Here is a 57,671-nt window from a genome sequence, read left to right as displayed (position 1 = left end):
AGTCAGGCAGTAAACGAGCAATTACGCGTTGCGGGGTATCTTCAGTAAACGGAACAACCCAATCAACAGCAGCTAATCCAGCTAATACCGCCATTCTGCGCTCAAGTGAGTTAACCGGTCTAGTTTCGCCTTTTAAGCGTTTAACTGAGTCGTCATCATTAACTGCCACAATCAATCTATCGCCGAGGTCTTGAGCTTGTTTTAAATAGCTAACATGACCGGCATGTAAAATATCAAAACACCCATTGGTCATCACCACTCGCTCACCACGTTGCTGGGCTTGCTTAATCGCAATAGCAAGTTGATCTTCAGACATCACCCCAAAACCTGTTGCGCCATTTTGTTGATTAAGGGCATCAATAAGCTCTATACGGCTAACAGTAGAGGTGCCAAGTTTACCCACTACAATCCCCGCAGCGGTATTGGCAATCCCACAAGCTTGAGCAAGGCTTGCGCCCGCCGCCATTGAGGTGGCTAAAGCAGAAACCACCGTATCACCAGCACCTGTTACGTCATAGACTTCACGGGCAACGGTTGGAATGTGCAGCTCAGCTTGGTCTTTAACAATTAAGGTCATGCCTTTTTCTGAACGAGTCACTAACATGGCTTCAAAATCAAACTGTGCGATTAAGCCTTGGGCTTTATTAATTAAATCAGCTTCTGATTCAACTTTGCCAACCACCGCTTCAAACTCACTCATGTTTGGCGTAATTAACGTTGCGCCTTGATAGCGACCAAAGTCATGACCTTTAGGGTCAACCAATACCGGAATGCCTTTAGCACGAGCTTGGCGAATAAAACCCTGTGGATGAGCAATCGCGCCTTTGGCGTAATCAGATAACACCGCGACAGCAACGTCATTAAGCATGTTACTGGCTTGAGATAACAATGCCTCACTACTTTGAGCACTAAATGGTTGTTCAAAGTCTAAACGAATCAATTGCTGGTGACGCGACATCACCCGTAATTTAGTAATGGTCGGCTTGTCTTTCACCGCTAGCCATTGTGGCTCAACGCCTAACGCTTGCACTTGTGTGGTTAACGAGGCTGCAGCGTCATCAGTACCGACAAGACCCGCCAATTGCACCTTACCGCCCATGGTTGCAATGTTGAGAGCCACATTGGCAGCGCCGCCGGGGCGATCTTCAATTTGATCAATATTGACCACAGGGACAGGCGCTTCTGGCGAGACTCTCTCAGTGGGCCCAACCCAATAGCGGTCAAGCATTACATCACCAACAACTAGTACGCGGGCTTTTTCAAAAGCTGGGAGAGTCAGTTTCATTTGAATTCACTTTTATAAAAAAATTACGGTTATTGTACCCAATTTTACTATAGAAATGAGTTAGAATAAGAATAATTTTAATTGCAAGATGAGTTATTTGTGGTCGATAAAGCCCAATTTTCCGCCAAACTATGCCACCCCAAATTTTGGCTAATGTGGTTTGCTGTTGTCCTAGTCCGTTTAACCTTATTTTTGCCACTTCGCTGGCAAATGAAACTGGGTAGCGCATTAGGCCGTCTGGTAAAACGTCTCGCGAAAGGACGTAGTAAAACCGCGCAACGTAATTTAAGCCTGTGTTTTCCAAACCTGTCAGCTGAGCAACAACAAAACCTGCTTGATAAAAACTTTGAAGAAACCGGCAAGGCTGTTTTTGACACGGTTAATGCCTGGTGGTGGAGCGATGAAAAAATTCAGCGCCATATGACCATCAGTGGTCAACACCATGTCAGCGATTGTATTGATAACGGCACTGGGGTAATTTTATTTGCCGTGCACTGTTTACCGCTAGAAATGGGCGCACGGATTTTTGGTCAATTCCAACCCGGCATTGGTGTATATCGGCCGCATAATAATCCCGTGATGGAATACTTACAGGTAAAAGGCCGTTTACGTTCTAATAAAGGTTTAGTGCCAAAACGTGATTTACGCAAAATGGTTAAATCGCTTAGAAAACCTGATGTGATTTGGTATACCGCCGACCAAGACTTTGGTTCCTCTAGTGCGGTGTTTATCCCTTTTTTTGGGGTTGAACAAGCCGCCACGATTACCGGAGCAACCACATTAGCGAAGCTAGGGCGCGCCAAAGTATTACCCTTTTTTGTTGAGCGTAACTCAAGTGACAGCGGCTATAACATTGAAATCATGCCACCATTAGACAACTTTCCAGGTGACAATGAAACCGATGATGCTATTCGTGGCAACAAGATTATTGAGCAACTTATTGATAAGAATCGTAGCCAATACATGTGGTTACATCGCCGCTTTAAAACTCGGCCACCAGAAAAACCTGGCTCACTTTATCAATAGCCGCCTCTTAGCGTATTTTTAGTTACCACTAACACGGCGATTAAAGCGCCTAAAACACATCATGCGTCGCCCTTTGCGTATAAGCGCTAACCAACAGGGCGACATTTTTGTGCGCCATCGAGCAACAACTGATGAGCTAAGCCAGTGATAGCAATCAAGCTTTAATCGTCCATCCGCGAAATAGACTAAAACAGTTGAATTTTTATGCTCAATAGGTGACGATGCCGAACTCACCGCATTTTTTCGCTCATACCATCGCCAATTGGCGACTATTTTATTTAGGGATCAGGCTGATACATGAAGACGTTGTTCACCTCTTGTTCGCAATTATTAAAGTCCATCGTTCACCCCGTTATTGTTGCCAGCTTATGCTTAATCAGTATTAGCGCGACAGCGATAGAATATCGACTCCCAACTGGTGATAACCGCGTGGTCGGTGAAAACCAATATTATGTTGTACCAAAGGGCAAGTTAACCCTTGAACATATTGCGGCACAGTTCCAGTTAGGACTAACTAACCTATTAGAAGCCAACCCCGGTGTTGACCCTTTTCTACCTACAGTAGGTAGCACATTAGTGATCCCTCACCAACTGATTTTACCTGACACCAAACGCGAAGGGATTATTGTTAATATCGCCGAAATGCGTCTGTATTATTATCCAAAAGGGACGAATACTGTCAGAGTGCTCCCCATTGGTATTGGCCAAGTTGGCCGTGACACCCCTGAAAATTGGGTAACCAAAGTTCACCGTAAACGCGCTAACCCAACTTGGACACCCACTAAAACCACTCGTGCCATTTATGCTGCAAAAGGCAAAACCTTACCTGACGTTTGGCCAGCAGGGCCTGATAACCCAATGGGCTTATATGCGTTATATGTGGGTAACTTATTTGCCTTACATGGCACTAATGCCGACTTTGGTATTGGTTTACGTGTTAGCCAAGGCTGCGTGCGCCTTCGCGATGATGACATTAAAAGTTTATTTGAAACCGTGCCTGTTGGCACCCGAGTCGAATTTATTAATCGCCCTGTCAAAGTGTCACAAGAAAGTGATGGTGGCCGTTATGTAGAAGTGCATCAACCGTTATCTCGCACACAAGAAGAATTTGAGTCAGACGCGCCAGCAATGCTCGAGCTCGATAAAAAAGTGACCCGCTTTATTGCCCATGCAGATACCGACTCGTTTGTGATTAAACGCTTACTTGAGCAACGTTCTGGAATGCCAACTCGCATTAATCCATAACCACAAAATAGCCACTGCAACATAAAAAAGGCTTTCAGTAATGAAAGCCTTTTTTATGTGCTTTATTTGAATGGCAAATTGACAGAAAGTCTGTGTACGGCTAACACAATATGGGATTGTCTGCGCTAACGTCCAAATGTCAGCCCCGGTGATGTTTACACTAAACGCGCTAAGCTCGTTCATCACATCTTCTTTATGCCCACATCGATACCGTACGCTTGTCATCTGGTGTCGAGCGTTATTTCGTTGTAATGGTTACCTAGCGCCGCGCATCTTATCTTTAATATCACCAACTAAAGTAATGAGCTGACATTTTTATGGCGATAATCGGGGGCAATTCTCGCTCACCTCTCAGCCGATGAGTTGCCAGGCACCTAATTGGCGCTCACATAAGTCAGCATTAAAAACGGGCCTATTGGACTGGGTAGACAAACTTCGTCACCATCTTGATCAATAAAAAGTTATCCACCTCAATACAGCAAGTGTAATAAAGCGTAACCTAGTCATGTTTTCACACAGATACTTGATTAGATAAGGTTATATCGTGTCCCTAATGTCTTCTTCGCGTGTAACAGGTCGCTTTAGCCTGTTATTCGCAATTTTATTAATTGCAGTTTGTTTACGCAGTCCCATTACTGGCGTGGGCCCAGTGTTAAGCTTAATACGTGACAGTCTTAATCTCACCGCAACACAAGCTGGAATGCTAACGACTCTCCCTTTACTCGCATTTGCTTTTTTCTCACCGTTGGCTTCAATTATTAGCCGTCGTCGTGGGCTTGAACAATCGCTGATGTTGTCGTTGATTCTAATGGTATTAGGATTAGCGCTGCGCTCGCTAGGTTCGGTGTTATCACTGTATTTAGGCACGGTGATTATTGGCGCGGGAATTGCCATTGCTAACGTATTACTGCCCAGTTTAATTAAACGTGACTATCCCAATCATATTGCGACATTAACGTCAGTGTATGTACTCATGATGGGCATTGGCGCAGCGCTAAGTGCGGGATTTGCACTGCCATTATCAGACTTGGCAGACAGCTTAAAAATTCAGTTTATTTCCAATTGGGCATTTTCACTTATCTGCCTGATTATATTACCTATTGCAGCTATTTTCATTTGGCTGCCGCAAATGAGTAAATGCTCGGTATTACCCAAAGATACCGCCACATTCGATAGCCACAGCTATTTATGGCGTAATAAAGATGCATGGCAAATTAGCCTATTTTTAGCGCTTAATTCTTTCTTGATGTACATCTTTATCAGTTGGTTGCCGACCATTTTAATTGATCAAGGTTACTCACATCATCAAGCTGGGGTTATTCACGGTGTGTTTCAACTTTGCTCCTCAATCCCTGCCATTATCCTTATTCCTGTTATGGCAAAAGTGAAAAACAAGCAGTTGTTAGCGCTAGGTTTAACGGTACCGGGCTTTTTGGCGATAATCGCCATGGTGTACATTCCTCACTATTGCGTTTATTGGGTAATGTTGCTTGCTTTGGGTATTGGTGGTGCATTTGTATTGGCATTAACTGTTATTAATTTGCGCACTCAAACCACTCACCAAGCGGCAACGCTTTCAGGCATGGTGCAATCACTAGCGTATTTATTTTCAGCCACTGGCCCTGTTTCGCTTGGTGCTATTCATCAATACAGCGGTAATTGGCACAAACCATTACTATTGTGCGCAGTATTGGCCTTTTTCTGGTGTGTATTTGCTGTCCTTGCATCAACAAATCACCCGATTGAACCTTATTAATTCAGTTAGACCTGATTAATGCACTATGTTGTGACAACCTTTGCCTTGTCTTTGACAAGGCTTTTTTTAGCTATTGCTTTATGTCCACCCTATCACCCGACAAGCGAACAAACTCATGCCTTCAAGCGATGACATCAGCACTAAAAAGCACCAACATGCAATCAACTATCGATAGCACAATGATATTGTTAGGTTATTGCATTTGCACCGCTAAATAACCATTTTTGCCATCATATACCACCGCCCTTGACTGTTCTTGAGGCGCGATAAGATATCAGCGAAACAAGGGCGGCACTTTTGCCCAGATTAAACTCATCGAAATAGATAGAAATAGATAGAAAGCGGGAGAACCTTGAGGGGATAGTTACTTGCTTAACAGGGATAAGTTAGGCGCAGCTGAGTGTCATTTAAATTAGCGTGACTTGAACTGACTTGGGTTATCTTGGGTTATCTTGAGTTATCTTGATTTACCTTAATTTATGTTAGTTTTAAGCGCGACTAACGATAATGAAATGATGATATTGTCACCACTATAGCAGTGACAATATCGTCAATCATGCATTCACTCGTAGCGGGTTATCACACCAAAAAACAAGTGACGCTAGCATTTACACTACAAATGTAAGCGGTTAAGTACACTTGTCACTTGCTGCGCGGGGTGAACAACACGCGGCGCTAATATTGCTGGTTCATTAGCGTGACCTGTTACCGGCTCATCAGCGGCTAAATAATCAACCTGTGTATTGGCAATACGGTTTTCAGGATGAAGCAAATACGCAGTGGTAAGATTATCCACTTGTTTTAGTTTCGCATCATTGTGAAAACTAAAGGTGTGCTGCACAAGGTTATTCACGGTGATACGAGAAGCATTACGACCAAAGCTTTGCATCATTGCATCAGACCAAACATAGGGGGTGTTTGGATCGTACTGACCCGCAATCACTAACACTTGTAGGCTGGCAGGCAACACGCTGTCCATATGAGTAATGTCAGGCGTAGGATCATTAGCAATCCCAGTATCAATACACATGCTTGAACGCTCTTGCATTCTCCAGCCATAAATGGCTGATGCAGCATCAAACTTCGCCGTCATTAACGATAACTCAGCAGCTGAAACAGGTTGTCTTTCGTCACGACAAGTCACCGCTTTAAACATTTGCGCCATACGTTGTGATTCACGCAACCGCTTATCAGGGTCTTCTTTTGCATAGGAATAAGATAAAAATTTATTATTCACATAGTTATCTGCAATATTAAAAAGCGCATGTTGTAATATTGACCAAGGAACACGTGACTCATCACCAGAAAGCGATTCCATCAACACATTCATCGCCGATGTCGAAATCGAATGATATCCCTGATCTTGACCATGGTTAACAAAATAGACATAGTCATCATTTTTACGTAGATACTTATCCAATTTGATGATATTTGCTTTTCGCACTGGCGTTTCTAAACGATAAGTTGCAATTTTATCGGCGCCTGCTGCGTTACCAACATTAGTTTGTGCATAATTTTGTGCGCTAGGGTCAATAGGGCCATCAAGCACTAATGCACGCACATTTTTGGGGTAATCATGGGCATAAATAGCACCAATTGCTGTGCCGTACGAGTAACCTAAAAAGCTAACCGTGTCTTCTTTAAGGTGCTGACGCAGCTGATCGAAGTCTTTCACTATCGTATTGGTTCCCATAAATGGCGCAATTTTGGGCAGTAACGTATTGCAGTTTTTATCTTCAGTACAGCTTGATAAACGGTCGGCATACACACTGTAACCAGAGCCACGCGCATCAAGTGCAACAATATCAAAATGAGCAGTAATGGCTTTAGGGAATAACTGACTCACCATAATACCGGCTTGCTGTACCGTTTCACTACCCGGCCCACCAAAGTTCATCATTAACACACCAATACGATTAGCGGTATCAGTGGCTTTATGTACGCCATAAAATACATTTACTTTGCCAGCATCTGCATCAGCGTAGTCTTTTGGCACACTTAACATGTCACAACTAAAGCCGCTTGGACAATGCGCTTTTGCCATCGTTGGTGATATTGAAATAGTTTCAACAACCGATTCCGTGGTCGTCACTGACTTATTTGGTGTGTCAGTTGTCTTTTTATTGGGTGCACTTGTTAGCGGTTTATCAGTTGTCGTGGTTGCGGTTTTTTCTGGGGTACTTGTCTTAGTGTTATCTAAACCTGAACCACCACAAGCGGTCAAACTCAAAGTAATAAGGAAAGTTGATAATAAACGGAACATAAGATATCCATAACATTAATGATAAAATAGCGGCTAATTCTCATTTTATTACTTTTATATATAACAAGAATTATTGTTCACTATACAAACGTTTTTTATACAAGGTAACTAACAAATAAAATAATTACCCTGCAATAACAAACCCGTGCACATGAAAAAACAATAAAACAACAACGATAAGCATTAAAAGCTAAATAATAAAAATACAAAATAGACACAAACAATTCTTTTAGCGCACGACAACAGAAAAATAAAATAGGCATACAAACAACCGCGCCAATCAACATTAAACATGTCAATATAAAACAGCAGAGATTCACCATGGCCTTTGATATAAATCCAACCAGCCCAAGTTAAATACCCTTAAATTGAGTACTAATTTAACTCGCCATCATATTCACTCATTCATCATGATGATGATAAATTAAATAACATTGATGGTAATTGTTCAATAAAAGACCAAGGTGTGACCATGTAGTTTGCACCACAGTAATCCACTTAGGATACGATGGCTAAATCCACAGCCGCACCGTGTTTATTGTTGTATTCAATATCAAATACTTAAACCCAACCGTTCAATCTAGATTGTTATTAATAAATTCACTAGACAACCATTTACACTCTCCTCTGAATGTTAGCGCTCAGCCCCGCATTAAAAGGTTATATTTGCGCTCATCACTGAATAGTCAGTTGTTATTAACGGATCTCACAGTGCTTATTTAATAAACTTTAGTTATCATCTTATTAATTATTGATAATTATACAGCCATGGTTGTTTGACTTAAAATCCCCCTAAGCAAACGACCTCTAATGGCAAAGACCTTTCAGGCTGACTTACCTCTTTGCACATCCCGCAAATAGGGCATGCAAACCTACGAGTACCTAGTTAACGCAGCAAGATCCACGAGATGACAAACAAAGGATACCTTCCAATGACCAATGCATTATTTCAACCAATAACACTTGGCAAGCTATCACTAAAAAACCGTATTGTGATGCCACCAATGACTCGCTCACGCGCGACCCAGCCGGGCAATGAAGCCAACGACATCATGGCAACTTATTATGGCCAACGCGCCTCAGCAGGATTAATCGTCGCAGAAGGCACCCAAATTTCACCCATGGGGCAAGGTTACGCATGGACACCGGGTATCTATTCACCATCACAAATTGCTGGCTGGCAAAAAACCACCCGTACAGTCCATGCTCAAGGTGGGGTTATTTTTGCTCAACTTTGGCATGTAGGACGGGTAACTCACCCAGATAACATTGGCGGTGTACAACCTATTTCATCTTCAGCATTAACAGCACAAGGCGTGAAAGTCTTTATTGATAATGGCAGCCAAGCCCCAGGTTTTGTTGATGTTGTTGAGCCTCGCGCCATGACCAAAGCCGATATCAACCAAGTGATTGCTCAGTTTCGCCAAGCCGCATTAAATGCCATTGAAGCGGGTTTCGACGGCATTGAATTACACGCCGCTAATGGTTACCTCATTAATCAATTTATTGATTCACAAGCCAACAACCGCACTGACGAATACGGCGGTAGCATTGAAAATCGTCTCCGCTTTTTAGATGAAGTGGTTAGCGCCATGGTCGATGCCATTGGCGCAGAACGTGTTGGGGTTCGATTAGCACCATTTACCTCATTAAATGGCACTGTCGATGACACACCTGTTGCAACTTATACTGCTGCAGGCGCATTACTTAATCAGCATCACATTAGTTATTTACACATTGCAGAAGTTGACTGGGAAGATGCCCCTGAAACCCCAATGAGCTTTAAAAAAGCTCTGCGCGAAGTTTTTGAAGGGGTATTAATTTATGCAGGCAAATATGATGGGGATAAAGCGGCGCAAGCCATCAATGACGGATTAGCCGACATGATTGGTTTTGGTCGCCCCTTTGTTGCCAATCCTGATTTACCACAACGTATTGAACAAGGGTTAAGCTGGGCAAAACATGACCCAGACACGTTATTTGGTGGCGACGAAAAAGGCTTAACGGATTACCCGCTATACGGTAAATAATCAGTCGCATCCATAAACAATACCGCACTTGATAAACATACACATGCCCTTATCAAGTGCGTTTTTTTATGGGTTCATCCCCATCAACATCAACATCAACATCAACATCAACATCAACATCAACATCAACAATGAGTTGTCCCAATAGCATCAATTAGCGGCAATAATACGCGCTATTTCATCATTAATATAAGCGCTTTGCTCTAAGTAAATCCAATGACCACATTTCGCCACCGGAGTAAATTTCGTCGGCTTAATTTGCGGCACTAATTGCGCGGCAATGATCTGCGCACTCATAATATCGGCTTCACCTTGATACATATAAATATCCACTTGAGCCAATTTTTCTTGGTGCTCAATAAAGTCTATTTCTGCATCACACTGCGCAACTGCACGTTGATTTTGGTCAAAGTTAATCACTTGGTCGGTCAGCTTAGTGGTATTATTTTTATCAAATAAATAGTAATAATTAAGGACATCTTGGCTTAATTTATTCGCGGTATGCTCATCAATGACACCTTGTTGCTGTTGCGCCTGATAGCGCTCAAGCAATTGATTATCTTCTGCTGTAATTTTACTGGCTAACACCTCCCCAAATTGATGAAGATGTTTGAGATTGTAACCGACACTAGAAAGTAAAATGAGCTGGTGAATATGCTGGCCAAAACGTGACGCATATTGCAAACCTAAGTATGTCCCCCACGACTCACCCACAACGGTAATCTTATCTAACCCATGGGCGATGCGAATGGCTTCAATCACTTCTAGCTCATACGCAATTTTGTAGTCAAAATCGATATCCCAATTTGACTGACCACAACCAATTTGGTCGTAATAAATCACCTGATGATGCTCAGTTAAGGGCGTAAAAAAAGGTGCGATAAAATCATGGCAACAACCTGGGCCACCGTGCAAAAACAAAATGGGTTCGCCTGCGCCCACAGTGTTGACAAAAATGTCGACACTGTGGCCATTTGAAAGGGTAATATTCATCTTTTTCTCGATATCAAAATCATGACAGCACAATAAAATTCACTTAAACAAGCGCGTCTTAGGTATTTTTAGGCTAAAAACGCAGCACAAAGCCGGTAAAGCGCCGTACTATATTAAGCTAAAGTGTCTCAAAAAATGGCTCTACTAACGAAATTTAATCAAGCACTTAAGCAAGCACAACATCAACGCAATCCGCTAATGTGTATTCAATCACCTCACAATTATTCGGTAGCGGGTACTCATTGAGCCAAGGGGATAACCCATTAAGGTAATGTTGCAGTATTCGTAGCCATTCACCATGACAAATAACCACAATAACATTGGCATCGTAGGTTGAAAGCTTAGCCAAAAAGTAGTTAATTCTTGTCACCACTGAGGTGGCGGGTTCAGCGCCTTCAATCGCCAATTCATTGGCTAAAAAGCGCTTATCATACGCTTGCCATAAATGGGGGGATGCTTGTCTTAACTGCCCTTCTAGCAAGCCAAAACTGCGCTCGCGTAATAAGGACGATGACAACCAGTTTACTTGCAGTTGCTCGTTAACCAACTGCGCTGTCGCTTGTGCGCGGCCTAAATCACTGCTTAACAGTAATTGCGGCTGCCATTTAGATAAATGCTGGCCTAATTGCAACGCCTGCTGCACCCCTAACGGGCTTAGCGAACTGTCTAAATGCCCTTGCAATCGACCTTGCTGATTCCATTGGGTTTGGCCGTGGCGACAAAAAAATACTTTCATGATAAATACAACATAAGGTCAATTTGGGTTAGCCATCACCCGCATGTTACCTAAGCATAAGTTAACGCCTGTGCGGTTAAATTGCAGTACCGTGCGTGCTAAGTCCACTTTTATTTCGCTATCAGTAAAAAGCCATTAGCCGCGTTAAACGCAAGCACTAATGGCTGTTACCGCTTGATTAAGCAAGCTGTGAGGCAACCTGCTTTAACGCGTTGGTTAACTGTGCCCACTGCGCCTCATTCATTGGCAAGCCAAACCGAATCGCATTACGCTCATCCGTTAACCTTGTTAACACCCCTTGCTGGCACAATAAATCAAACCACCTTGGTGCATCGTCAAAAAATGCACATTGAAACAAACCCGTTCCCACTAATTTAACCTTAAAAGAGCTAAGCAACTGGATTAAGCGATCACTGGCGGCCACTAAACGCTGTCGTTGTAATTGCTGCCACTGCGTATCAGCAAAGGCACATTTGCACACATACCTTGCTGGGCCGTTGACGGTCCACGGACCCAGTTTGGCTTCAAGATGATTTTTTATCGGCATCGACGCAAACACAAAACCTGCGCGAATCCCGGCTAAACCAAAAAATTTACCCACAGACTTTAGCACTACAAGCTGATCGCCAAGGCCTTTATCAATTGCATGTTGTGGAGTGACATCCATAAACGCTTCATCAACAATTAAGTAGCCCTGCTTGGCGGCCAATAATTGATACCATTGCTTGAGCACGTGGGCTGGCACATGGTAACCGCTTGGGTTATTAGGGTTAATCACCACTAACGCATCGCAGCGTGCTAATTGCGCTAACGAGGGGGATAAGGCTTTTTCCATGTCGTGGTTCTGGCCCGTCGTGATAATTTGGCTGTCATAAAACTCAATATGCCAGTCACTTTCTCGCCATGCTTTTTCGTGTTCTTTATAGCCCACATTGGGCAACAACACGGTGCCACTGCTGCCGCGCAGTGCAGTTAACGCCCAAGGCAAGGTTTGAATCGCGGCTTGTGACCCTGAAATCGCTAACGGCGCTTGGCCATCATAATAGTCCGCAGCGGCGGCAATTAACCCGTCATCTTGCTCTGGTAGTCGGTTCCAAGCGTGGGTAGGAATATCTGGTATCGGGTAACTCCACGGACTAACACCCGTTGATAAATCAAGCCATTGACTACGCTCAATGTGGTATTTCAGCGCAAACGAATCTAGATTGCCGCCATGGTGTAATAAACTCATAAAATTTGCTCCAACAACCCTATGCAGGCAATCAACACCACCCAATACACCCCGCTAAGCCACACTAAATGACACGCGCGTTTTATATCGCCTGCCTGAGCAGGACGCCCTGCGCCTAAAATGGGTTTGTCACATTGATAACCGTCGTACTTAGCAGCGCCCCCCATGACTATCTGCAAACTCCCCGCCCCGGCAGCCATGACAACACCACCATTGGGACTGGCGCAAAGTGGCGCTTGTTGACGCCAACATTTAATAGCAGTAGAAAACTTGCCACCTGCGGCATAACACAGCGCGCAAATTCGCGCTGGAAGGTAATTAAGTAAGTCGTCAAATTTAGCCGCTGCCCATCCAAACTGTTTAAACGTGCTATTTTTATAGCCCCACATGGCATCAAGTGTATTGCTAAAACGGTAAATAATGACGCCGGGGACGCCGGCAACGGTAAACCAAAACAATGCCCCAAACAGCGCATAATTTCCGTTCTCAAGTACTGACTCTAAGGTAGCATTGACCACTTGTTGTTCATCTAAATCAGCCGTTTTACGGCTCACTATCATGCTGACATTTTCTCGCGCTTTGGCTAAGTCATTTTGTAACAAGGCATCACCCACTGCATTCCCATGTTCGGCAAGGCTTTTACCGCCAATCACAAAATATAAAATTGCCACATCTATGATAAAAATACGCGGTAAAAACAACAGCGGTATCAAGGGCAAGAATGCCAATATAAGTGCAATAATGCCGCGCGCTTTCGTGGGTTGCCACAACTTAGCTCGCAGCCAATTAACGTAATAGCCCAAACCAACTAAAGGATGATAACGGGACACTTCGCCAAGTAGCCTGTCGGCCACTAACGCACAAGCCATCACCAAAGCGATATATATAAAATTATCCAAACACGTTTACCTTAGCGCCTGTTAAAAAGGCATTGTTAAATTGAGTGTTATTGCTAGCGTCACCGCAGTGCTATTATCAAAACAACCGACACAATGACCACCACAACGGCCAACACAACGGCCAAGCAAAGCGCAATAACATCGCCGCGTTAGCGATGGGCTTGCAATATTGGTGTTATTCATCGTCCCGCGTTACGGTTATCTTATTAGCCGTTATTTCATCAAGTGTGATAGCAACGACTCTATTGTTTTAAGGTGCTCATTTATTTTGCGGCAATACATCAATTGACGCTTATCACTTTTAAAGGGGGATTTTATCGAGAGTTAGATGCTGGCAACACTGTTATTTTTCACAGTAAGCACAGTTATGTCGTCATTTTGCGATCAACCCAAGGTAATCGCGGCAAATATTGCTCACCTTTAGCCATAAAATTAAATTCACACTCAGTCAGTATCTGGATTGGGGCGCTATTTAAGATAATTCACCCTGATAAAATATCGATATAAACATTCACAAAAAAAACGATTAATCTCATTAATGAGCAATCTTCATGTTGTAGATGAAAAATTCAGTTAACGTAAGTTCAAATAAATAATCGTTTATTTAATGAGCAGGCAATGTAATTTAATTCAACTTTATATGCCGAAAAATACGCGACAGGAAATAAAAAAAAGAGGTTAGCAAAACTAACCTCAACAAGCAGGGAAATACCCTAGTACTGTTAATTTAATTTATTTAATTCATGAGCTAAAAAATAAAATTTGTTAGTAACCAATTGCCATTTCGCCCTAAAGAAAAATCGTATTTAGCACCAACATCAAAATTAAAGACTAGCAATATCAACAGGTAGCAACAAGCCACCTAACATTATCCGAAGATAATTGATGCATTAATCATGTCTGTTAAAACATAAGAGGATGTTTATTAGGGAGGACATGAGCAGCTAACAACAAGATTAACAACGCGTATTCCGCGCACCAATATGACTAGTCATAGTAAGTTATAAAGTGGTTTTATTTTGTCATTGCGGCCTATTTATCATCACGTCACACAATGAATTTTGCTCACTGTAAAAACTCATAGACTTTCTGTAAAAGCTATTTTTGTGTGATCTTAACCCTTTGTAACTTTCTCTGTAACCGTTATATTCCCGACCACTAAAAGGCGTTTTGAACTTAATTGGGAATGTGGTGCAACTCCACAACTGTACCTGCAACTGTAAACAGAGCAAAACATCAACACCACTGGTATTAACATACTGGGAAGGGATGTTTTTAGATGCTGTAAGTCAGGAGACCGACCTTATTAGAAATAAAAATAACTCAAGCGGGTTTCTTGAGAAAATAACGTTGATTGCCAATTTAACGATAAATGCAAACCAACGATATTCGTCATTAATAGATAAGTCGATTTTATTTAACTTATCCACGACGCTTTTCCCGCAAACTTAAAACTCACACACTAAAGGCTTATTATGAGTTTAAAACTGCGACTATCAGCATTAACGATTGCTATCTTACACACGTGTTCAGCTAACGCAGCCACACCGACAACCATGGAAAACATCACCGTGACAGGCGATCGTTTTGACACCACGCCAGATCAACAACTGACCGTTATCAACACTATCGAACGAGAAGAAATTGATCGCCTGAGTCCAAAATCGGTCACTGAATTATTAGGCAACCTGCCCGGTTTAAGTGTCACAAGTAATGGCGGCGCGGGTCAATCAGCTTCAGTGAGCATTCGCGGGACTAACTCTAAGCACACCTTAGTGTTAATTGACGGCGTACGCATGGCATCTGCCACTACTGGCGAAGTAAGCTTTGGTGCTATTTCACCAGAAATGATTGAGCGCATTGAAGTGGTTAAAGGCCCACGTGCAGCAATTTGGGGTAGCGACGCCATTGGTGGTGTCATTCAAATTTTCACTCGCCAATTAAAAAGTGGTGAATGGTTTGCTTCAACCGAATACGGTAGCAGCGATTATGCTCGCGGCACGGCAGGAGTTGGCATTAGCCACGGTGACGGTTCAACCAGCTTAACCATTAACAAAGAAAAAAGTGACGGCATTGACGTTAAAGATGATGCTGAAGAGGACAAAGACGGTTACCACCGCTTTAGCCTTGGCGTAAACGGCCACCAGCAACTTAATCATGCTTGGTCACTACAATGGAACGGTAAGTTAGAAAGCGGTCACTATGAATACGACAGCACCCGTGACAACGAAGCTGATTACGACAACTACTTTGCCAACGTGAGCTCTCAATACCAAGGTGATAAATACACCACTAAAGTCTTGCTTGGTAGCGCTCAAGATAAAAACGAACATTTTCGCACTGACGTTGACGATGCAAAACGTTCACTATTCCAAACTAACCGCACCCAAGTAAACTGGAGCAACCGTTATTTAGCCACTGACAACATCACCTTCATTGGTGGTGTAGATTGGGCAAATGAGTCAATTAAAGGTGATTACGCTGTTGATAGCCGTGACACAACAGGTGCTTATGCATTAGCACGCGTTAACTTAGGCCCAGTATTGCTTGAAGGCGCTGTGCGTTATGACGATGTAGAAAACATTGACAGCGAAACTTCATACAGCACCAGTGCTGCCTATGTATTTAACGACCAATGGCGCTTAACAGGCAGTTACGGCACCGCATTTAAAGCCCCTAGCTTTAACGACCTTTATTACCCAAGTTCAGGTAATCCAGATCTTATTTCTGAAACCTCTAAAAACCTTGATGTCACCCTAAATTATAGTGGTGACGATGTTCAAGGTTATATTAGCGCCTTTAAAAATGACGTTGATAACCTAATTGCTTGGGCACCTGATGCACAAGGTAACTGGAAACCAGCTAACGTCGACAAAGCTGAAATCCAAGGTATTGAACTGTCTTTAAGCTACGACACATGGGGAATTGCGCATCAACTAGGTTATACCTATCTTGACGCTGTCGATGCCAGTGACGACCAGCAATTAAAAGGCCGCAGTGAAAACGAATTTGATTACCAATTAGGTTACACATGGTCAAAAGTGGATTTACAGCTTAACTACCATTACCAAGGCAAACGCTCAAACGGTAACGACACCTTCTTAGATGCTTACAGCAAATTTGACGTTAGTCTTGGTTATAAATTTGCTGATTCATGGCAACTGCGCTTAAAAGGCAATAACTTAACCGACCAAGATCTTGTGTCTGTTAACGGTTATAACGCCCCAGGCCGCCAAGTATTCTTAAGCATTGGTTACCAAGCATTTTAAGCTAAAAGGTTAACCAACATCCCACGGTATCGTTGCAAAGGGTGTCATGCTTCTCGACACCCTTAAGGTCTAATATGTCAATATCACTTTTACCCAATGTGCATATGGAAGTGAAAAACTTGCATTGGCGCTCGCCTTCAAAACAAGTCTTAAACGACCTCAGTTTTACTGTCGAACGTGGCAAGTTTATTGGAATATTAGGGCCTAACGGCGTGGGAAAATCATCATTATTGCGCTGCATGTACAAGTATATGCAGCCCGATAGTGGCGAGGTGTTATTAAATAATAAAAACATCAATGACTATTCTCGTCACGAGTTTGCAGCCAAGGTGGCAGTGGTGTTACAGCACGCCCCTGTCGGGTTTGCAATGACCGCTAAACAAGTGTTGGCAACCGGACTCATTAACCAGCAAAAATGGTGGCAAAGAATTAATCATCAAGCAGAAAACGTTGAAATTGAACGAGTGCTTGAGCTAGTTAACTTATCTAGCAAAGCCGAACAAGTGTTTGAGTCACTCTCAGGCGGCGAGCAACAACGGGTATTAATCGCCCGCGCATTATTACAAAAACCCGAAATACTACTGCTTGATGAACCCACAAATCATTTAGATGTCGGCTATCAAGTTGAAATTCTAAAGTTAGTCAAAAGCCTCAACATTACTGTTGTAGCCAGTATTCATGACCTTAACTTAGCCAGTGCATTTTGTGACAAACAACTGCTGCTGCAACACGGTAAACTCGTGGGTTGCGGCCAACCGAATCAAGTATTAACCCCTAACAGCATTGAAGATATTTACGGCATCAAAACCGATGTCGATAAACACCCAATTGGCGACCATCCGCGAGTAACCTACCATTTTGACGAGGTAAACCGTGCTGCCGTTTAGTCCACGTTTTTTATTGGCACTGTTAATTCCCTTTGCCATTATCTCGCCGCTGATTGCCATCGCGTTAGGAACAGCCAATATTCACTTTAACGAAGTACTTGGCGCAATCACTCGCACCTTAATGGCACAAGTGAGCACCGACGCCAAAACCATGTTGTCTGACCGCATTATTGTCGAGCTCAGAATGCCGCGCGCCATTTTAGCCATGATATGCGGTGCAGGCTTGGCGGTTTCTGGTTCGGTTTTACAAAGCGTTACCCGTAACCCACTCGCCGACCCGTATTTATTTGGCATTTCATCAGGGGCATCACTAGGGGCTATTTTAGCGCTCACTGGCGGAATCGTATTCTTACCTTTATCAGTGTGTGCTTTTTTAGGTTCGCTGATTGCCGTTGCTGTTGTGGTGGTGATGGCGCGCGACGGACAAGTTGAAACCTTAGTGTTATCTGGGGTCGCCATTTCATTTTTATTATCATCGATAGCCAATTTACTGCTGTACTTTAGCGACCCACAAGCCATGCAAGCAGTACTGTTTTGGTCTTTAGGTAGCTTTAGCCGCGCCACTTGGAGCACCTTAATCACTCCCGCGGTCATTGTTGCCACCGCCATCGTGATCATTTACCAATTCCAGCGACCATTACAGGCATTAATGGTTGGCGACGAAAGCGCTCACACCCAAGGTGTTGCCGTATTACCGCTGCGCTTAGGCATGTTAATTCTTACCGCATTAATGACCTCATCTTTAGTCGCTACTTGTGGTGGTATTGGCTTTGTCGGATTAATGATCCCACATATTATTCGTATCCTTATCGGCTCTGCCAGCGCCAGTTCGTTAATCGCCACCGCTCTGCTTGGCGGCGTATTAATGGTATGGGTTGACTTACTGGCGCGGTTAATTTTGCCCGCACAAGAACTCCCTGTAGGGGTAATGACCGCCATGTTAGGCAGCGTATTCTTTATTGGATTACTCATTAAACGTAATCAAAGGTTTAGATAAATGAAGCAACTCATACTCGGTGGTGCGCGTTCTGGCAAAAGCCGTTTGGCGCAAGAATATGCCCTCAATTGGCAACAAACACAGCCGTCATCGGGAACGGCTGAAGTGATCGTTATTGCCACCGCACAAGCCTTTGAAGGGGCGATGGCCAAGCGTATCGCCCACCATAAAAAACAACGTCCAAGCGACTGGAAACTGGTTGAAACCGTCACCGACTTACCTCAAGCATTGCTGGAAAATAGCCGTAAAGACAACTTAATTTTGGTCGATTGTTTAACGTTATGGTTAGCCAATGTGCAACTCAGCAAAGACGACATTAGCCAACAAAAACAGGCATTATTGTCCGCCATTGCGCAATTGCCCGGTGAAGTCATTTTTGTCAGTAATGAAGTCGGACAAGGCGTCGTGCCTTTAGGCGAAGCAAGCCGAGAATTCGTTGACGAGTCAGGCTGGTTGCACCAAGCTCTGGCTCAAGTATTAGATAAAGTCGTAGTCAGCATCGCTGGGCTGCCACTTGTATTAAAAGGCGCATAACATAATGAAATTATCACTAAAAATATTAATGATGAGCTTATCATGGTGCGGTTTGACACTTAGCAGCAGTAGTTACGCCCAGTCATCACCCAAACTGGTGGTGTTGTCACCACCTGTGGTTGAAATGCTTTATGAAATAGGGGCTGGCGATAACATCGTCGGCACCGTGAACTACGCTGATTATCCAGAGGCGGCCAATCATATTCCACGAATTGGTCATCACAACTACATTAATTATGAAGCATTAATGCTGCTGCAACCTGACGCGATTATCGTCAACAGCACGAGCACTGCAGCGCCGATGCTTGCACGCCTAAAAGAACTCGGGTTTACATTAATTGATGCCTCGGTGAATAAACTTGAGCAAATACCAGCGCGAATGCGCGAGCTAGGTAAACTAACCGGACATAACACCCAAGCCAAGGCCAGTGCTGATAAATTTAGCGCCACGTTAGTTCATCTCAGACAGACTTACCAAGACTTACCTAAGATCGATTTATTTTATCAAGTTTGGCCAAATCCGCTGACCACCGCATCAAGTAATTGGATGAATGAAATTTTTAGCGGCTGCGGCGCAAATAATGTGTTTGCCAACAACATCAGTGATTACCCACAAGTCAGCCTTGAACAAGTGATCGCCACTTACCCTGACATCATTATTCGCCCCGACCATCATGGCACCCAGGTGCAAAATGCCGTTAATTGGCTAGATTGGCCTGAAATTCCTGCCGTGGCAAACGGTCAAATTTACCCAATTAAAGGCGACATTGTTCACCGCACAGGGCCAAGAGTGTTGCAAGGCATGCTAAAAATATGTCAGCAAGTGGCGCAGGCTCGTGCGCAAAAATTACAGCAACAAGCCCATGATTAGTTTATATATTGGCGGAGCAAGAAGCGGTAAGTCTGCCATGGCAGAACAAGCATTGGCGAGCTGTATTACTCAACCAATAACGTATATTGCCACCGCCAACGCGACCCGCTCAATGTCTGCGCGTATTGCGCTGCACCAACAGCAGCGCCCAAGCCAGTGGCAGACGCTAGAAGCGCCGTTAGCATTAGCTGAAACCTTGCAGCAAATCGATTATCCAGACAATGTGATTATTGTTGACTGCTTAACCTTATGGCTAACAAACCAACTATTGGCAAAGCATAACTTAACGGCGGCGGTGACCCAACTATGCAATACCTTAAGAACCACTAACAGCCATATTGTGTTAGTTAGCACCGATGTTGGCCAAAGCTTGATACCCGATGACGATATGAGCCGAGCATTCGTCAACGCCAGCGGCCTTATGCTGCAACACATAAGCGCGATTGCCGACAACGTATACTATTGCCAAGCCAAACAGCCCATTGTGCTAAAAGGCTTATATCCTGCAAACTCTCAACTCACCCACGGCTAACACCATGAATACAACTGAGTTCATCATCATGCGTCACGGTTTGCCAGAACAAGCAGACTGCCTACTTGGACGCACTAATCCGCCACTGACCACAATCGGCTGGCAACAAATGTACCGCAGTAGCGCCGCTTTAGAATATGACCTGATCATAAGCTCGCCGCGGCAACGTTGTAGTGCCTTTGCCCAGCAACTTGCGCAACAACACCAATGCCCTTGCGAACTTGATGATGCATGGCAAGAGCTCGATTTTGGTGATTGGGACGGCATGAAGATTCAGCAACTTTGGCTACAAGACGAATTAGGCTATCCCCAATATTGGCAGCAACCGTTTGTGTATTCGCCACCAAACGGTGAATCAAGCCAGCAGTTATTATCCCGAATGACCCGCGCCATTACCACATTAGCCGTAAAACATACTGGCAAACGTCTGCTCATTATTAGCCACGCAGGCGTAATGAGAATGGCCTTAGCTTGGCTACTTAACACGCATCAGCAGCGCAACCCGCATTTGAGTCGCGTTGAACTTGATCATGCGGCAATACTGCGCTTTAACGTTTTCATTGACCAAGATGAGCAACAATGGCCACAGCTGCAAGCGCTCATCCCTGCGCCGCCAATCTCTATCAGTCGGGAATGAACCTATGAAGACAATCTGCTTTAATATTATCAACGCAGCCGCCACCCACTTACCCGGACTTCACCAACTATCCGACGCTGGGGCTGGAGCTAATTTAATGCACTTAACGCCGACCCGCGACACCGAGATTATCGTCAGCGGTCAAGCACGTACTCCACTGCCCAATAATCCTCAAAAAAGTAACGGGTTACTGCCTAATCAAGGCATTAGTCCAGCAGTGCTCACCCACGGTTTACTGCGGATGTTTTATCAGGCAGGTTATCAAATTCAGATTAATAGCTTTAACGTCAATACCCCGTTGCCCAATGTTAATCCGCAGCCTTGGCTAAGTGTTAATCGTCATGTTGGTGGATTAGGGGTCAACAAAGCGCAATTGATTAGCGAGCATTTAATGCCGACATTGGCCGAGCAAGCCCGCTTAGGTCATATCAGTATTTTGGCCGAATGCGGCGTTGGCGGCACCACGTTTTCTACTTTGTGGTTGCGCCTGTTAACTGGGCTGCGCCTCTCCCCAGCTGGTAGCACTCAAGCGCCAGATAAATTAACGGCTAAAGCTAAAATACTCGACCAGCTTGAGCAAGATTACTTACGCCATCATGTCGACTTTAACCAACAAACATTACTTGATACACCGGATTATCATGACGATATTCAAGCAACCATTTGCGCGCTAATTGCGCAGTGGCCAACAGGGTTAACTTTGCCGTACTTTGCTGGCGGCATGATGTTTGTCGCCCCATTATTAGCGCTACGACATAGCCAATTGCTGACACAAGCTATTAGCGTGTCGACGACCCGCTGGGTATTAAATGGTGACGGACGCCAAGTGCTCAATTACTTAAATGCCAATGACACAATCAACACCAATAGCTGTCATTTTAGTCGCTCTTATTTGCGTTGTTTAAACGTATTTGAACAAGGAAAAGTAGTTGAAGGCTGCGGCTTAGGCGGCTGCCTTATCCTTGCAGAGCAGCTCGGTTGGGCAGAACAACAGATTATCCAATCACTGGAACAAACGGTATTAACTCACCTTAGCCATTTTCAACAAAGGAACGTCGCATGAGTCAATTAACACTAATGGTGCAAGGCACCACCAGCGATGCCGGAAAAAGCGTGATGGTAGCAGGCTTATGTCGGGTACTTGCCCGCAAAGGCATTAACGTTGCGCCATTTAAACCACAAAATATGGCGCTCAACAGCGCAGTAACACCCGACGGCGGCGAAATTGGCCGCGCCCAAGCGGTGCAAGCTCAAGCATGTAACTTACCCTTGAGTGTGCATATGAATCCGGTGCTACTTAAACCCAATACTGACACTGGTGCCCAAGTCATTATTCGCGGTAAAGCCATTCAAGACATGGACGCCGTGAGTTACCACGCTTATAAGCCCCAATTATTGAATCTCGTGCTAGAAAGCTTTGATTATTTAGGCCAGCAGCACGATGTAAGACTGGTTGAAGGCGCTGGTAGCCCTGCTGAAATCAACTTACGCGAACACGACATTGCCAACATGGGTTTTGCCCTAGCAGCAAAAACACCCGTGGTGATTGTGGCTGACATTGATAGAGGCGGCGTATTTGCACACTTATACGGCACCTTTGACTTATTATCAGCTGAAGAAAAAAAGCTCGTAAAAGGGTTTATTATCAATCGCTTTAGAGGCGATATTTCACTGCTAGAAAGCGGACTAACTTGGTTAACAGAGAAAACCGGCGTGCCCGTTGTTGGGGTCGTGCCGTATTTACACGGCTTATATTTAGAAGCTGAAGATGCCATTAATCAACAGCAATTAGATGATGGTAACCACTTTAAAGTGGTTGTGCCGGGACTGCCGAGGATCAGTAACCATACTGACTTTGACGCCTTACGTTTACACCCTGGCATTGATTTATGCTTTGTAAAACCTGGCAATGATCTGCCCGCGGCGGATCTGATCATTTTACCGGGTTCAAAAAGCGTCCGTGGCGATCTTAACGCATTACGCAGCCGAGGCTGGGACAAACAAATTGCCAAACATTTACGCTTTGGTGGCAAAGTTATCGGTATTTGTGGCGGTTACCAAATGCTCGGCAAAATGATCAATGACCCTGATGGCATAGAAGGCGAAGCTGGCAGCAGTGAAGGTTTAGGTTATCTTGATATGACCACCACCTTACAGCCGCAAAAAACCTTACAACAAGCCAGCGGTCAATTACAAATAAACCACCAAACCGTGCCTGTTCGTGGCTATGAAATTCACGCCGGGATATCACAGGTAAATGAAACCCAACCGATAACTCTTAATGAGCAAGCCGACGGCGCACTCACCGAGCAAGTGTTTGGTAGCTACCTGCATGGTATTTTTGATGAACCTCAAGCTTGTAATGCCCTGCTCAACTGGGCGGGTTACCAGCACCAAAAAGCACAAGACATGTCAGCACTGCGCGAGCAAAACCTCAATCGTTTAGCCGACAGCTTAGAGCAATCGCTAGATTTAAATCTGTTGTTTGGCGACCTAAAAGGAACAAAATAATGACCTCAGCAACCGCTTACTGTCCGGCATTATTTGTCACTGCGCCATCAAGCGACAGTGGCAAAACCACCTTGGTTGCCGCTATGGCAAGATACTGGCGTAACCAAGGCAAAAAAGTCCGCGTTTTTAAGTCGGGCCCAGACTTTATTGACCCTATTTTTCATGAATTTGCCAGCGGTCAACCCGCATACCAATTAGACCTAGGCATGCTGGGTGAAGATATTTGCAAACAACATATTTACCTTGCCGCAAAAGAAGCTGACTTAATTATTATTGAAGGCGTCATGGGCATGTACGACGGCATTAATAGTAGCGCGGCATTAGCGATGAAATTTGGCATCCCCTTACTCGCCGTGATCAATGCCGCCAAAATGGCACAAACCTTTGGTGCAATCGCCTATGGTTTGGCTAACTACAATAAAGACGCCAATTTATTCGGTGTGATCGCCAACTTTGTTGGAAGCCCCGGTCATACCCAAATGCTTAAAGACAGTCTGCCTGCAGAAATAGCATTTTGCGGCGCAATGCCGCGCGATCCAAGCCTTGCCCTGCCAGAGAGACACTTAGGTTTAATTCAAGCAAATGAAATAGACGGCCTGGATCAATGGCTCGACCACGTCGCCCAAGTATTGGGGGAAAACTGCGCCCTACCGTTACCAGAACCCATTGCTTTTGAGGCGCCGCAAAGCGCTTGCGGTGACTTTCTTAACAATACCCCCATGGCGCAGCCATTAGCAGGTAAAACCATTGCCGTAGCCAAAGATGCCGCGTTTACATTTATCTACCGCGACAACATCACGTTGCTTGAGCAACTGGGCGCTAACATTCGTTATTTCTCAGTATTACATGACGCAGCACTGCCTAAAGCTGACAGCCTGTATTTACCCGGCGGCTACCCTGAACTGCATTTAACGGCGTTAAGCCAAAACAAGGCGATGCAGCAATCCATTATTGAGCATATTCATGCCCAAAAACCGACATTAGCTGAATGTGGCGGCATGTTGTATTTGCTAGAAGAACTAACCAATAAAGACACCGACTCCGCCCAGTTAACGGGTGCTATCCCCGGTAAAGCTGTCATGCAAAAACGTTTCCAAGGGCTTGGCATGTTAACCGCTAAACTGGGCGAACATCAGCTGACAGGCCATTGCTTTCACTACTCAAAAAGCCAAGTTGATCTACAAACCATTGCCATCGCAACCCAAGCGGGCAAAACCCAAATGCAAGAGCCAGTGTTTTGGCATAACAACATACTCGCATCCTATGTACATTGGTATTTCCCTAGCGCACCGGCGTTAATCGCCGCACTATTTAACGGTCAATTTGACTCGATTATTGAGCCAAGCGAATGAAAAAATATGCCAGTGAAGTATTAGCCGCAGCAAGCTTTTTAACTCGTCTACCTATGCCCGTGTGGGTGATCAATGACAATATTGCCATTGCTAAAGCCAGCCGGTGGTTTGCCCTTATTGGGATATTTATTGGTAGTCTCGGTGCGGGGCTTTTATATGGTTTAACGCCGATTTTGGGTGAGTTACTCGCCGCAGCGTTAACCTTAGTCATACTGATATGTTTTACTGGCGCATTTCATGAAGACGGCCTTGCCGATATGGCCGATGGGTTTGGTGGCGGCTGGGAAAAAAGCCGCAAACTGGCCATTATGAAAGACAGCCAAATAGGGACTTACGGGGTGCTGGCATTAATAGCCAGCTTTAGCATTAAAATGGCCGCCCTAGTACAGCTGCCCTTAGCTTTAGCCTGTGTGGGGTTAATTGTTTGTCACAGCACTAGCCGCGCCATTGCAGGTTGTGTGATGCAATTTCTGCCTTATGCCAGAGCGGGCGATAATAATAAAACCCCACAAAAAAATGCCCAAGTCAGCTTTAAAAATCAATTGATACTGCTTAGTTGTGGTGCCTTGCCGCTGCTATTACTGCCGCTAAATGTCATTCCATTACTATTGTCCATTTGGTTGGTCAGTTTTTGGATGTTAATTCAATTAATGAAACGCCATATTCAAGGTTACACCGGAGATACTCTCGGCGCGACCCAACAAATTATTGAAATAACCGGCTTAATTAGCTTAGTTATTTACCATGTTCAAACGGTGACAATATGAGTTACAACCCCAAGCAACAACAAATTCAAAAGCAAAATGTCGCAACTGCTATTGAAAACGCACAGCAAGAGCGCGGCCAAATATTAATTATTACTGGTAATGGCAAAGGGAAAACCACCGCTGGTTTTGGTACTATTTTTAGAGCATTAGGCCACCAGCAGCGCGTTGCAGCGGTGCAGTTTGTCAAAGGCGAACGCGCCTGTGGTGAACGTAGTTTACTGACACAGTTGGGCATAGAAGTGCACACCATGAACACGGGCTTTAGTTGGAATAGTGAAGACAAACAAGCCGATAAACAAGCAGCACAATTGGCTTGGGCGCATGCCAAAACCTTACTTGCCGAACCTCTGTTAGATATGGTGTTACTCGATGAGTTAACTTATATGATCACCTGGGGATTTATTGAATTAGATGACATACTAAACGCACTACAAACAAGACCCACACAGATGACAGTCATCATTACTGGCAGAGCCGCACACCGTAAACTCAAAGAATATGCCGATACGGTTAGTGAAATTAGGCCAGAAAAACACGCCTTTGCTCAGGGATTAAAAGCCCGTATAGGCCTTGATTGGTGAGGCAATAAACCGCCTAAACTGATAAATGACAGCAATATAACCCCATAAATCAACAACGCAGCGCTGATTGATTGTAACGACATAGGTAATAAAACCTGCCGGTAAATACCGTAAAAAATATCAACGAGGAGTCAATCGCTTAACCATTAAAATAAAATCAATGCCCACGGTATATGGCAAATAAAACAAGGGAATGACTAAAATAACCACGAGTTAACGCATGGAAGAATAAGCTGACTATAAAAAATAAACGTATAATTATAAAAGAAATTAGGAATAAGTTATTTGCAAACAATCAATGTAAAAACAACTAATATAAAAACAACTAATGTAAAAACAAGCTAGTTAGCAACCAAGCTAATAAAAGCAATGACAATGAAGCCAACAAAGAGTTAACGCAGTAAAGACGGAATAGAGGCCATAGAGAATAAAGGCGATTATGCATTGGTCATGTTAATATCGTAAAATAAAAAACGAAAAATACTGTCGCAAAACGAAAAGTGACTCACCATTAAAAAACACGTTAACAGCATTCAATATTATTGTTATTTAACAACCTTTTTATTCAATAAGGTAGTTTTGAGAGGCTATTTTAATCAAGTTAGCATAATTACTTGCCCCTAACTTCTTTTTAAGTTGTTGCACACAATAATCTACCCCACGAGGGGTTAAATAACATTCATTAGCAATATGTTCGCGGCTGCGCCCTTGAGAGATCATGGCTAATATTTTCTTGTCGCGTTCTTTTATAACTCGGTAATCAGAAAATGGATTTAAATAATTCATTTCCTTTGTCATGATCATGTAATGAATATCCCGTAAGTCACTGTCAATCTTTTTAATAAAACGCGGATTCTCTAATTGATCAATATTTTTAGTCACCAAATAGAATCGGCCAATCCAATTGGTATTTAACATGCACGGTGTTTCAACCGACACTTTAGTTTCATAACCATATTTGGTTAATGAATCTTGAGGGCTATGTTGTTCTTCAGGCCAAGAGCTGTAATCCCAATGGTGCATTGGGTTAGTCAAAGACATTTGCAAATTGGGATCAACTTTAGACCACTTTTTTCTGCTTTCTATACTGTATTGGCTGGCATTTAACGAGCTGGAAAGAATGTTACTTCTTGAAGGTGTTTTTTTGATTTTAGCTAAGCTATTGAACATTTTTTCGTTATTGATATCCAAGGCAAACATGGTATCGCAAATACCATAATGGCTTGAAAATTCAGCAAGAATAGTACTAAGCTTCATTACAGACACGCTCTATAGATACGTTATGTATTAAACCGTATTGACTGGCTATGTACACCAGCTCAGGCATTGTTTTTGCGTCAAAAATTTGTTTAGCCATGTCGATATAATAATCGACACCTCTAACAGACAAGTTCATTATTTCAGAAATATCATCTCGAGAAGTACCATTGGCAACCATGCTAATAATATTGAGTAACTTAGGATTAAGCATACCGCAATCAAGTAACATGTTCGAAATAAGGCTGTATTTATTGTTCAAAAAAAGCGCGCAATTGAGCAATTTAGCTTGAGCAAAATCACTTTGCTCAATTAGTTCCTGGTTAAAACTATGACTAGATAAAAAAATAAAGCGTACGGAAATTCTTTCAGCAATAAGTAACGGAATATCAATTGACAATACATTAGTGCCTAAAGAGGAAAACGATTTTCTGAATACAAACTTACTGGTATTTTGCTTTGATAAAGATAATGACTTAGCGCTCATTTTAAATGTATTACAATATTCTAAACACATTTCGTCTTCAGCGTTACGATCATTCACTACCACTGTCATTATCGATGTCTTAACTTCGACAGGTTGTTCATCAGAATTTAAACGGAAAAATACTGCGCATTTTTCCGCGCCAAATTTTTTTGCTATTTCGTTGAGCTCTTTTTCTAATACCGTTTTCATATATAAATTTTACATAAAAACAATTAATTAAAACTTAAGCTTTTTTTAACATTAGAAGTGCAAACATGAGTAACCTCACACTCTTTAAATTATTTACAAAAACATCAAAACAAAATAAAATTTAATTTATAAAACAACTTACAACAATCATTACAGCGTATATTAGCCAGCATAAAACCCGGCATCACACCGTGATATTACTCGCTATAAACACATTAAAAATCATCACTTAAACAACTATCATAAAAACAAGCTACCTGCTCAATCAATTAGTTTTCATTAATATAGCAACCGCTCAAATTAACTTATTAGCTTTCAAAAAAGCACACTAACAAGCAATACAATCTATTGAATAAATAGTCAACGAATGCATTTATTATTAAATATCATCAATGGGTATATACCATTTAATCAGGGCTTAATTTAACAAATTAAGTATCCATAAAAAAAACGATAACAAGACAAGCCATGTTATCGCTTTTTATAAGCCTCTGAGATATGTTTACCCACCTTTCAAATAATTCAGCACCCCTAGCTATTTTAGCTAGTCGCTAAAATTGATAACGAAAGCTAGCCATCACTAAGTGCGCCGTATAATCGTGGTTTAGTTCACCTAATGTTGTTAATCCTGTTGGCCCACTACCGGGGTAATATTCAGTAGGCAACTGGGTATCGTCAGCACTTTTATAACGCTCCACTTCATAACGTAACCCTAAGGTCATGGTGCTTGATAAACCATAATTGGCATATAAAGTTGCATGATGACTGCTTGATTCATACAAACCAAAGATATCTTGCCCCTCAGTTTGGCTGTCACTAAATGACAACGCATAATGATAATCCCCGCCGATGGTTAACCCAAAGTCGCTCAAACCAGTATAAGTAAAACCAAGCCCTGCAAAACCAAACTCTTCAGCAGTATCGGCTTGCCAGTAACTTGCATAATTATTGCGGGCGCTGGCTTGTTGGTTATCAATCCATTGGTATCCACCATCGACATTTATACTAACGTCATCATTGGTTTGCCAATTTAACCCCGCTTGTACACCGTAATCGATTGACTCAACTAGACCAACTTGCGTGTTGGTATAGTCATCAATGGCGTAATGCGCTTGCATGTTAATTGACAAACTGTCGATTGGCATATGCGTGGTAAATATATCGGCTCGAGTGGTTTTTTTATCGGCTAAATAATACTTGCGCATTAATTCACCTTCGTTGGTTGCCGCGGCGTCATCATATAAAAATGCCGAGCCACCTTTGTCGCCATAACTGGCTTTTAAGCGAATATCCCATTTAGACCATGCGCTTGTACGCCATTGTGCCCACAATAAATTATCATGGGTGTTTTCACGGTCTTGCTCAGTACGCTTGGTATCAACGCGCTCTATTCCCGCATCTAACTTTTGACCTTTAGCTAACGGGTAGCTGCCGCTCAATTTATAAGCTGCACGAGTGGTGTCATAGGTTCTATTTTCCACTAATTCAGCCGTTAAACTATTGAAGCGAAATTGCTCATATTGATTGATATCACTGCGATTATCTCGCTCGGCATAATCAATAGCGCCTGTAATCCGAAGCCCTGCAACCGCGGTGGTAGACAGTTTGAGATTAGCATCAAGGGTATCGACTTCAACATGTGCCTGTGCAGAGTTTTCAGCACTACCACTAAAAGTAATAAGTTCACTTTTTTGTACCATGTTGCCAGTGACCACTCGGCCACTGACATAGGTGTCAGTAAAGCGATAATGCCCCAACATACTGACAAAGTGAGACTGATTATCCGCAGGTTGTGACACGCTTAAGTATTCACTATCAGCCAAGGTTAACGAGTCAATATTATTAGCAAACCAACTGCCTTGATAATTGATTTCTGAAAACCAATTATCGCCTTTAACACTAAGCCCAGCACTTAAGTTTTGAGTGCGCGTATCAACGGGGGCAGCAAGGTTCATCGCGATAATATGCCCATTGCTGACACTGCTTAGCTGCTTTCCGGTTTTGTCTTCGGTTGAATAGGTCACATAACTGCCATAGTTATGTTGCTGAAAATTCGCCCCTAATTGATACTTTTTACGGTTTAATGCTAACGACTGTGCCAATGGTTCTTCGCTGTGAATAAAGTCACCATTTTGGCTATGCCAATGACTTTGAGCGTTATCAGCGCTATTTTTTTGCTTGTCGTCAACATGCGCTTCAACTGACCAGCGCCCGACATAACCGGTTTTGATGCTAGCTTGAGCTTGTTCACTCCCCAGCGCATCTGTCTCTAGTTGGGTGCGATAACCTTGTTTATTCACGACTAAATTCGCGTTGATACCTGCCGCCGCGCCATCCTTATATTTGAGGGTATTAACAGCGTGTGAATCGTCATGGTTGACATTACCTGCTTCAATTTCAACCTTGCCAATAAGGGCTTGTTTAGGTGCACATTGGGCACATTTCCAATTTGCACTTTTAGCTTGGGCGTCATTGGCTGCGGTGACCCCAAAATCAAACGCCATTGCACTGCTGCTCATACTCGCTACTGCAAGCGAAACTACACTCAATTTAAATTTCATCAGATAATCCTTTAAAACTGCAATGCTTTGCCAGAAGAATGGTTAGAACCGTGTATTTGGCTATGACAATTTAAGCAACCTTGACCGCCTGTTTGAATACTTTGGTTGTCACCAGGTTGAGTTGACGCATGGATGTCTCCGGCGTGGCATTGTTTGCACAATACTGGCACCCGAGATTTAAGTAGCGACTCATTAACGCTGCCGTGAGGTTCATGACAATGACTACAGTTTTCCATCACTGGCGCGTGTTCCCATAAAAATGGCCCGCGCTTGTCTGCATGACAGCTAAAGCAAGTTTGATTAACATTAAAGCCGGTTAAATCACTGTCGCTCATTGAACCGTGGGGATTGTGGCAATCACTGCATTGCATAGTGCCGTTATCAATAGGATGGCTGCTGCGTTTATGGCTGTCGGCATTTACCTTTATATGGCAATTAGCACACACCTGAGGTTGGTCACGTTTTTCCATCACAGGGTCGTTAGCAACATGTACTTGGTGGCAACTCACGCAAGTGATGTCATTATCAACATGGGCTGATGAATGCCATGCGTTTCGCTCAGTGTCATTATGACAAGCAATACACACTGAATTTTGCATTTGCGCTGTTAACGGTGAGTCATCACCAAAAGACAACATCGGCTCGTTTTTACCGCGATGTTTACCTTGCGGGCCGTGACAAGCTTCGCACTGCAATTGTGCCATTACGCTAGATTCATTGATCACTTGTCCATGCACACCATCAAAGATAGCCATCACTTTGTCAGCGCGTTTATGACACATAAGGCAGCCGTCAGCACCGCGTTTGGAATAAGCGCCTTGTTCAAACTTTTCAATCAATTTATCAATCGGTTGAGCATTAATGCTCCCAGCTAAAAAGCTAGTCACCATGATGAGAAATAGACTCACACGTTTTAGTTGTTTCATATCATCTGCCACTATTTTAATTATTTTAATCATCCCACTTGAGTGTTTTTTACTACCTCAAGTAAGCATGTAGGCTAACGATAAAGCGGTGGTTTTACGCTGTGAGTTTTAACAGTAAAGAACAAACTGTTAGTGATATCTCGTGATATTTTGTTGTTTTTAAGCCCTTTGATACCCTTGTTGCCACATGTGTTACTGCACAGCCTTATCTAAAAAGGCGTAAGGTTTAGCGCATTACTGCCATTTAAACCGGTAGCTGGCTAACGACAATGACACCGTGATAATGGCGACTAAAAACAGTAAATGATCGCCAATGGCAACAATACCCGCACCGTCAATGATCACTGCGCGATTGGCGTCATTTAAATGGGTAAGCGGCAACATGTCGGCAATAAGTCTCACCCAATCTTTGCTGCCTTCAAGAGAAAACCAAATGCCAGACAAAAACATCATCGGCCAAGATAAAAGGTTTAATACACCGTTACACCACTCATCAGAGCGAGTTCGACTTGCCACCATAAGGCCAATGCTTATCATCGCAGCCGTACCTAATGTCATATTCAGCAACAGTAACCACGCACTGCCTTTTATCTCTATGGTAAATAAGGTGCAAATAACCACGAAGACAATTACCGCGGTGGCCAGTATCACCAATAAACGGGAAAGTAATTGCGAAGATAAAAATTGCCAAGCACTTAACGGGGTCACTTGAAAACGCTTTAATACGCCGGTTCGGCGATAGCGCACAATCACATAGCCCACCCCATATAAGCCTGAGAACATCATGTTCATGCCGATGATGCCGGGTAATAACCATTCAACATGCCTCACCGCTTCGCCGCTAATTTCGGTTTTTTGCAAACTGGGGGCTTGAGCCAGAATAAGCTGCTCAACGATGTACCCTCTAGCACTGGTTGGGTTTATCCAGTATTGCTCAGCACTTACCAAGCCATCAATATGATGTCTGGCCACTTTATATTGGGCGTCGCTAAGGTCGTCATAATGAATAATGTCGATATGTTTTAGGCTTAACACCGCCTCAATGGATGTACTTGGGCCATACACACCAACTCGATAAAGCGATGGGCTGTCATCATCAAACACTAACGCAAGCGCAATGAGGATGATGATGGGAAATAATAGCGACCAGCCAATGGCAGACTTGTCTCGTGAGAACTCTAAGTTTCGCGCTTGAATAAGCGCTAGTAATGCCTTCATGCACGCAACTCACTGCCGGTTAACTTCATAAATAAGTCTTCTAAATGTGGTTGGCGCATGGTTATGCCGCGATTTTCTACCTCGCGCAATATCGCTACAATATCTTCCATATGGTTATATTCAATTAAGCAATGAGTGGCCGATTGTTTAACGTGTAAATTGGCCATGGCATTGATTGAAGCCAACATTGGCGTGCTAAGTAATTCCATTGGAATACTGAGAATATGTTGATGAAAATGCTCACTAATCAGTTGCGCTGCCGCGCCGCGGCACAATATTTTTCCACGGTCCATAATCACCACCGTGTCGCATAATTTTTGCGCTTCTTCCATATAATGGGTGGTTATAATAATGGTTTTACCTTGGGCTTTAATTTGTTCAACCAATTGCCAAAAGTGCGCACGAGCTTGAGGGTCTAAGCCCGTTGTGGGTTCATCAAGAAATAATATCTCAGGGTCGTTAACCAAACTCAGTGCCAGTAATAAACGTTGGCGCTGCCCACCTGATAAGGTGTAGTGAGTTTGATTTTCAACCTCAGACAATTGGCACATTTCAATTAATGTCGCGATGGGTAATGCGGTGTGATAAAAGCTGGCAAACAACAATAAGGTGTCTTTAACCGTTAAAAAATCAGGCAGGCTGGTTGACTGAAATTGAATACCTATTTGCTGCTTATAGTGCTTAGTCAACTGACGACCTTGAAACAACACCTTGCCAGAAGTCGGTGTTTTCACCCCTTCTAAGATCTCTAATAAGGTTGATTTACCCGCCCCATTTGGCCCCAAAAAACCAATACATTCGCCCGCAGTAATGGTCAGGTCGACATTATTAATGGCGGTAGTTTGTTTATATTGATGACTCAGTTTTTCTACACTTAATATGACTGACACCGGCGCACCTTAATACTAGTGCGATGGTTATCATCACCTAGCCCACTTAGAACTGGAGTCGTTATTATTCATAAAGCGACAACGCATTCACTGGGGGTTGTCATAGTGTTTTAGATTTTTTACTTAGGTTGTGTACTTCGCCTCATAAACAAAATCAAAAGTTGTTCCGCATAGTTTTAACTGCACTATAACCCCATTCAAATTCAACATCTTCGTGGGTTTTATGCGTTTCATTAGTTCATTTATTGCCGTTTGTTTTTTGGTACTGTCACCCGTCGATGGCGTGGCCAAAGCATTAAAAGTGGTCTCTTTGGCACCAAGCTGGAGCCATACCGTTGCAGACATAGGAGCGATTGATACCTTAGTGGGTGTGACCCGTTATGCCCGCTTCCCTGCGGCTATCCCCCAGCGAGTAAAAGCCAACCAAATTGCCGTTGTAGGTGGCTTTACCGACATTAATCTAGAGACTATTTTAGCGGTATCACCCGATTTAGTATTAACCTCCACCAGCTTGCAGTTAGGCTTAAAAGCCCAGCTAGAACAACATGGTATAAAAGTTATTCACATGAGTGGTAACAGCTTAGATGAGGTGTACCACAAAATAATCCAACTTGGTGAAGCCATTGCCCATCAACAACAAGCAACCGCATTAGTGCACAACATTCAGTCAGCGTTAGCACAAATCAAACAACAATATGCTCACTTGCCAAAGCCGAAAGTGTATTACGAAATCAACTACTTCTATAAATGCGTTCCAGGGCAAGACTCTTATATTACTGAGCTGATTGAGTTAACGGGAGCCACAGCCATTTTTTCTAACCGTGAAGGCTCTGCCCCAGCCGTGAGCTGGGACGAAGTGGTACAGGCTAATCCAGATATTGTGTTGCTACCCACCTGGCCCAATGCCAAAGGGCCAAGTTTTTCAGGCCCTCAAGCGGGCAGTGGCACAACGACGATAGATGAAGTGAAACAAAGACCTAATGCCACTCTTGTGGATGCCGTTAAGCAAGACAAGGTCATGTTTATTGATTCTGCAATAACAAAACAACCCGGCCCGAGCATTCCCGACGCGGCAAGAATATTGGCTAAAGCCATTTATGGACAATAACGCGCGAGTAAGCGCCAATGACAATAATCAATAAAATTATTAGCGTACTCATATACGCCATCTGGTACTAGGCCAACTCCGTTACAATTTGGACAAGGCCTAATCCTAATGTTGGTCATATTTATCGTGATGTTTCCAGCACCGCCCAATATTCGCGCATGTTCAAAAACAAAACCACAATTGGGGTTTTAGCAAAATGCGACCATTGGCCGCATAAATACTTGTTAAAGCTAACGTCACATAAGCGGTGAGTAATCGCTGACTAAAATGTAAAACGTGGCCGAATCGAGCAAGCGATCAGCCGCCCCGTTTAATTGGCTTATTTGTTTTGATTAATTCATTTGCTTAACTTCAGATAAAATCTTAACTTTAACGGGCGTTTTATTGGGATTGTTTTTAGCGGCTTTATACTGCTGTTTGGGCATTTTATTTAGAAGCTTTTGTGTCATCCAGCCTTCTGGTATTGAGTTAATGAGTTCTTTACTCACCTCCACGCCATTGGAGTCAATGGTAACAAAATATGAAGCTTTTCCTGCGCCTTTGGGTAACCAATCAGGACGACCAGATAACCTTATCATTTGAGAGGAGTCATGCTCCCAATATTGATGTAATTGTGACGACTTAAGTTCGACTATTTCCCCCGAGAAAGTAGGCTCTTGGGTTGCACTGCACCCAATGAGTCCAACCATAGTAACAAGCGCTAACAAGATATTTTTATTCATAAAAATCTTCCCTGACTTAATATTAACTAACAACACAATACGTTATTCATCGCAAGACTGCGAACGCTTCGAGTCATTTTCCGTGTGTAGTAACTTATTCAGCTTTTGGTCATTATCCACGACAAGAACTCGCTTAACCATGGGAACCGTTTTCCCGTTTCTGCAGCACAACAAACCGTCATAGACAGCACTGCTTGTAATGGCAACTTACGTTGCAACATTTCACATATATCCAAGCCATACACCAGGCTTTTACCTTTGCCCAGTGCTAACAGTCCATCTTCGCTAAAGCTACTATCGCTGACGAATAAACCACAAATCATTAACGAAACAGCATAAAAAAACCCAACAAAAATGCTGGGTTACTGGTATCTACCTAATTAAAAGTGTTTATTCTTACACCTTTATTTTATACGGGAGCTAGAACGGGATATCGTCATCCCAATCGTCATTTGAAAACGAGGTGGAACTTGGCTGCGGCGCAGACTTATTGGCTGCTGCGGCCATTTGTTGCGATGGTACAGGGTTGTTTGACTGATACGATTGATCGTAATTTGGCTGAGATTGTTGCATTTGCGCACCGGGTTGGTTTTGATCCGCGCGGTTAATGCGCCACACTTGCAAGCTAGTAAAACAACGTTCTGGCTTGTCTTGTGCTTGCCATAAACGACCGCTGATATTAAATGATACTTGCAGTTCTTCACCCACATTATATTGGTCAAGCAAGCTGCACTTTTCTTTAATCAATTCAAACGCCACATAATTAGGGTAGCTTGAGTTTTCGTCGGCGCCAGTAGCTTTAAGGACGAATTCACGTTTAGTGAAACCGTTATTTCCATAGGTGGTGGTTGCACCCATGCTATGGATGATACCGGTCATTTCAAAAGTTTTAGACATAAATAGCGTTCTCTTTGGTATTGATATGTAAAGCAGTATACAGCGCCTTTTAATCGCAAAACACCGATTAAATATTGGGACTAACTTATCGAGATAAGGTTAAGGTGTTTAAGGCTAAAATTCACCCAAAATAAGCGTGATTTACCGCTAATCAACATGTCTTTTAATCAATAAATGTTAAATTATCAGTTTCATTTAAAACACTGCTCTTAATTCACCTTTGCGTTAAATTATCTTTGATAACCCACCGAGTGCAAACCTAGAAAACGGGTTAAAAACCCCCGTTTTCATCAAGAAAATCTCATCATTTTTCTCAAAGTAAGTTTATTTTGAAAATGAAAACAAACGCTTATGTGATCGAAGTCTTAAATACCACAAATAAGCTAAATCAACAACCAACGATAACTCACCTCTTTAGGAATCAACAACTTACGCAAAGTTATAACACTCAATTTAATGTAAATAATAATGTTCAATTATTAAATAATACAATTACTTGTTACAGGTCACTTTATTGTTAAATCGTTTTTCTTAACATGTTTACGCCAAAAAATTAAAATTAAAAAGTGAAGGGGAAATATGAATAAAAGTGTATTAGCAATACTCATCAGCCTTGCATTGGTCGGTTGTAATGACAGCGATAATCACGTTGAAGAATCGCCAATGGTGCCGATTTCTCCTGCAAATCCTATTGCACCTGATATTCCCGTGGTTCCCATTGTGCCAGCTGAACCAACAGAGCCAGATATTCCCGTGGTTCCCATTGTGCCCGCTGAACCAACAGAGCCAGATATTCCCGTGGTTCCCATTGTGCCCGCTGAACCAACAGAGCCAGATATTCCCGTGGTTCCCATTGTGCCCGCTGAACCCACTGAGCCTTCTGAGCCAGATACCCCAGATACGCCTGAAGGTGCATTGCCCCCAATCACTGAGGATCTTGACTTTACAGCAACCGGGATCCCACTAGGTGTGACCACAATTGCCACCACCAATTGTAGTGAAGTGTTTGATTCTATTTCTAGTTTAGAAAAAGCCGTGTCAACTGAAATGCCAGCAGGCACCACCTTATGTTTAGCCGACGGTGAGTATACTGATGGCCTTGAATTAAAATTTGGCGGTCAAGGCACGGCGGATAACCCAATTAAAATTGCTGCTGAAAATGCAGGCCAAGCAAAAATTGTTGCGGGTAAGGTGTCAATCAGTATGGCTGGTGACTTTGTTCAACTACAAGGTATGGTCTTTAACGGCGTCAGTTATGACAGTTCGTTAATTCAAACACGTCATGGTACGCATAATTTATGTCGTGACTGCCGTATTAGTGAAGTCGCAATTATTGATGCAGTCGCCAATAATACATCTGGCATTTTGATGCACCTTTATGGACAACGAAATTGGGTCGACCACAGCATTTTGAGTGGTAAAACGGTTAAAAACCCGATGATTTCATTCAACCGCTGGGTTGATTCATCTTGGGATGAAGATGTTAAGTTAGCTGAACTAGCACGCGATATTGTCATTTACAAAAACTACATTGCTAACCGTGCCCCTGCTGACGATAAGCTATACGCTGGCAGCAGCGATAATGATTATGAAGCCATTCGTACCGGTCTTAGCGACACCCATCACTATGATGGAAATTCATTTATTATTGGTAACCTATTTGAACAGATACAAGGTGAAGCGGAGGTTATTTCAAATAAAGGCTCAAATAACGTCATTAGCCATAACACCATTCGTAATAGCCATGGTTCACTGACTAATCGCCATGGACATAGCGCTAAAATTGAACATAACTTTATCCTTGGTGATGGTCATCCCTTCTCCGGTGGTATTCGTTTAGTCGATGACAGCCACACGGTGACAAATAACTATATTGATGGCGCACGTTATCTTAATACCACTCACCACGGTGGCATTGTTATTCTAGGTTCAGACGGCGCTGGTGATGCTAATAACGGCTACCAACAAGTTGAAAATGTTCATGTTGCTCATAACACTATTGTTGATAGCGTAAATAGCTTTAACTTCGATGGTGGCGATAAGCAACATCAACCAACAAACATTTATTTAGCGAATAACTTAGTTGACCATGCCATTGGCCCCGTATTTAAAGCAACTGATCGCGGTGTACCAACTGCATCTAATATTGCTGGCAATATTGTTTATGGCCAAGCGTTCTCAAGCAATGAGTCCATTGCACAAGGGCAAACAGGCTTTGATTTTATTGATGCTGGGCTTGTTAAACATGCAGAGGATGGCTTATATCGCCCAACAGAACAGTCACCTAATTTAGATGGTGAATTAAACTACGAAAAGGGCGACTTTGCTGCCGTAACCTTGGATATGGATGGCCAACAACGCCTTGAAATCACGGCCGTTGGTGCAGATGAAGTAACAGATGAAATGCGCACGTTCAAACCATTAACTTATGCCGATGTTGGGCCATTAAGTTATCACCTTGAAAAACCGCAACCGATTGTGCTTGAAACTGAAATAGTTAACGCTTCATTTGATGATGGTTTACAACACTGGTTGCATAGCGACGCACAAGTGACCACACCAGCACAGGCGTTCTCACGCCAAAGCAGCGCACAAGTCAATTCAGCGCAAGGTTATGTAACACAAAAAGTGAGCTTATTGGCGCAGCATGACTATATGTTATCGGCATTTGTTAAAGGCGCTTATCGCCTAGAAGTTGAAGGGATTGAGCATCAACAATCGTTGCTCGATGACAGTCAATATCAATGGGTAAGCATGCCATTTAATTCTGGCGATGCCACTGAAGCGAACATTGTGTTGTCTCAACCTGACAGCGTGACCTTAAAAGCAAATTTAATCGATGCAAACTTAGGTGAGTTCCGTACAGCTAGCGGTAAAAGTGATGTCTGGAAAACCTATGAAGATGATTCAGCAGGTTTAGGTGATGTGGGGAGTTCAGGCGATAGCGCATTTACTGATACTGGTTCAGAAAAAAGCGGTTCGGCGCGAGTAAGATTTAAGAAAACGGGCACCAATCATGACTTTACGTCTTTACCGGGGTTAAGCCAAGTCGTGAGTGGGTTACCACTTCATACTGACATGAGTTACTCACTGTATTATTGCGACAATAAAGGTGAAAACTCACTAAGTTCATTGCACTTTGGCGCACGTGAAGTCGATGGCACTCCCATTGTCGATAGCTATGCCCATGTAAAAGATCTTGGCGATGCACCTCAAGGCAACGTAAAAAGCTGCTTTAAACAAGTGACAACTCAGTTTAATACCGGTGAAAGCGCAAGCATTGAAGTGTTTGCGGTAATGGAAATCAATAAAGACGGTCAGTTAACCGATGACGACATTTATGCGCATAGCCAGTTCACAAGTAATGAACTAGAAGTACGCTTAGATGAGTTTTCATTAACTTATGAAGGCGAGCCAGAAGCTGGCATGGTGGGCTATTTCGATGAAGTGCGTTTAGTCACCCGTTCTGACCAAGACGCTGAATAACTTGCAATAATAATCAGCCAATAAAAAAGCCACTGATACCCTAACGTATCAGTGGCTTTTGCAGTTAATTTTATTGGCTAAAGCAATAAATTACGCGCGTTTTCTTCTGTTGATTGCCATTAGGATAAACAAGGCAAATATCCAGTGAACCGCACCACCACTGTCATTTGAGCTTTCTTCTTCAGCATCATCTGCAGGATAAGTACAGTCGCCACTGTCTTGATTTGCATTTTCATCGTAGTTTGTTGCTGCCGGATCAGTACAACCTAGCTCGACACCATCAGAGATCACGGTCAACATAAACGATTTAGACACCATATCAGTTGGACTAGCAGTGTCATAAACCGTAACTGTGACTTCGGTTTCACCATAGAAGTTAGCCGCAGGCGTTACCGTAAAGGTAGAACCTGGCGTGTGGCTGTTGACTTCTGAAGTGATGTTCTCACCTGTAACAGTAATGGTGTTAACACTATTATTGGCATCAGAATATGCCACAACAACATCCGCTAATTGGGTGTTTTCATCGATGGTATAGTCTTTGAAATCACCTAAAGTTAAGTTGCCTGCCACTGTAATGCTTTGCGCCATTTGCATGTCTTCAATACCGTCAACTTGGCTATTCACGCTCATTTCAAGCGCATTACCTGCTGAGTTATTGTCAACACGGGCTTGGAAAGTTAACTTCATTTGGCTCATTTCTGGGCCAACGTAGTCGTAACAAACCACTAAGTCATTTGACAGTTTTTGGTCGATATCATCAAAAGCGAACTGCGTTCCTTTATAACCTTCAATTGGTTGATAAGTTGAACGAACACCAGAGAAACCATGTACACCAATCGTCCCTTGGGTTTCCCCTGCCATGTCTAGGTTGTCATAGGCCATGATGATTTCATATTGGCCTTCGCCATATTGATAATCATTGAAGTTAATAATGGTTTGGAAGTCATAACGATCATCCATATTATTGATAATGTTTGTACCGGTAAACCAATCATAATCAATCATTTGCGAGCGAACATTATCCCACTCAATGATCATTTGCTTATCTTGAGTATAAGCAAAGGTAATACCTGCATTTAACTCAGGTTCCCATTGGTTTGGCTCATAAGGTGTACCAAAACTTGCGCCAAAGAATACCCCTTTCCATAACGGTGCGATCATCGTGTCTGGAAACGTTCCCATTGGGAAAGGTAAGTGAAATGGGAAAAACAGCGGCAATTCATCAAACTGCAAGTAACCTTGCGGACTAATGGTAATGCTTGGATAGGCGTTATATTCCGTGTTGTTATACATTGAATAGGTGGTGTCATCATCAAACAGGCTGCTCAATTGCAGTGTTAGATTTTCATCCCAAATACCGCCCCAACTAGGTAAGAAGTCGGCTTTGGTTTGTAAATCTAAATAACCGCCATCATGATCGGCAATACCAAAACTGGGGGTTTTACACATCATGTCATCAAGGCTGGTAGATAATAGGTATTGGGGGGCAACACTTGAGGTGTCGTGCTGTGTCCCTACCACTGTAATTTCTCTATCAGTCACGGTGACATCTTGCATCGTTGATGATGATAAGTTAACGGTTTCAGCTAAAATAGTTAGCCCAGCGGGCACCATTGTCGATAACGCAAACTCTCTGTCTGTACCGGTATTATTATGGTTAACAGACACTTCAACATCAATTACATCACCCGCTTTTGCCTGTGTTTGGCTGGTGTGCAAATGCACTTCATCAATATCACGCATTAAACGGTAAGGTACTAGTCCTAAATTTCCTGGGTTTAGCTCATCAGCACCAAGATCAAATGCACCGTAGAATAAGTCACCTTTTACCATGTCTTTATTCCATTCGATATTTAAATCAAATGCATTTACACCATCGTGGCTTTGTGGGCCGGTTACCACGACATCTGTTGCAAGATCATTGGAAACCACGGCGCTCGCAACAGTATACGTGTCGGTTGGGCGAGCATACTCGTCCCATTCACTCCATGATTTCCAGTTATGTAATACCACCCAGTATTTACCTTCATTTGGATGGTTAATATTACAATAGTCGCTAAATGTGCTGCTGTATGAAAAACAAATCGCTTCGTCCATTTGCACTTGACCATCCTCATTGGCATCAATACCAATAATCATATCAAGGTCACCACGTTGCCAATCGACTTCTGCCGTTGACTCGTCGCGTGACAATACCTCAGTAATAAAGCGGGTGGTATTTGCTGGCACATCAACCCAAAGAGTCTGGGTAGATTCATCTAACAGACCGTCGTAAAACGGTGAGACCTCGTTAACATCTTGCGGCAAGATAACTTCATGCATCGTCGCTTTTGTTGGCGCATAAGAATTAACCGTTAACTGATTAAATGAAGGCGCAGACAAGCCTTTTACCATTGCACTGTCGTTATTGCGATGAGCCATCATTTTTACACGTTCTGGCAATGTACCGTGGTTATATTTAATCGCCACAGGTATGAAGCTTGCTGCACTTAAGTTACCGACTTCGTTAATCATCACTTTGGCGTGAACTTCGGCTTCTGAATTGTTTGATGCTGTTTGTGAGTCTAAAATCTTAGCTTCAAACACCACTGACACTTTATCGCCTTTTTTAAGACTAAATGTGGCTGGCGTGGCTTTTAGCTCAACAGAGTATTCCCCGGTTTCAGTTTCAACCGCCCATGTACCATCGTGTGTGGCTTTAAATGTACGTACCCAACTACAGGTTTGTTTACAGTCAAAGTTAACCATTTCTGGTAAGTTTAACGCTCTAACTGTGCCGCCATTATTCGGGTTGGCCAACATAAAGTTGTCTGCAGTTTCATCCATCAATAAACCTGCATCAATGGCGGCTAATGCATTAATACGCCCAGAACCTGCACGGTAAATGCCTGCATCTTGACCTGACATGGTGGTCACGTCGGTATGCGCTGTCATCATGATTGCTGATTGAATTTCACTTGCTGTCCAATCTGGACGAGCTTGCTTAATTAATGCAGCTGCACCCGCAACATGCGGAGCGGCCATTGACGTGCCTGACAAGCTGGCATATTTGCTCGACAAATTCACCACTGAAAATGGGTGCTCATCAGCATTAGCCGCATAGATATCAACACCAGGTGCGGAAATTGACGGAATTAAATGCTCTGGATTGGTAAGGCTTGGTCCACGTGAAGAAAAATCGGCAAGTTGGTCTTGCTGTGTCGGGTCAATGTCTTTAGATACGGTACTGGCGGTAATTGTCGCCATATGACCAGTGCCTGATTGCAGCCAAGGAATTAAGCTGTATTGCGCATTGTAGTCAATATGGACACCAGGAATGACATAAACATCGTTATCTAAGGTGTCATTCCATTGGGTGTTATAAAGCACAAAGCCCCCTGCGCCACCAGCGGCAACATTGTTGGCTTTTTCTATGCGGGCAATATTACCGCGTTCACACACAACAATTTGATCCGCGGTAAAGGTGTCGGCAGCAAATGGCATTTCACATAATTTATCGCCATAGTTTTCAGCCAATACAATATTACCGCTGACACCAGCAGAGATACCTGCTGATTGCCAATTAGGATACAACGTCGTATCGCCACCTGATAAGTCAGTGAGCTCTTTACCCGTAACATTGACCGTGCGCCCAGTGGTGGTAGCACCTACGGTTAATAACCAAGGAGAAGTATGGTCGGCCGATGACATAAATTCGTTGTAACCGTCAGTCCCGCTGTTACCTGCTGAGGCTGAAACAACAATCCCCGCTTCACGTGCAGATAAAAAGGCCAGCTCAAATGGGTCATTCCATGGAAAGCTTTCACTACCGCCAATAGAGAAGTTAATGACATCTACGCCATCTTCTATGGCATCTTCAATCGCTGAAATTAGCGCTTCACCAGGACAACCTGAATAAGCATCACCCTGATTACCCGGATAACATGCTTGGTAAGAAATTAAGTTCGCATGTGGTGCAACACCTGAAACGGTTCCCATTATCAACCCAGTTTCAGTGCCGTCGCCGTCACCAATTTGTGGCAACATGTGTGGGACGTTATGTAATACGTTACCCACTGTCGTCCCCGCGGTGTGCGAGCCATGGCCGTTGTAATCTTCACCATTGGCAGGCCTAATTTGTACTGGTATATCCCACTCATTCCAAAACTCACCTTGGAACTCAGGCGCACTGTACACGTCGGTTATCACGTCATAACTGCGGATACCAACGAGCTTGTCATTACACATGTCGGCAAATTCTTCAATGGCACAATCACCCACATACACGCCTTCCCCAAACGGGTTTATGTGAGCATAACCGTCGTCACCCACGCTTTGAAATGATGGGTGGTCAGAGTTAATACCGGTGTCGATAACCCCAACTAAAATACCTTCACCTTTAAACGAGCTGGCTTGCGCTGAGTTACCGGTCCAAATTTGATCCGCACCAATAATTTGCGGGCCAATATCAGTATGCAGTTCATAAATACCAGAACGCTTAACGTTCAACACTTGCGGCATTGTCGACAATAATTGTGCTTGCTGTTGAGTGAGGTTCGTACTGAAACCGTTAATGGCTGTGGTGTACTGTTGGCGCAGTTCAAGGTTAATGCCCTGTACTCGAGCAACATCAACAAAGCTTTGTTGTTTGTCTAACAGCAGTTTTTTATATGCAGCAATGTTATTGTCATTGGTCGAGTTAAATAACTTAACTTGGCCCGCATTGGCACGTATTGACGTGGCTTGATACCCTTCAATGCCACCGTTGTAGGTGGTCACGGCGGCATCAGCTAATTGCACAATATAAGTGTGTGTCCCTTCAAGCCCTTGTTCAAACGTGAACTTATCGGCTTTTGTCGCCGTGGTTAAATGGACATTCTTTTGATTCGCTCTTTTTAATAAATTACCACTGGCTGTGGTTTGTTTTTTAGATTGCTCATTAAGCTTTTGTAACTCTTCATAACTTAATTGCAATTGCTGTAAAGGTGCTTGAGATAAATTATCTGCCTTTTGGGTGGAATAGGCCGCGCCTACTCCGGCGGTATATATTGCGGCCAAAACAGAAAAAGTGACTGTTTTTATTTTCATTGTCGTCTCCGTTACGATTAAATTCTCTGATGAAAATTCCTATGAGACTGTTAAAGATATGTTACCAGCAAGTTATAAGTAAGCTTGTAATTGTACAAAAATGTGCCAGAGCCTTACTTAAGCCTTTAAAAATAAATGTGTAAATTTGTATCAAATGACACAGTTAATTTAACAACTATTAACATTTTATGTATTGTTTGTTAACAACCCGATTGAGCTGTACTGTCATTTTGAAACACGCTGTATTAATTTTTCTGTTGTTATTGATGGTATTTTTTCATCAACAAACACAAGCCTCAGAGGACTCAAACTGCACTTACCATTGTGTATTTGCGGACAGTTGGGCGCTGGGTATTGGCCTTGGACACGGTGAATACACCAACCCCTTGCACCAAGGCGACCGTGATAGTTTTAATCTATTACCCGCGTTTTATTTTTATGCTGACAATTTTTATATCGAAAATTTGTCTCTGGGTTATACCCTGTTTGAAAACCAACAATTTGCCTTTGATATCGTTTCAGAGCTCAACCAAGACGGCCTTTACTTTCAAGACCGTGATATTACGCCGTTTTTATTATCAGAAAACACAAGGTTATTCCCGTTATTACCCGGAGGGATGCTTCCCGAAACCACACCTGAAATAACCAGTCCACCCAATGACGTTGAAAGACATCTTTCATACTTAGCTGGAGTGTCAATTGACTATTACCTTCACCCCAATTGGACCTTATCCTTGAGTGCCTTAACCGATGTCACCGCGGTGCACCATGGTCAGCAATTTGAAACCAATATTACCTATTACCAACAACTTGACGCTTTGAGTCTTAGCGTGTCGACAGGCCTTACCTATTTAAGCGATGACATTGTGGATTATTACTATGGCTATAATGAGTTTGACTTTCCCGAACATGAGCTTAAGTACCAAGGCGAGCGGGCTATTAACCATCATATAAAAGTATCTACCCAGTACGCCCTGACTAAAAATTTCAGCCTAGTTATGCAATACAGTTTTGAGCAATTACACAGCGAAATTGAAAACAGTCTTTTGGTTAAAGACGGTTATCGAAGCGTTTACTTCATCGGTATTTCTGGACATATTGAGGGATACTAATGAGCGCATTAAAGATCTTTTTCTGTCTGTTAATCATTACATTACACACTAAAAAGTCTTTTGCTGACGCGCCGGGAACGGCGTGGAAAATTACCCCGAATAATTGTTACTCCCAAGATGGACATTGTGAGTCAGATGTCATTGTTGAATGGCAAACACCTGATGCCACCCATTTTTGCATAAAAATAGAAGATAAAAACGAACCTGAGTTTTGCAGTAATGGCGAACTTAGCGGGCAACAGGCTTTTAGTTTAAAAGCCATGCGTACCAAGAAAATTTTTATTATCAATCCCCAAAACCAGCGCTTACTCTCTACGCTGACCTTTAGAATTGTTACCGACAGTGTGCCGAGAAACCCCCGCAAACGTCGTCACTCATGGAGCATCTTATGAATACAGAAAAAATCAGCTTAGCGCTTATTGAAGATGACATTAGACTGGCACACGTCATTGAAAAGTTTTTAATTGAGAATGGCTTTTTGATTAAAAAATTCTATTCAGCTGAAGCCTTTGTTAATAGCCACCAACAAGACTCGTTCAACATTATTTTAAGTGACATTAATTTACCCGGTGAAAGCGGTTATGACTTACTGAACTTCATTAAGGATCGTATTTCAATTCCGTTTATTTTTCTCACCGCGAAAACCAATGATGAAGACCAAATAAAAGGCCTGCAATATGGCGCGTGCGACTACATTTCAAAACCCGTGCGCCCCAAAATATTACTCGCGCGGATCCATAACGCGCTGCGCAGTGCTTCATCGGTAAAATCCACCCCTGATCCACAGCAAGAAATTGTACTTAATGATTGCTATATGAATATTACCGAAAGACGTGTTGAAATTTGTAATACCAATGTGGAATTCACCACCGAAGAGTTCGAACTCTTTAAAATATTAATGGAAAACAACGGTAAAATTTTAGATCGTGAATATTTGTTTAAAGAAGTGGTCGGCAGAGACTACAACGGAGAAGACCGCATTGTTGATGGTAGGGTCAGTCGGATCAGAAAGAAGCTTAATTTGATCCCCAATAATACCTACCAAATAAAAACCATTTGGCGTAAAGGCTACTTATTTACTAACACCTAAGGATAAACCCATGAAAAAGAAGTTTATCCGATTATTTTTACTCACTATTTTCACGCTGTTATCTATCGCCTTTATCACTGAAAGCATATTTTTAACCGCCAATAATAAACCGACTAATGACGTCGATATGGCGCAGGTGATGTCAGCAATCATCAATGTTGATCATGACTCGCCGCAAATTAATAATGTACAAATATTAGATGTTAATGCCTTAGCTTGGCCAGCCAACTTACTGCAACGCCTTCAAAACGGTGAAATATTGCAGCTCCAAGAAGGGCTTGAGCAAGTCTACTTCTACCAAGTGTTAGCTAAACACCCAAGTAAGGTGATGCAAGTTGGCCCGCTTAACGTCAGCGCGGGTGAAGAACAAGGTATTTTATTACCCGTTATTTTTTACAGCAGTTTTGCGCTATTTCTACTGTTTTGGTTCTGGCCGCTATTTCGAGATTTAGAACTGTTATCTCTTTCAACAGCCAACTTTTCGAGAGAAAAACACTATACTGCGCCAAACATTAAAAAGTCCTCTCATGTATTTCCACTGGCAGCCAGTTTTTCGGTCATGTCGCAGCAAATTTTGAAATACATTGCGTTGCAGCGCTTTCTTTCAAGCACTATTTCCCATGATATTCGTACACCATTATCACGCATGTTTTTTCATACCGATATGCTCAATGCCCATAATATTGAACAAACCAAGCAAGCACTATTTGAAGAGTTAGACGAAATAGAATTACTGACCGACCAATATCTTGAGTTTTCAAAACTGGAATGCGAAAAAAAGACCCTTAAAAGGCTATATCAAGATATATCACCGTTATTAGCACAAATAGTTCAGCAATCGCAAAAAGACACCCCAATTAGTATTTCTTGGCAGATAAACCAACAAACCTCATTTTATTTTGATGGCTTTTTTATTAAACGCGCGTTGCAAAATGTGCTCACTAATGCGATTAAATATGCCCACTCTCAGGTATTAATTTCAGTGCAAATTTCAGCCACACAAGTGACTATTGCCGTTGAAGATGACGGTCCTGGGATTAATGCCACTCAAACAGAGCAAGTGACCATTGAGTATCAACAAGGGGAAGAGCCCAAGCACGGTTATGGTTTAGGGTTAACCATTGCCAGTACCATTTGTGAATGGCACCAAGGACGATTAGAAATTGAGAAGTCAGCCAAACTAAAAGGCACTAAAATTACCTTGTTATTACCACTGGCGTAGCTAATTGGACGCTTACTTAAGTCTATGCGTTTGTTGTTATTGAACACCTAGTTAGTGACTTAGCACATGCCATGACACAACCACAAAACGCATCTCATCATGCGCGTATTAACGCTGGTAAAGCTCAGGTAATGTGGGTCACTGAGCCATGGTTCACGGCTCAGTTGCCTTGAGTTATTTAAGTGAACAGCGCGCCTATTGAGTGCTTTTTTTCCATAAGCGGCCGTCAATTGCAGATAAACCTAGCGCAATTAATCCCATCCCGATGAGATGGATCACCCCTAACGTTTCACCCAAAATAAAGGTCCCTAATAACACCGCTGAAACAGGCACTAATAGCGTCACAAGTAACACATTCGTCGCCCCAGCTAACGCTAATATTTTAAAATACAATACATAGGCAACAGAGGTAGACACCACCGCCAGTGCGATTATCGCCCCCCACGTATTACCATTAGCGAGCAATAAACTACTTGTACCGTCTACAACCAATGCCATGGGTAATAACACCATTGCTGAAGCGGTAACTTGCCCTGCCGCTGTTATTATCGGATTGACCCCCAAGGCTGTAAAGCGCCTACCATAAATACCTGCCAACGCATAAGACATTGCTGCTGCGACAATGGCAAGCTCAGCCCATAAATGCGCTGAATCACTCAACGCTGGCACCCCAATCATGATAACAACCCCGATAAAGCCAAGTAACACGCCAATGAGTTTTAGTGGCGAGGGTTTTTCATCCGGTAATAAAAATGCCGCAGCTAGCACGGCAAATATGGGGGTCATTGCATTTAATATTGACGCTAACCCTGATGCAATATGGGTTTGTCCCCAAACAATCAACCCAAAGGGAATAACATTATTCAATATTCCCATGCCAATAAACGCTAACCATACCTGCGGATTTTTAGGTACTTGCAACCGAAGTATCAAAATAAATAACCACAGCGCAATCGCCGCAATAGTCACTCTAAGTGTGACAATCGTTAGCGCAGGAAGCGCTTTAACAGCCACGCCGATGAAAAAGAAAGATCCCCCCCATAAAACCGACAATACAATGAGCATCAGCCAAACTTTTCCACTCATTGACTTAGGTATGGTTGCAGACATAAATGTGCCTTATTACTTTTTTATTGAATAAAATGGTCATCGATAAATACATTATCGTCGTTAGCTGTTAGCTGTTAGCAAGTAAGCTTATACCAATATGCTAGTTTTAAAACACTATTCGCTGATTAACTTTTTACGTACCTTCACAGTGTGAGATGACTGCCAGCTAACAGTAAATTAAACGCCGCCCACACAGCCATTGCAGCTCATCATTCGCCCCCATTGCAATCAACGCCGCGCAGCTTTGTTAACTAAACAAGTAAATATCAACGCATCAGCAAAGGGGAGTCCTCCCTGTAAAATCTACGTGTTACACAAACGTGATCATTATCTACATATTCATAAAAACATCATTTGTAAAACGCTTTAGGAAGAGAAACTGTAAATAATCATAGTCTTCACGCCTGCAATTTGACGGAGTATAGCTACGAACTAATAACAATCATTTTTAAAGATGATGTGATGAAATTAAGGCGACTTATGATGAATATACATTCAAAATTAGGCAATTTGAGTAAGCCAGCGCTTGCATTGCTCTTACTACCAATTTTGAGCGCTTGTGGTAGCGACTCGAATGACACCGCAACACCAGACACGCCAGCGGTTCCTGATAGACCGGGAACCGCTGATTTACCTGCAGATAAATTCGACCTGCTTGTCAAAGCACCTAAAAGCAAATTCGAAGGAAGTATTGATGTCTACTTAGGCCGTTGGTATCCATGTCAACCTGCACATCAAAACATGTGTGATATGGACAAGGTTCGCAAAGATGGTTATACGCTTGAATACCCGGGCTCAAATAACCCAAATTTCTCTAATAATACAAAATATAACCTCAGCTCCCCTGATGACAGCAAGTACCACATGCAAATCAAAGCGGAAGAGCTTCTCGCTTGGAAAGATCAGGCTATCCGTGATGACATTTTCCAACCTGGACACTATTCAGTCTTAGATGTGATGATGTACGTTTCAGAGCAACGTGATGACTTTGAAGTTAAGGTTGGTGATTTTAACGAGGAACGTCAAACTTACGAATACACAGTCTCTTTCGATGCAGATGGCGATGGCACGTTTGATAATGATCCTGCCACCCATTACACACAGTGGAAAGATTACAAGGACAGCGATAGCTGGAGTGTTGCCTTTTTCCATAGCGGCGGCACCATGTTAAATGACGATGCAGCAGCCTATGAGACCGTTTATGACCGTTTAGATGAATTGTTAGTACGTCATCAGTCAGAAATTCGTATCATGCCAACTAGCCCTGAATACCGTGATCGGATGTGGCAATCTCAAAAAGATGAAGTGACCTTTAAAGCATCTAATGGCGGTAAAGTGATGCTAAGCGCAATCACTCGCGATATGGAAGATACTGATGGCTATGGTGATGAACATATTGAAACCATCGCATCGAACATCGAAGTTAAAGCTTATAACTTACGCACAGATATCTACCGTGAAGGTGTAATTACTCAACTGGATTACGTTATCTCAGCAGCTGTAGCCTCAGCTAGCACTGGTGGATCTGATTTCGGTTTCACCTACTGGCCTACTTTGTCTACTGGCTCTCAGCTAGGTAGCTATGTGATGAACAACATTGATGGTATTCGTGCAGAAGGCCTTGATGGATGGAACTATGCTGCAGGTATGAATAAATACACCTTAGATATCATGCTGCACGGCCAAGCGTCTCTTAGCGCACAAGATTTAGTGAATAACACTGAGGGAATGAATCTTGCGAGAGAGTGTACATGGCTGCGTGAAGATGATGGCAGCATCACTGAAATCAACGCACAAACATGTATTGACCACTGGGCAGGAACGTTTGGTGGTAACAAACTTCATATTGCTTTAGACAACATGGTTCGTAATCATGGTATGGAATACATCTATTTCTCTTGGGTTAAAAAGATGTTCTGGATCTACGGAACAACCGAACTTAACTCTGTAAATGAAGAGCGTCTAAATGGAAGTGAGTTATACCCAATAGCCGTAAATGAAGTTGTAGAAATCGCTGATATCAGTAAAGCAATTGCTCCTTTAACTGAAGAGCATTTTGGTTGGAACATTGCCGACTGTGCAGTTTGTCACAACTATGATGAAATCCATAGTGGCTACTCTAACTTAGATCCAGATATTACTGGGCCTTACACTTGTGCGTCTTGCCATGGCGGAAATGGCGCACCTGCAGGGCATGGTGAAACAAGTCGTTGTTTCTGGTGTCACTCTGAAGATGAAGCAATGATTAACCACGGTGAAGCATCACAATGGTTTGATTTTGCTGACATAGAATGTGCAGAAAATAGTTCAATGAATCCTTTTGGTTTCAGTTTAGCTGTTGGTGGTAAAGGTTCATGTGCTGATAATGTTCAATCACCATTCGTAGATAAAGTACGCTGGAATGGTGAACGCTATAATGACTTAGCGCCTTCAAAAACACGAACTCGTGGAAATAGTGATTGGCACACATCAAAGACTTTCCCAGACCCATATAGCTGTGTGACTTGTCATGTAAACCCTAAAAAGTAACCAAGACTACAGTCACTTAATTTAAGCTAAAAGCAACACGCAAAGACTCCGTTAGTAAAAACTATACGGAGTCTTTTTTTGTTTAACCGCCAAGGCGAAAAGCATAGCACCTGCTGAGCCATTACTTGCAGTGTGGATTTCGCTGACTAAGTGGCCAAATAAAGCGTACCGCTACAGTCCAACACATCACTACAAAATGAGACGTTCATAAAAATAATCAACTTGGAAATAATGGCTACAGAAATAGGTTCTTAAATGTTTATCAACCAACAGCCAATTTAGCAGTTTCATGCCACATATAAGATGGCATGGGATGCTTCAATCTCCATGTAATATTCATCGGTTGTGAGCCTTCATACTTTACAAAATCAACAGGTCCGAAATTAACGAACCCTATTGTTTTTCCATACTCGTCTTTCGCTTGTTCTCTTACAAACAAAATAAACGTTCTTTTATTCTGCTTTTGTTGAATATAACTAAGGCCTTTACCTGATGTAGGCTTTGAGCTATTTTGCGTTTGCCAGTGAAATAATGTTGGGCTGATAGCATAGTCATGATACATGGTGGTTGCAGAAAACTGCTTTTCACATTTATCAAGGGTCACGAATAGCAGTTCTATATTTACGTCTGCAATGTTTAAAACCCCCTCTCGACTTGAAGATTTTCTATCAACTGTAGTATCACCAAATGCAACCAAAATATGCTCTTTAGGATATCTAACGTGCATTTTAAGAGGAGAACTATCAACTATCTTATTTTGCACTGTTGGCATTGAAAACTCTTGTGTTCCAAGACGTTCCATTAACAACATGATAACTTCAAGTAACTCATATTTTAGAGGTGTGCTATTTAGCGCCTCGAAACTAGACGAAATTGAATCAAACCCAGCTTGTTTAGTTGTTTTATCCCAAAAATCATAATGACACATAACAGCAAATCGTTTTTTGTGCCTTTCAGGCACGGATTCGATATTGACTAGATTTGTTAGGGAAAAGTTAGACTCGCATAGGGCTTTAACAAACCTTAAATATGAAATAGATGTATTGCCTAGAATTCGATTATTGATTGCACGGTAATAAGCTGCGTATATAGGTGACTCAGCTTCATTTATCTCATCTTGATTACTTGCAGTAATTAAAGTATTCCATCCTCCAAATTTACCTACTTTTACCTTATATATGTCTTCTATCGATATATTGGGATATATGTGAAGGAAGTTGCGTAAGGTTAAAGGTAACTCAGTAACATGTGGGTAGTTTAAAATTAGACTCATTAATTTGTTTTTATTCAGAGTCGCTTGTGAAATATTCTTGAGGATCATTTGCTGAGTTTTTTCTTGCAACTCAATTCGGCACCCTAAAGGTAAATGAGGGAAGCCTTGCTTAACTTCTTTAGAAATGGATTGGCTGATTTTACCTACAAGTGCTCTGAATTTATGAGAAAAGTCATACTCTGGGCGAGAGTTACCAACAAAATCAATTATAGTGCAGCATTCTTTATCTCCAGTTAACCTCAATCCTCGTCCTAATTGCTGAAGAAAAATAGTTAAGCTCTCCGTTGGCCTCAAAAACAACAAGGTATCTAACTCAGGTATGTCTACGCCCTCGTTAAATATATCAACAACGAACAATACATTAATCTCTTTTGATCTCAAACGCTGCTGCTGTATATCTCGCTCTTTTGTATTGTCGCTAGTCAAAACACCACAAGCAATATTATTTAATGTGAATTTCTGAGCCATAAAGTTCGCATGATCTTTACTGACACAAAAAGCTAACGCTCGCATTTGCGATATATCAGTAACTATTTCTTCTAAGCTTTGAAAAATTCTAAATACTCTTTGGTCATTATAGGTATAGAGCTTAGTCAGCTCTGCAATATCGTATCTACCTTTGGACCATGATACTTTTGTCAAATCTGTTTCGTCGTCAACGGCAAAGTATTGAAATGGAGATAAATGACGTTGATTAATCGCTTCAGGTAATCTGATTTCAGCAGCAATAACATTGCAAAAATCTTTGAGAATGTCAGCTCCATCGTGTCTTTCGGGAGTGGCTGTCAGCCCAACTAAGATGTTGGGATTAAAATACTCTAGTATTGCTCTGTAGCTACTTGCAGCAACATGGTGAACTTCATCAATGACTATGTAGTCAAAATAGTCTTTAGTTAACTGAAGATTAGGCAGTTGGTTGTTTAAGCTCTGAATTGAAGCAAAGAGTTGATTATATGCGTTAGGCTTATTTTGACCGACCAATAACTCACCAAATTGACTGTTTTTAATAACTCCACGATATGCACTTCTTGCTTGCTTAAGGATTTCTTCTCGATGAGCAAGAAATAAGAAATTTGCTTCAGGTTTCTTAGTGTAATAATCAGCGAAATCAAAAGCCGAAATTATTGTTTTTCCTGTGCCTGTTGCTGCAACCACAAGATTTCTATACCTGCCATGCAGATCTCTTTCTACCTTTAGTTTCTCTAAAATGGTTCGCTGGTGTGAGTGTGGTTTTATATCAAAATAAAAGCTCGGAGTTGATGTGTCAAAAGCGCCTTTTGCTTCTTGTAAAGCGTTGGTTAATTTTTGCTTACTTTCAGTTTTTCCATCAAAGATTTCAAAGTCTGGTGATTCCCAATATGTTTCAAAAGTACTTAGTGACTTTTCAATTATGTGTGGAATTTCTTGTGAAGTTATTTTTAAATTCCATTCTAAACCATTAGTTAATGCCGAGTGAGATAAGTTAGAAGAGCCTATATAGCCAGTATGAAATTTGGTATCGCGTATGAATAGGTAAGACTTGGCGTGTAAACGCTCTCTGTTAGTGTTGTAGCTAAGTTTTACTTCCGTATTGGGTAATGATGCCAAAAACTCAACTGCTTTAGCGTCAGTCGCTCCCATGTATGAAGTCGTTATAACCTTTAGTTGTTTTCCACTGCGAGCAAACTGTTCCAATTCCTTTTTGAAGATCCGTATACCAGCCCATTTAATAAAAGAAACTAACCAATAAATTTTATCTGAAGACTGAATCTCACGTTTTAACTCTGTTTCCAATGAAATTCCAACATTACTACCACAGAAAAGTTCACTTTGTGTCAGCCCTGTTATAGGCATAATACCGTCGATGTATTTGGGGAGGTCAGATGATATAGGATTTTGTTTATCAAGCAGTGCTGTGAGAATCTTTCCTTGTGTATCAATCAAGTTTTCAGAAATTAATTCATGATCACTGATATGAATACTGAGCCATTCAATGACTTTGTTGGCCAAATTGATTTGTTCATATACTCGATTGTCACCATTCGGTACAGAATCCATCGCGATTTCAATAATTCGAGTTAAAAACCGAGATAGCCACATCGCGGCTTCCCCGTTCTCTAATGAACGTTCACCAACATAGAAAGTGTCTCTATCTAACTTTTGCTCAACTAATTGGGTAATTAACTGCTCATATATGCCGGATTGATTCATAAAAGTCCTTTTAGTCTTGGAATATTTAAAATAACTGAATGATTAATATGGTAAAAGTGCTACTGGATAATAGTCGTAGTAATCAATGCTTAATGCCAATTGATGTTTTTAATTATTACTTCCATAAATTGCTCCTAGTATTCTAGACACTATCCAAGCTAGAAAAATATTGTTTTTCAAACGTTACCGGAGATTGCTGGTCATTAAAACCGTGTCGACGTTTTGAGTTATAAATCATTTCAATATAGTTATACACATCACCTTTAGCTTCATCTCGAGTACTATAAACCCGACACTTAATTCGTTCGCGTTTTTAATAACTGAAAAAAGCTTTCAGCAACAGAGTTATCATGACAATTCCCCCTGCGACTCATACCTACATCTAAATTATTTGCAGCTAAAAAGCTCTTCCACTCGATACGACTAAATTGACTACCTTGATCGGAATGGATCTTGACCCTGATTGATGATTTCCTTTGCCAAACAGCCATTACACAGCAACAACTTCCTCCTCAAAAGCTCTTTAAATGTAACTGTAGTGATCAAGTAAAATTAGTCTGCCACCACAAAGTAGTTTTCTGACTTTCTGCTAATAAACTAACTACAGTTAGCATGGGTCTAAAATCATTCAAGTCAGATTTAGTTTTAATCCCTTTTGCACTTTACTTAGCGAATGCTTCTAGATATTTTTTAATTATGTTTTCCCTTCCATTGAACCATCTAGCGTATTGATTGAAAGGTAGTTGCACAAATTTATTTACAGGCACAAATAAACCAATTCTTTATACTGGCAAAATCGATAACACTATTTAGTCTATGTAATTTCATCAAGTGTCCAAATCTCTATATGAACAGCCAAACATAAAAGTTAGCTGTACTAAAAAAGCTATGGTCACCGTTTGGTCACCAAACAGAAAATACTGAAAAATATGAGTATGAGTATGAGAGTGATTTGAAGATAGGGAAATGAATTAAAGCCTGAAAAGACAAAGGCCTAGCATTTCTGCTAGGCCTTCTAAATTTGGCAGGGGTAGCAAGACTCGAACTCGCAACCATCGGTTTTGGAGACCGCTGTTCTACCAATTGGAACTATACCCCTGTTGACGTGGTGCATTATGCTCAAACTAACCGTAAAGGTAAAGTACTTTTTCTTTTATAACCGTTTAAGTGCGGCTTTTTCAGCCACATTGTGCAACTAATTACCCATACGAAATGAACTCATCAGCAGATCAGATTTTTGACCCTATAAACTAAAACTATAAATCAAAAATATATAAAGAATAAGACCATTTATTCACAATACTGATCGATTGAAAGTAAACAATACGGCAGTTAAGCAGTTAATTGTACAAAAATGGTTTGAGCCCTAAATAAGCTTATAACCGTCTTACTAAAAGCATTGAATACACCCTGATCCGAGGTTATCAAATAATATCATTGTCTTTCATCCAACAGCGAGTTGCTTTTGTTAGGTACGGGGCATAAATGACCTGCTGTGTATGCGTAAAACCCCCTGATTGATTTTATAAACACCAGACGTAAAAAAGCCCATTGCGTTAACAATGGGCTTATCACACTCTTTCGAGTTGCTTTTGTTAGGAACGCGGCTGGAAATGGCCTGCTGTGTATGCGTAAAACCCCTATTCTCAAACCCCAGACGTAAAAAAGCCCATTGCGTTAGCAACGGGCTTATCACACTCTTTCGAGTTGCCTTTGTTAGATGCGCGACTGGAAATAGCCATCTTTATCATTAGCTAATTAGCTTTGTTGGCCCACGGTAAAGGACAAGATAATTCAACTTTCACAAAGCCCAGACGTAAAAAAGCCCATTGCGTTAGCAATGGGCTTATCACACTCTTTCGAGTAATTTGGCGCCTGGAAATGACCTACTCTCACATAGGGAGACCCTACACTACCATCGGCGATACTGTGTTT

At 42.3% G+C, this 57,671-nt stretch carries 41 protein-coding genes, 1 tRNA gene, 1 pseudogene and 1 riboswitch (1 of these 44 running past the window's edge); of the genes and pseudogenes, 23 read left to right on the top strand and 20 right to left on the bottom strand.

The window, feature by feature from the left end; genetic code table 11:
• A protein-coding gene (gene hldE / locus G3R48_RS08210; RefSeq protein ID WP_153664355.1) for a bifunctional D-glycero-beta-D-manno-heptose-7-phosphate kinase/D-glycero-beta-D-manno-heptose 1-phosphate adenylyltransferase HldE crosses the window boundary here: on the bottom strand, positions 1–1,285 show its 5' portion. The gene continues 143 nt to the left of window position 1, outside the view; only the first 1,285 of its 1,428 coding nucleotides appear in the window; the start codon lies at positions 1,283–1,285; its stop codon lies off the left edge, out of view.
• A gap of 99 nt (positions 1,286–1,384) precedes the next feature.
• Between hldE and lpxL the strand changes: the two genes are divergently transcribed.
• From lpxL to G3R48_RS08195, 3 genes are all read left to right on the top strand, one after another.
• Positions 1,385–2,311: an LpxL/LpxP family Kdo(2)-lipid IV(A) lauroyl/palmitoleoyl acyltransferase gene (gene lpxL / locus G3R48_RS08205; RefSeq protein ID WP_212593283.1), complete on the top strand. Its 927-nt coding sequence runs from the start codon at positions 1,385–1,387 to the stop codon at positions 2,309–2,311.
• Positions 2,312–2,608: 297 nt separating this feature from the next.
• Complete coding sequence (locus tag G3R48_RS08200; protein WP_153664357.1) at positions 2,609–3,556, top strand: L,D-transpeptidase family protein; 948 nt, start codon at positions 2,609–2,611, stop codon at positions 3,554–3,556.
• A 553-nt stretch (positions 3,557–4,109) separates the two neighbouring features.
• The gene (locus tag G3R48_RS08195) at positions 4,110–5,312 is read left to right on the top strand and encodes an MFS transporter (protein WP_153664359.1); all 1,203 of its coding nucleotides are present in this window, start codon (positions 4,110–4,112) and stop codon (positions 5,310–5,312) included.
• Positions 5,313–5,925: 613 nt separating this feature from the next.
• Here the strand turns inward: G3R48_RS08195 and G3R48_RS08190 are convergent.
• Positions 5,926–7,575 carry an alpha/beta fold hydrolase gene (locus tag G3R48_RS08190; protein WP_153664361.1) on the bottom strand — a complete coding sequence of 550 codons (1,650 nt, stop codon included), beginning with the start codon at positions 7,573–7,575 and terminating at the stop codon, positions 5,926–5,928.
• A gap of 932 nt (positions 7,576–8,507) precedes the next feature.
• Between G3R48_RS08190 and G3R48_RS08185 the strand changes: the two genes are divergently transcribed.
• Entirely contained in the window at positions 8,508–9,605 is a 1,098-nt protein-coding gene (locus G3R48_RS08185) for an alkene reductase (protein ID WP_153664363.1), read from the top strand.
• Positions 9,606–9,755: 150 nt separating this feature from the next.
• Here G3R48_RS08185 and G3R48_RS08180 read toward each other — a convergent pair whose 3' ends face one another.
• The 4 genes from G3R48_RS08180 to cbiB all read right to left on the bottom strand — a co-directional run bounded on the left by G3R48_RS08180 (position 9,756) and on the right by cbiB (position 13,464).
• On the bottom strand, positions 9,756–10,598 hold the full coding sequence (locus tag G3R48_RS08180) for an alpha/beta fold hydrolase (RefSeq protein WP_153664365.1): 843 nt from the start codon (positions 10,596–10,598) through the stop codon (positions 9,756–9,758).
• Positions 10,599–10,764: 166 nt separating this feature from the next.
• Positions 10,765–11,334, bottom strand: coding sequence for a histidine phosphatase family protein (locus G3R48_RS08175; RefSeq protein ID WP_153664367.1), 570 nt, complete (start codon positions 11,332–11,334; stop codon positions 10,765–10,767).
• A 178-nt stretch (positions 11,335–11,512) separates the two neighbouring features.
• Positions 11,513–12,565 (bottom strand): threonine-phosphate decarboxylase CobD, encoded by a 1,053-nt coding sequence (gene cobD, locus G3R48_RS08170; RefSeq protein WP_153664369.1) that lies wholly within the window; start codon positions 12,563–12,565, stop codon positions 11,513–11,515.
• Positions 12,562–13,464 carry an adenosylcobinamide-phosphate synthase CbiB gene (gene cbiB, locus G3R48_RS08165; RefSeq protein ID WP_228497437.1) on the bottom strand — a complete coding sequence of 301 codons (903 nt, stop codon included), beginning with the start codon at positions 13,462–13,464 and terminating at the stop codon, positions 12,562–12,564. Before cbiB ends, cobD begins: the two co-directional genes overlap by 4 nt.
• 1,146 nt (positions 13,465–14,610) lie before the next feature.
• Positions 14,611–14,784, top strand: a riboswitch (cobalamin riboswitch).
• A 155-nt stretch (positions 14,785–14,939) separates the two neighbouring features.
• Between cbiB and G3R48_RS08160 the strand changes: the two genes are divergently transcribed.
• The 12 genes from G3R48_RS08160 (at position 14,940) to cobO (ending at position 26,402) form a co-directional block, all read left to right on the top strand.
• Positions 14,940–16,733, top strand: a complete 1,794-nt coding sequence (locus G3R48_RS08160; protein WP_153664371.1) for a TonB-dependent receptor domain-containing protein — start codon at positions 14,940–14,942, stop codon at positions 16,731–16,733.
• A 74-nt stretch (positions 16,734–16,807) separates the two neighbouring features.
• On the top strand, positions 16,808–17,620 hold the full coding sequence (locus G3R48_RS08155) for an ABC transporter ATP-binding protein (protein WP_153664373.1): 813 nt from the start codon (positions 16,808–16,810) through the stop codon (positions 17,618–17,620).
• Complete coding sequence (locus G3R48_RS08150) at positions 17,607–18,617, top strand: FecCD family ABC transporter permease (protein ID WP_212593273.1); 1,011 nt, start codon at positions 17,607–17,609, stop codon at positions 18,615–18,617. The genes G3R48_RS08155 and G3R48_RS08150 overlap by 14 nt, the downstream gene beginning before the upstream one ends.
• Positions 18,618–19,151, top strand: coding sequence for a bifunctional adenosylcobinamide kinase/adenosylcobinamide-phosphate guanylyltransferase (cobU, locus tag G3R48_RS08145; protein WP_153664375.1), 534 nt, complete (start codon positions 18,618–18,620; stop codon positions 19,149–19,151). It begins immediately after the preceding gene.
• Between the two features lie 4 nt (positions 19,152–19,155).
• A complete protein-coding gene (locus G3R48_RS08140; protein ID WP_153664377.1) occupies positions 19,156–20,022 on the top strand; it encodes a cobalamin-binding protein in 867 nt (288 codons plus the stop codon).
• On the top strand, positions 20,015–20,554 hold the full coding sequence (gene cobU / locus G3R48_RS08135; RefSeq protein ID WP_153664379.1) for a bifunctional adenosylcobinamide kinase/adenosylcobinamide-phosphate guanylyltransferase: 540 nt from the start codon (positions 20,015–20,017) through the stop codon (positions 20,552–20,554). Before G3R48_RS08140 ends, cobU (G3R48_RS08135) begins: the two co-directional genes overlap by 8 nt.
• Positions 20,555–20,558: 4 nt before the next feature.
• Positions 20,559–21,191, top strand: a complete 633-nt coding sequence (locus G3R48_RS08130; protein ID WP_153664381.1) for a histidine phosphatase family protein — start codon at positions 20,559–20,561, stop codon at positions 21,189–21,191.
• A gap of 4 nt (positions 21,192–21,195) precedes the next feature.
• Positions 21,196–22,254 (top strand): nicotinate-nucleotide--dimethylbenzimidazole phosphoribosyltransferase family protein, encoded by a 1,059-nt coding sequence (locus tag G3R48_RS08125; RefSeq protein ID WP_153664383.1) that lies wholly within the window; start codon positions 21,196–21,198, stop codon positions 22,252–22,254.
• Positions 22,251–23,702, top strand: coding sequence for a cobyric acid synthase (locus G3R48_RS08120; protein WP_153664385.1), 1,452 nt, complete (start codon positions 22,251–22,253; stop codon positions 23,700–23,702). Before G3R48_RS08125 ends, G3R48_RS08120 begins: the two co-directional genes overlap by 4 nt.
• Positions 23,702–25,054: a cobyrinic acid a,c-diamide synthase CobB gene (locus G3R48_RS08115; RefSeq protein WP_153664387.1), complete on the top strand. Its 1,353-nt coding sequence runs from the start codon at positions 23,702–23,704 to the stop codon at positions 25,052–25,054. The genes G3R48_RS08120 and G3R48_RS08115 overlap by 1 nt, the downstream gene beginning before the upstream one ends.
• Positions 25,051–25,821, top strand: a complete 771-nt coding sequence (cobS, locus tag G3R48_RS08110; RefSeq protein WP_153664389.1) for an adenosylcobinamide-GDP ribazoletransferase — start codon at positions 25,051–25,053, stop codon at positions 25,819–25,821. Before G3R48_RS08115 ends, cobS begins: the two co-directional genes overlap by 4 nt.
• Entirely contained in the window at positions 25,818–26,402 is a 585-nt protein-coding gene (gene cobO, locus G3R48_RS08105) for a cob(I)yrinic acid a,c-diamide adenosyltransferase (protein WP_153664391.1), read from the top strand. The genes cobS and cobO overlap by 4 nt, the downstream gene beginning before the upstream one ends.
• A gap of 561 nt (positions 26,403–26,963) precedes the next feature.
• Here the strand turns inward: cobO and G3R48_RS08100 are convergent.
• From G3R48_RS08100 to G3R48_RS08075, 6 genes are all read right to left on the bottom strand, one after another.
• On the bottom strand, positions 26,964–27,659 hold the full coding sequence (locus tag G3R48_RS08100) for a helix-turn-helix transcriptional regulator (RefSeq protein WP_153664393.1): 696 nt from the start codon (positions 27,657–27,659) through the stop codon (positions 26,964–26,966).
• Positions 27,649–28,335 (bottom strand): helix-turn-helix transcriptional regulator, encoded by a 687-nt coding sequence (locus G3R48_RS08095; protein ID WP_153664395.1) that lies wholly within the window; start codon positions 28,333–28,335, stop codon positions 27,649–27,651. The genes G3R48_RS08100 and G3R48_RS08095 overlap by 11 nt, the downstream gene beginning before the upstream one ends.
• A gap of 551 nt (positions 28,336–28,886) precedes the next feature.
• A complete protein-coding gene (locus G3R48_RS08090) occupies positions 28,887–30,896 on the bottom strand; it encodes an MtrB/PioB family decaheme-associated outer membrane protein (protein ID WP_153664397.1) in 2,010 nt (669 codons plus the stop codon).
• 11 nt (positions 30,897–30,907) lie between these two features.
• The gene (locus G3R48_RS08085) at positions 30,908–31,786 is read right to left on the bottom strand and encodes a DmsE family decaheme c-type cytochrome (RefSeq protein WP_228497452.1); all 879 of its coding nucleotides are present in this window, start codon (positions 31,784–31,786) and stop codon (positions 30,908–30,910) included.
• Positions 31,787–32,056: 270 nt separating this feature from the next.
• Positions 32,057–33,040: an ABC transporter permease gene (locus tag G3R48_RS08080; RefSeq protein WP_153664402.1), complete on the bottom strand. Its 984-nt coding sequence runs from the start codon at positions 33,038–33,040 to the stop codon at positions 32,057–32,059.
• Entirely contained in the window at positions 33,037–33,930 is an 894-nt protein-coding gene (locus G3R48_RS08075; protein WP_212593272.1) for an ABC transporter ATP-binding protein, read from the bottom strand. Before G3R48_RS08075 ends, G3R48_RS08080 begins: the two co-directional genes overlap by 4 nt.
• Positions 33,931–34,153: 223 nt before the next feature.
• On the opposite strand from G3R48_RS08075, the gene G3R48_RS08070 reads away from it, so the two are divergent.
• Positions 34,154–35,038: an ABC transporter substrate-binding protein gene (locus tag G3R48_RS08070; RefSeq protein ID WP_153664404.1), complete on the top strand. Its 885-nt coding sequence runs from the start codon at positions 34,154–34,156 to the stop codon at positions 35,036–35,038.
• A 332-nt stretch (positions 35,039–35,370) separates the two neighbouring features.
• On the opposite strand, the gene G3R48_RS08065 is transcribed toward G3R48_RS08070, so the two are convergent.
• The 3 genes from G3R48_RS08065 to G3R48_RS08055 form a co-directional block, all read right to left on the bottom strand.
• The gene (locus G3R48_RS08065) at positions 35,371–35,760 is read right to left on the bottom strand and encodes a hypothetical protein (RefSeq protein WP_153664406.1); all 390 of its coding nucleotides are present in this window, start codon (positions 35,758–35,760) and stop codon (positions 35,371–35,373) included.
• 98 nt (positions 35,761–35,858) lie between these two features.
• Entirely contained in the window at positions 35,859–36,083 is a 225-nt protein-coding gene (locus tag G3R48_RS08060; protein ID WP_153664408.1) for a hypothetical protein, read from the bottom strand.
• Positions 36,084–36,180: 97 nt separating this feature from the next.
• Positions 36,181–36,657 carry a DUF3127 domain-containing protein gene (locus tag G3R48_RS08055; RefSeq protein ID WP_153664410.1) on the bottom strand — a complete coding sequence of 159 codons (477 nt, stop codon included), beginning with the start codon at positions 36,655–36,657 and terminating at the stop codon, positions 36,181–36,183.
• A gap of 579 nt (positions 36,658–37,236) precedes the next feature.
• On the opposite strand from G3R48_RS08055, the gene G3R48_RS08045 reads away from it, so the two are divergent.
• Positions 37,237–40,143: a polysaccharide lyase 6 family protein gene (locus tag G3R48_RS08045; protein ID WP_228497439.1), complete on the top strand. Its 2,907-nt coding sequence runs from the start codon at positions 37,237–37,239 to the stop codon at positions 40,141–40,143.
• Positions 40,144–40,233: 90 nt separating this feature from the next.
• Here the strand turns inward: G3R48_RS08045 and G3R48_RS08040 are convergent, their stop codons facing one another.
• Positions 40,234–45,210: a S8 family peptidase gene (locus G3R48_RS08040; protein ID WP_153664411.1), complete on the bottom strand. Its 4,977-nt coding sequence runs from the start codon at positions 45,208–45,210 to the stop codon at positions 40,234–40,236.
• A 266-nt stretch (positions 45,211–45,476) separates the two neighbouring features.
• Here G3R48_RS08040 and G3R48_RS08035 point away from each other — a divergent pair, with 266 nt between their 5' ends.
• The 4 genes from G3R48_RS08035 to G3R48_RS08020 are packed head-to-tail and all read left to right on the top strand — an operon-like array spanning position 45,477 to position 48,634.
• A complete protein-coding gene (locus tag G3R48_RS08035) occupies positions 45,477–46,322 on the top strand; it encodes a MipA/OmpV family protein (protein ID WP_194823889.1) in 846 nt (281 codons plus the stop codon).
• Positions 46,322–46,714 carry a DUF3019 domain-containing protein gene (locus G3R48_RS08030; RefSeq protein WP_153664415.1) on the top strand — a complete coding sequence of 131 codons (393 nt, stop codon included), beginning with the start codon at positions 46,322–46,324 and terminating at the stop codon, positions 46,712–46,714. The genes G3R48_RS08035 and G3R48_RS08030 overlap by 1 nt, the downstream gene beginning before the upstream one ends.
• Entirely contained in the window at positions 46,711–47,412 is a 702-nt protein-coding gene (locus tag G3R48_RS08025) for a response regulator transcription factor (RefSeq protein WP_194823890.1), read from the top strand. The genes G3R48_RS08030 and G3R48_RS08025 overlap by 4 nt, the downstream gene beginning before the upstream one ends.
• A 10-nt stretch (positions 47,413–47,422) precedes the next feature.
• Complete coding sequence (locus G3R48_RS08020) at positions 47,423–48,634, top strand: sensor histidine kinase (protein WP_153664417.1); 1,212 nt, start codon at positions 47,423–47,425, stop codon at positions 48,632–48,634.
• 195 nt (positions 48,635–48,829) lie between these two features.
• Here G3R48_RS08020 and G3R48_RS08015 read toward each other — a convergent pair whose 3' ends face one another.
• Positions 48,830–49,744, bottom strand: coding sequence for a DMT family transporter (locus tag G3R48_RS08015; protein WP_153664419.1), 915 nt, complete (start codon positions 49,742–49,744; stop codon positions 48,830–48,832).
• Positions 49,745–50,224: 480 nt separating this feature from the next.
• Here G3R48_RS08015 and G3R48_RS08010 point away from each other — a divergent pair, with 480 nt between their 5' ends.
• Positions 50,225–52,273 carry a hypothetical protein gene (locus G3R48_RS08010; RefSeq protein ID WP_212593271.1) on the top strand — a complete coding sequence of 683 codons (2,049 nt, stop codon included), beginning with the start codon at positions 50,225–50,227 and terminating at the stop codon, positions 52,271–52,273.
• Positions 52,274–52,535: 262 nt separating this feature from the next.
• On the opposite strand, the gene G3R48_RS08005 is transcribed toward G3R48_RS08010, so the two are convergent.
• The 3 genes and pseudogenes from G3R48_RS08005 to G3R48_RS07990 all read right to left on the bottom strand — a co-directional run bounded on the left by G3R48_RS08005 (position 52,536) and on the right by G3R48_RS07990 (position 56,835).
• Entirely contained in the window at positions 52,536–55,736 is a 3,201-nt protein-coding gene (locus G3R48_RS08005) for a DUF3427 domain-containing protein (protein WP_153664423.1), read from the bottom strand.
• Between the two features lie 142 nt (positions 55,737–55,878).
• Positions 55,879–56,230: pseudogene (locus tag G3R48_RS17225) on the bottom strand (IS3 family transposase); the annotation flags it as partial.
• Positions 56,231–56,758: 528 nt separating this feature from the next.
• Positions 56,759–56,835: transfer RNA gene (locus G3R48_RS07990), tRNA-Trp, on the bottom strand.
• Positions 56,836–57,671: the final 836 nt, after the last annotated feature.

This window comes from Shewanella intestini (assembly GCF_018221465.1).
GTDB classification, from domain to species: Bacteria; Pseudomonadota; Gammaproteobacteria; order Enterobacterales; family Shewanellaceae; genus Shewanella; species Shewanella intestini.
This window is presented reverse-complemented; position numbering and strand designations above follow the sequence as displayed.

What these genes read in the sequence shown, in the direction of transcription:
- G3R48_RS08125 (WP_153664383.1), top strand. Translation starts at nt 21,196, where the DNA reads ATGAAGACAATCTGCTTTAATATTATCAACGCAGCCGCCACCCACTTA.
- G3R48_RS08095 (WP_153664395.1), bottom strand. Translation starts at nt 28,335, where the DNA reads ATGAAAACGGTATTAGAAAAAGAGCTCAACGAAATAGCAAAAAAATTT.
- G3R48_RS08180 (WP_153664365.1), bottom strand. Translation starts at nt 10,598, where the DNA reads ATGAATATTACCCTTTCAAATGGCCACAGTGTCGACATTTTTGTCAAC.
- G3R48_RS08045 (WP_228497439.1), top strand. Translation starts at nt 37,237, where the DNA reads ATGAATAAAAGTGTATTAGCAATACTCATCAGCCTTGCATTGGTCGGT.
- G3R48_RS08130 (WP_153664381.1), top strand. Translation starts at nt 20,559, where the DNA reads ATGAATACAACTGAGTTCATCATCATGCGTCACGGTTTGCCAGAACAA.
- G3R48_RS08090 (WP_153664397.1), bottom strand. Translation starts at nt 30,896, where the DNA reads ATGAAATTTAAATTGAGTGTAGTTTCGCTTGCAGTAGCGAGTATGAGC.
- G3R48_RS08185 (WP_153664363.1), top strand. Translation starts at nt 8,508, where the DNA reads ATGACCAATGCATTATTTCAACCAATAACACTTGGCAAGCTATCACTA.
- G3R48_RS08060 (WP_153664408.1), bottom strand. Translation starts at nt 36,083, where the DNA reads ATGATTTGTGGTTTATTCGTCAGCGATAGTAGCTTTAGCGAAGATGGA.
- G3R48_RS08055 (WP_153664410.1), bottom strand. Translation starts at nt 36,657, where the DNA reads ATGTCTAAAACTTTTGAAATGACCGGTATCATCCATAGCATGGGTGCA.
- G3R48_RS08020 (WP_153664417.1), top strand. Translation starts at nt 47,423, where the DNA reads ATGAAAAAGAAGTTTATCCGATTATTTTTACTCACTATTTTCACGCTG.
- G3R48_RS08005 (WP_153664423.1), bottom strand. Translation starts at nt 55,736, where the DNA reads ATGAATCAATCCGGCATATATGAGCAGTTAATTACCCAATTAGTTGAG.
- G3R48_RS08080 (WP_153664402.1), bottom strand. Translation starts at nt 33,040, where the DNA reads ATGAAGGCATTACTAGCGCTTATTCAAGCGCGAAACTTAGAGTTCTCA.
- G3R48_RS08040 (WP_153664411.1), bottom strand. Translation starts at nt 45,210, where the DNA reads ATGAAAATAAAAACAGTCACTTTTTCTGTTTTGGCCGCAATATATACC.
- cobS (WP_153664389.1), top strand. Translation starts at nt 25,051, where the DNA reads ATGAAAAAATATGCCAGTGAAGTATTAGCCGCAGCAAGCTTTTTAACT.
- G3R48_RS08190 (WP_153664361.1), bottom strand. Translation starts at nt 7,575, where the DNA reads ATGTTCCGTTTATTATCAACTTTCCTTATTACTTTGAGTTTGACCGCT.
- G3R48_RS08195 (WP_153664359.1), top strand. Translation starts at nt 4,110, where the DNA reads ATGTCTTCTTCGCGTGTAACAGGTCGCTTTAGCCTGTTATTCGCAATT.
- G3R48_RS08010 (WP_212593271.1), top strand. Translation starts at nt 50,225, where the DNA reads ATGATGAATATACATTCAAAATTAGGCAATTTGAGTAAGCCAGCGCTT.
- G3R48_RS08070 (WP_153664404.1), top strand. Translation starts at nt 34,154, where the DNA reads ATGCGTTTCATTAGTTCATTTATTGCCGTTTGTTTTTTGGTACTGTCA.
- G3R48_RS08140 (WP_153664377.1), top strand. Translation starts at nt 19,156, where the DNA reads ATGAAATTATCACTAAAAATATTAATGATGAGCTTATCATGGTGCGGT.
- cobU (WP_153664375.1), top strand. Translation starts at nt 18,618, where the DNA reads ATGAAGCAACTCATACTCGGTGGTGCGCGTTCTGGCAAAAGCCGTTTG.
- G3R48_RS08100 (WP_153664393.1), bottom strand. Translation starts at nt 27,659, where the DNA reads ATGAAGCTTAGTACTATTCTTGCTGAATTTTCAAGCCATTATGGTATT.
- cobO (WP_153664391.1), top strand. Translation starts at nt 25,818, where the DNA reads ATGAGTTACAACCCCAAGCAACAACAAATTCAAAAGCAAAATGTCGCA.
- G3R48_RS08115 (WP_153664387.1), top strand. Translation starts at nt 23,702, where the DNA reads ATGACCTCAGCAACCGCTTACTGTCCGGCATTATTTGTCACTGCGCCA.
- G3R48_RS08025 (WP_194823890.1), top strand. Translation starts at nt 46,711, where the DNA reads ATGAATACAGAAAAAATCAGCTTAGCGCTTATTGAAGATGACATTAGA.
- G3R48_RS08160 (WP_153664371.1), top strand. Translation starts at nt 14,940, where the DNA reads ATGAGTTTAAAACTGCGACTATCAGCATTAACGATTGCTATCTTACAC.
- G3R48_RS08030 (WP_153664415.1), top strand. Translation starts at nt 46,322, where the DNA reads ATGAGCGCATTAAAGATCTTTTTCTGTCTGTTAATCATTACATTACAC.
- G3R48_RS08015 (WP_153664419.1), bottom strand. Translation starts at nt 49,744, where the DNA reads ATGTCTGCAACCATACCTAAGTCAATGAGTGGAAAAGTTTGGCTGATG.
- cobU (WP_153664379.1), top strand. Translation starts at nt 20,015, where the DNA reads ATGATTAGTTTATATATTGGCGGAGCAAGAAGCGGTAAGTCTGCCATG.
- G3R48_RS08175 (WP_153664367.1), bottom strand. Translation starts at nt 11,334, where the DNA reads ATGAAAGTATTTTTTTGTCGCCACGGCCAAACCCAATGGAATCAGCAA.
- G3R48_RS08155 (WP_153664373.1), top strand. Translation starts at nt 16,808, where the DNA reads ATGTCAATATCACTTTTACCCAATGTGCATATGGAAGTGAAAAACTTG.
- G3R48_RS08200 (WP_153664357.1), top strand. Translation starts at nt 2,609, where the DNA reads ATGAAGACGTTGTTCACCTCTTGTTCGCAATTATTAAAGTCCATCGTT.
- cobD (WP_153664369.1), bottom strand. Translation starts at nt 12,565, where the DNA reads ATGAGTTTATTACACCATGGCGGCAATCTAGATTCGTTTGCGCTGAAA.
- G3R48_RS08065 (WP_153664406.1), bottom strand. Translation starts at nt 35,760, where the DNA reads ATGAATAAAAATATCTTGTTAGCGCTTGTTACTATGGTTGGACTCATT.
- G3R48_RS08035 (WP_194823889.1), top strand. Translation starts at nt 45,477, where the DNA reads ATGGTATTTTTTCATCAACAAACACAAGCCTCAGAGGACTCAAACTGC.
- G3R48_RS08120 (WP_153664385.1), top strand. Translation starts at nt 22,251, where the DNA reads ATGAGTCAATTAACACTAATGGTGCAAGGCACCACCAGCGATGCCGGA.
- G3R48_RS08085 (WP_228497452.1), bottom strand. Translation starts at nt 31,786, where the DNA reads ATGGTGACTAGCTTTTTAGCTGGGAGCATTAATGCTCAACCGATTGAT.